Source organism: Mesorhizobium sp. WSM3224, assembly GCF_000427725.1.
In the GTDB taxonomy this organism is placed as follows: Bacteria; Pseudomonadota; Alphaproteobacteria; order Rhizobiales; family Rhizobiaceae; genus Mesorhizobium.
This window is the reverse complement of record NZ_ATYO01000016.1, coordinates 115343-173013: the sequence shown is the minus strand read 5'-3', so window position 1 is coordinate 173013 and position 57671 is coordinate 115343. Positions and strand designations below refer to the sequence as shown.

At 63.7% G+C, this 57671-nt stretch carries 44 protein-coding genes and 2 pseudogenes (2 of these 46 running past the window's edge); 23 read left to right on the top strand and 23 right to left on the bottom strand.

The genetic code is table 11. The annotated features are described in order from the left end of the window. On the bottom strand, positions 1-1897 hold part of the coding region annotated (locus YU3_RS0122725; RefSeq protein WP_027168392.1) for a DUF5801 repeats-in-toxin domain-containing protein (this coding region is incomplete at its 3' end). The annotated region extends 1075 nt beyond the left edge of the window; 1897 of 2972 annotated nt are visible. Positions 1898-2220: 323 nt separating this feature from the next. Between YU3_RS0122725 and YU3_RS0122720 the strand changes: the two genes are divergently transcribed. After that, entirely contained in the window at positions 2221-3189 is a 969-nt protein-coding gene (locus tag YU3_RS0122720) for a transglutaminase-like cysteine peptidase (protein ID WP_027168391.1), read from the top strand. Between the two features lie 318 nt (positions 3190-3507). On the opposite strand, the gene YU3_RS0122715 is transcribed toward YU3_RS0122720, so the two are convergent. From YU3_RS0122715 to YU3_RS0122700, 4 genes are read right to left on the bottom strand one after another with little or no spacing between them, the layout of a single operon-like run. Beyond that, the gene (locus YU3_RS0122715) at positions 3508-4149 is read right to left on the bottom strand and encodes a ribbon-helix-helix domain-containing protein (RefSeq protein ID WP_027168390.1); all 642 of its coding nucleotides are present in this window, start codon (positions 4147-4149) and stop codon (positions 3508-3510) included. After that, complete coding sequence (locus tag YU3_RS0122710; protein ID WP_027168389.1) at positions 4139-5428, bottom strand: HlyD family type I secretion periplasmic adaptor subunit; 1290 nt, start codon at positions 5426-5428, stop codon at positions 4139-4141. Before YU3_RS0122710 ends, YU3_RS0122715 begins: the two co-directional genes overlap by 11 nt. A 15-nt stretch (positions 5429-5443) precedes the next feature. Continuing rightward, positions 5444-7576, bottom strand: a complete 2133-nt coding sequence (locus YU3_RS0122705) for a type I secretion system permease/ATPase (RefSeq protein ID WP_027168388.1) — start codon at positions 7574-7576, stop codon at positions 5444-5446. A gap of 39 nt (positions 7577-7615) precedes the next feature. Next, positions 7616-9064 carry a TolC family protein gene (locus YU3_RS0122700; RefSeq protein ID WP_027168387.1) on the bottom strand — a complete coding sequence of 483 codons (1449 nt, stop codon included), beginning with the start codon at positions 9062-9064 and terminating at the stop codon, positions 7616-7618. 412 nt (positions 9065-9476) lie between these two features. Between YU3_RS0122700 and YU3_RS0122695 the strand changes: the two genes are divergently transcribed. From YU3_RS0122695 to YU3_RS37220, 3 genes and pseudogenes are all read left to right on the top strand, one after another. After that, positions 9477-10790: an NAD(P)H-dependent oxidoreductase gene (locus tag YU3_RS0122695; protein WP_027168386.1), complete on the top strand. Its 1314-nt coding sequence runs from the start codon at positions 9477-9479 to the stop codon at positions 10788-10790. A 100-nt stretch (positions 10791-10890) separates the two neighbouring features. Then, positions 10891-11172 carry a type II toxin-antitoxin system Phd/YefM family antitoxin gene (locus tag YU3_RS0122690; protein ID WP_027168385.1) on the top strand — a complete coding sequence of 94 codons (282 nt, stop codon included), beginning with the start codon at positions 10891-10893 and terminating at the stop codon, positions 11170-11172. Continuing rightward, positions 11172-11493, top strand: a pseudogene (locus YU3_RS37220) (type II toxin-antitoxin system RelE/ParE family toxin). Before YU3_RS0122690 ends, YU3_RS37220 begins: the two are co-directional and overlap by 1 nt. 110 nt (positions 11494-11603) lie before the next feature. Here YU3_RS37220 and proC read toward each other — a convergent pair. The 3 genes from proC to YU3_RS0122670 all read right to left on the bottom strand — a co-directional run bounded on the left by proC (position 11604) and on the right by YU3_RS0122670 (position 14837). Continuing rightward, on the bottom strand, positions 11604-12419 hold the full coding sequence (proC, locus tag YU3_RS0122680; protein WP_027168384.1) for a pyrroline-5-carboxylate reductase: 816 nt from the start codon (positions 12417-12419) through the stop codon (positions 11604-11606). 131 nt (positions 12420-12550) lie between these two features. Then, a complete protein-coding gene (locus tag YU3_RS0122675) occupies positions 12551-13870 on the bottom strand; it encodes an O-antigen ligase (RefSeq protein WP_027168383.1) in 1320 nt (439 codons plus the stop codon). Beyond that, a complete protein-coding gene (locus YU3_RS0122670; RefSeq protein WP_027168382.1) occupies positions 13839-14837 on the bottom strand; it encodes a glycosyltransferase in 999 nt (332 codons plus the stop codon). Before YU3_RS0122670 ends, YU3_RS0122675 begins: the two co-directional genes overlap by 32 nt. Before the next feature lie 168 nt (positions 14838-15005). On the opposite strand from YU3_RS0122670, the gene YU3_RS0122665 reads away from it, so the two are divergent. Genes YU3_RS0122665 through YU3_RS0122655 form a run of 3 tightly spaced genes read left to right on the top strand, consistent with a single transcriptional unit; the run spans position 15006 to position 17889 of the window. Further along, entirely contained in the window at positions 15006-16178 is a 1173-nt protein-coding gene (locus YU3_RS0122665; RefSeq protein WP_027168381.1) for a glycosyltransferase family 4 protein, read from the top strand. Next, positions 16175-16969 carry a WecB/TagA/CpsF family glycosyltransferase gene (locus YU3_RS0122660; RefSeq protein WP_027168380.1) on the top strand — a complete coding sequence of 265 codons (795 nt, stop codon included), beginning with the start codon at positions 16175-16177 and terminating at the stop codon, positions 16967-16969. Before YU3_RS0122665 ends, YU3_RS0122660 begins: the two co-directional genes overlap by 4 nt. Beyond that, entirely contained in the window at positions 16966-17889 is a 924-nt protein-coding gene (locus tag YU3_RS0122655; protein WP_027168379.1) for a DUF6492 family protein, read from the top strand. Before YU3_RS0122660 ends, YU3_RS0122655 begins: the two co-directional genes overlap by 4 nt. Before the next feature lie 128 nt (positions 17890-18017). Here the strand turns inward: YU3_RS0122655 and YU3_RS0122650 are convergent, their stop codons facing one another. Beyond that, a complete protein-coding gene (locus YU3_RS0122650; protein ID WP_027168378.1) occupies positions 18018-19313 on the bottom strand; it encodes a lipopolysaccharide biosynthesis protein in 1296 nt (431 codons plus the stop codon). Between the two features lie 202 nt (positions 19314-19515). On the opposite strand from YU3_RS0122650, the gene YU3_RS0122645 reads away from it, so the two are divergent. The 4 genes from YU3_RS0122645 (at position 19516) to YU3_RS0122630 (ending at position 25833) form a co-directional block, all read left to right on the top strand. After that, positions 19516-21969 (top strand): GumC family protein, encoded by a 2454-nt coding sequence (locus tag YU3_RS0122645; RefSeq protein WP_027168377.1) that lies wholly within the window; start codon positions 19516-19518, stop codon positions 21967-21969. A gap of 197 nt (positions 21970-22166) precedes the next feature. After that, the gene (gene folD, locus YU3_RS0122640) at positions 22167-23066 is read left to right on the top strand and encodes a bifunctional methylenetetrahydrofolate dehydrogenase/methenyltetrahydrofolate cyclohydrolase FolD (protein ID WP_027168376.1); all 900 of its coding nucleotides are present in this window, start codon (positions 22167-22169) and stop codon (positions 23064-23066) included. 18 nt (positions 23067-23084) lie between these two features. Continuing rightward, positions 23085-24083 carry a GlxA family transcriptional regulator gene (locus YU3_RS0122635; RefSeq protein ID WP_036259221.1) on the top strand — a complete coding sequence of 333 codons (999 nt, stop codon included), beginning with the start codon at positions 23085-23087 and terminating at the stop codon, positions 24081-24083. Between the two features lie 88 nt (positions 24084-24171). Continuing rightward, positions 24172-25833, top strand: a complete 1662-nt coding sequence (locus tag YU3_RS0122630; RefSeq protein WP_027168374.1) for a VWA domain-containing protein — start codon at positions 24172-24174, stop codon at positions 25831-25833. A gap of 71 nt (positions 25834-25904) precedes the next feature. Here YU3_RS0122630 and edd read toward each other — a convergent pair whose 3' ends face one another. The 3 genes from edd to zwf are packed head-to-tail and all read right to left on the bottom strand — an operon-like array spanning position 25905 to position 29956. After that, positions 25905-27728 carry a phosphogluconate dehydratase gene (gene edd, locus YU3_RS0122625; protein WP_027168373.1) on the bottom strand — a complete coding sequence of 608 codons (1824 nt, stop codon included), beginning with the start codon at positions 27726-27728 and terminating at the stop codon, positions 25905-25907. A gap of 60 nt (positions 27729-27788) precedes the next feature. After that, the gene (gene pgl, locus YU3_RS0122620) at positions 27789-28505 is read right to left on the bottom strand and encodes a 6-phosphogluconolactonase (protein ID WP_027168372.1); all 717 of its coding nucleotides are present in this window, start codon (positions 28503-28505) and stop codon (positions 27789-27791) included. Further along, positions 28487-29956 (bottom strand): glucose-6-phosphate dehydrogenase, encoded by a 1470-nt coding sequence (gene zwf / locus YU3_RS0122615; RefSeq protein WP_027168371.1) that lies wholly within the window; start codon positions 29954-29956, stop codon positions 28487-28489. The genes pgl and zwf overlap by 19 nt, the downstream gene beginning before the upstream one ends. Before the next feature lie 259 nt (positions 29957-30215). Here zwf and YU3_RS0122610 point away from each other — a divergent pair, with 259 nt between their 5' ends. From YU3_RS0122610 to YU3_RS0122600, 3 genes are all read left to right on the top strand, one after another. Beyond that, positions 30216-30962 carry an SDR family oxidoreductase gene (locus YU3_RS0122610; protein ID WP_027168370.1) on the top strand — a complete coding sequence of 249 codons (747 nt, stop codon included), beginning with the start codon at positions 30216-30218 and terminating at the stop codon, positions 30960-30962. Between the two features lie 117 nt (positions 30963-31079). Beyond that, positions 31080-32375, top strand: a complete 1296-nt coding sequence (locus tag YU3_RS0122605; protein ID WP_027168369.1) for a Mur ligase family protein — start codon at positions 31080-31082, stop codon at positions 32373-32375. Positions 32376-32568: 193 nt separating this feature from the next. Then, positions 32569-33816, top strand: a complete 1248-nt coding sequence (locus tag YU3_RS0122600) for a Mur ligase family protein (RefSeq protein ID WP_245273608.1) — start codon at positions 32569-32571, stop codon at positions 33814-33816. On the opposite strand, the gene YU3_RS0122595 is transcribed toward YU3_RS0122600, so the two are convergent. The 6 genes and pseudogenes from YU3_RS0122595 to YU3_RS0122570 all read right to left on the bottom strand — a co-directional run bounded on the left by YU3_RS0122595 (position 33800) and on the right by YU3_RS0122570 (position 40015). After that, positions 33800-34693, bottom strand: a complete 894-nt coding sequence (locus tag YU3_RS0122595) for an SH3 domain-containing protein (protein WP_027168367.1) — start codon at positions 34691-34693, stop codon at positions 33800-33802. The two genes, YU3_RS0122600 and YU3_RS0122595, sit on opposite strands and share 17 nt — an antisense overlap. 257 nt (positions 34694-34950) lie before the next feature. After that, positions 34951-36237: an FAD-binding oxidoreductase gene (locus tag YU3_RS0122590; protein WP_027168366.1), complete on the bottom strand. Its 1287-nt coding sequence runs from the start codon at positions 36235-36237 to the stop codon at positions 34951-34953. A gap of 76 nt (positions 36238-36313) precedes the next feature. Then, positions 36314-36678: pseudogene (locus tag YU3_RS37215) on the bottom strand (four helix bundle protein). Positions 36679-36707: 29 nt separating this feature from the next. Then, positions 36708-38141: a glutamine synthetase family protein gene (locus tag YU3_RS0122580; protein WP_027168365.1), complete on the bottom strand. Its 1434-nt coding sequence runs from the start codon at positions 38139-38141 to the stop codon at positions 36708-36710. 105 nt (positions 38142-38246) lie between these two features. Continuing rightward, positions 38247-39194, bottom strand: coding sequence for an ATP-grasp fold amidoligase family protein (locus tag YU3_RS0122575; RefSeq protein ID WP_198021698.1), 948 nt, complete (start codon positions 39192-39194; stop codon positions 38247-38249). Between the two features lie 11 nt (positions 39195-39205). Next, a complete protein-coding gene (locus tag YU3_RS0122570; RefSeq protein WP_027168363.1) occupies positions 39206-40015 on the bottom strand; it encodes a hypothetical protein in 810 nt (269 codons plus the stop codon). An 83-nt stretch (positions 40016-40098) separates the two neighbouring features. Between YU3_RS0122570 and YU3_RS0122565 the strand changes: the two genes are divergently transcribed. Both YU3_RS0122565 and YU3_RS38765 read left to right on the top strand, forming a co-directional pair. Next, positions 40099-40806 (top strand): HAD family hydrolase, encoded by a 708-nt coding sequence (locus YU3_RS0122565; protein ID WP_027168362.1) that lies wholly within the window; start codon positions 40099-40101, stop codon positions 40804-40806. Positions 40807-41002: 196 nt separating this feature from the next. Continuing rightward, positions 41003-41806 (top strand): MerR family transcriptional regulator, encoded by an 804-nt coding sequence (locus YU3_RS38765; RefSeq protein WP_051334041.1) that lies wholly within the window; start codon positions 41003-41005, stop codon positions 41804-41806. 62 nt (positions 41807-41868) lie between these two features. Here the strand turns inward: YU3_RS38765 and YU3_RS0122555 are convergent, their stop codons facing one another. From YU3_RS0122555 to aceA, 3 genes are all read right to left on the bottom strand, one after another. Next, positions 41869-42252, bottom strand: a complete 384-nt coding sequence (locus YU3_RS0122555; protein WP_084508228.1) for a response regulator — start codon at positions 42250-42252, stop codon at positions 41869-41871. Between the two features lie 290 nt (positions 42253-42542). Then, positions 42543-42785: a hypothetical protein gene (locus YU3_RS0122550; RefSeq protein WP_027168360.1), complete on the bottom strand. Its 243-nt coding sequence runs from the start codon at positions 42783-42785 to the stop codon at positions 42543-42545. 54 nt (positions 42786-42839) lie between these two features. Continuing rightward, on the bottom strand, positions 42840-44129 hold the full coding sequence (gene aceA / locus YU3_RS0122545; RefSeq protein ID WP_027168359.1) for an isocitrate lyase: 1290 nt from the start codon (positions 44127-44129) through the stop codon (positions 42840-42842). A gap of 252 nt (positions 44130-44381) precedes the next feature. Here aceA and YU3_RS0122540 point away from each other — a divergent pair, with 252 nt between their 5' ends. The 6 genes from YU3_RS0122540 to YU3_RS0122515 all read left to right on the top strand — a co-directional run bounded on the left by YU3_RS0122540 (position 44382) and on the right by YU3_RS0122515 (position 51409). Further along, a complete protein-coding gene (locus tag YU3_RS0122540; RefSeq protein ID WP_027168358.1) occupies positions 44382-45824 on the top strand; it encodes an XRE family transcriptional regulator in 1443 nt (480 codons plus the stop codon). Between the two features lie 189 nt (positions 45825-46013). Further along, positions 46014-46964 (top strand): DMT family transporter, encoded by a 951-nt coding sequence (locus YU3_RS0122535; protein WP_027168357.1) that lies wholly within the window; start codon positions 46014-46016, stop codon positions 46962-46964. A gap of 337 nt (positions 46965-47301) precedes the next feature. Beyond that, entirely contained in the window at positions 47302-48399 is a 1098-nt protein-coding gene (locus YU3_RS0122530) for a polyamine ABC transporter substrate-binding protein (protein WP_027168356.1), read from the top strand. An 80-nt stretch (positions 48400-48479) separates the two neighbouring features. Continuing rightward, entirely contained in the window at positions 48480-49619 is a 1140-nt protein-coding gene (locus YU3_RS0122525) for an ABC transporter ATP-binding protein (protein ID WP_027168355.1), read from the top strand. 9 nt (positions 49620-49628) lie between these two features. Continuing rightward, positions 49629-50594: an ABC transporter permease subunit gene (locus YU3_RS0122520; RefSeq protein ID WP_027168354.1), complete on the top strand. Its 966-nt coding sequence runs from the start codon at positions 49629-49631 to the stop codon at positions 50592-50594. Next, positions 50591-51409, top strand: a complete 819-nt coding sequence (locus tag YU3_RS0122515) for an ABC transporter permease subunit (RefSeq protein ID WP_027168353.1) — start codon at positions 50591-50593, stop codon at positions 51407-51409. Before YU3_RS0122520 ends, YU3_RS0122515 begins: the two co-directional genes overlap by 4 nt. A 38-nt stretch (positions 51410-51447) precedes the next feature. Here YU3_RS0122515 and YU3_RS0122510 read toward each other — a convergent pair whose 3' ends face one another. Further along, on the bottom strand, positions 51448-53325 hold the full coding sequence (locus YU3_RS0122510; protein ID WP_027168352.1) for an AsmA family protein: 1878 nt from the start codon (positions 53323-53325) through the stop codon (positions 51448-51450). A 264-nt stretch (positions 53326-53589) separates the two neighbouring features. On the opposite strand from YU3_RS0122510, the gene YU3_RS0122505 reads away from it, so the two are divergent. Further along, positions 53590-55548, top strand: coding sequence for an acetoacetate--CoA ligase (locus tag YU3_RS0122505; RefSeq protein ID WP_027168351.1), 1959 nt, complete (start codon positions 53590-53592; stop codon positions 55546-55548). 252 nt (positions 55549-55800) lie between these two features. Here YU3_RS0122505 and YU3_RS0122500 read toward each other — a convergent pair whose 3' ends face one another. Further along, on the bottom strand, positions 55801-57671 hold the 3' end of the coding sequence (locus tag YU3_RS0122500) for a PAS domain S-box protein (protein ID WP_027168350.1). It continues 1978 nt past the right edge of the window; only the last 1871 of its 3849 coding nucleotides appear in the window; the start codon falls outside the window, past its right edge — the gene reads right to left on this strand; it ends in the stop codon at positions 55801-55803.

Below are 57671 nucleotides of genomic sequence, written 5' to 3'. Positions count from 1 at the left end.
TGATCACCAAATTGCCGGAGGCGGGTTGGTTATCCAGGTCGGTCACAACGACCGCGAAGCTGGGCGCAGCTTCCGTATTGGCGCCGTCGCCGCCCGTGGCGCTGTGAAAATCGGATGTCAGCGTGTAGCTGTAGTGGATCGTGCCCGTGCCGGTCGCAGCGGTGTATTCGTACCACGCGCTCACCGTGCCGCCGGTGGCGGGGTCCGTGAACGTCGTCGGATTGCCCGAATCGCTCGACAGCGCATGGCCGCCCAGCGTCACAGTGTTGACGCCGTCCTGCGAGGTGAAGGCGATCGAGCCGCTCACCGCGTTCGAGCCGTCATGCAGCGTGCCGGTCGCCAGGCCCGCCTCGTAGACGATCGCGCCGTCAGCGCCTGCGGCCGGGATATCCCCGAGCCTCGGCGGCTCATTGCCGATGTTGATCGTCAGCGTGGTGTTCGACTGGTCGCCATCGCCGTCCGTCAGCGTGTAGTGGAACACATCGTTCACGCCGCCCGGCGTGTTTGCCGCGCGGTCATAGGTGTAGTGGCCGTCAGAAAAGAGCGTCAACGTACCGTATTGGCCGGCGATCGTCGTTCCGATGACCGCCGACGTCACATTCTGCGCCGCGCCTGTCCCGGAGGCCGAGGTCACCGTCGCGCCGTCCGCGCCCTTCACGTCCGCGCTCGTGGACGGATCGGTCTCGCCGGCGCCGGTTATCACATTGCCGCTGATCTCCGCATGGCTGCCCGCCGCGACGCTGTTGGCGTCCGGGTTGGCCGTCGGCACGTCATCGATGATCTGGACCGAGAGCGTGCCGGGAAGCGAAACATCGCCGTCCGTGTCGGTGACCGTCACGGTTATATTGTCAAAGATCGGATCACTGCCTGCCGGATGCTGCTCGCTGTGCTCAAGCGTATAGGTATAACTCACCTGTCCGGTGGCGGCGTCGTAGCCGTTGATGGTCAGCAGGTTGCCGAGCGGCGTCGTGATTTCGATCGGCGTCGATCCACTGTTGGCAAGCGCGGCGGCCGAAATCGCTTGGCCGTTGATGTTCAGCGAGCCGGTGCCGTCGGGTGAGTTGACTGTGAAGGTGCCCGTATTGTGCTCGGAGGGGTCGCCGTCGGCGCCCGGTGCCGCTTGTTCGCCCGAACCTTCCGCGCCGGAACTTGCCGGCAGGCCCTTCTCATTGACGATCGTGTCGCCGCCGCTCGTCTCAGGGTTCAGGTCGATGATCGTCGGCGTGGAGTCGGGCAGCAGGCCCGGGAACAGCTCGCGGTGGTCCGGCTGGCCGAACGCCAGGTCGGTTGGCGGCAGCAGGGCGCTGAGGCCGAAGCCGTCGCCGATGCCGCCTGCAGGATGTTCGAAATTGCCGCCGGCGCTGGGCGAGGCGTTTCCAGCCGCCGAGATCGAGCCGTCGGCGCCGAAGGCGACATCGACATGGCTTGCCTCGAGCGCGGCGATCAGGGCGACGCGCGGCACCTCGACATCGCCGAGGACGAAGGTTGGCACGTTCAGCGCGGCGTCCTTGATGACGATCTCGGATCCGTCGGGCTGCGTGAGGACGAGGTCATGTCCCTCGACCTTGATGTTGTCGATCGAGACACTGGCCGGAAGCTTTACGACGTTGCCGGCCTCGACATGATATTCATGCGGGGCATTCGCTGCCGCCGCATTTGCCGCCGGCGCATTTGCGTTGGAAGCAGGAGCCTTCGCGTCAGCCGCAGGTTGGTTTGCAGCCGGGGCCGCGCCCTGCGCCGGCGCGCCGCTGCCGACATCGACCGGCACCGGCTCGCTCGCCGCCTGGCCGCTGGCGGCCTGGGCGACCTGGATACCGGTCGGGATCGGATTTTCCCCAGCGCTCGTGTGCTCGTCCGAGGAATTTGAAACGGCGTCGAATTCGATATTGGTTGTCATAGCTAAAGCCCCTCCGGCGTTTCCCGGAAAGAGACATGTCAGGCCTGGGCTTTGCAACAGACGTTCAATCTATTTCATATATTGGAATATGTAGAGAATCGCATTTTTTACACGTGGTAAATCGCAATGATATATGCAGATATGCATTCCCTTGAGGGGCGCGGGATTGGCCGTGGCGCGCGTCGTCAGCTTGGTAAATGAAAGTATAAATTTGAATAAAATTTGATGGAAATAAGAATAGAGTGATTCGCGGAAACTTACCCACCTTCCTTTCCGATAATTTGAGACAAGATTGGTAGCGTCCACAGTCAAAGGTGGGCGTTATGAAAATACAAAGAGCAGCCCCGGGGACGACGGGGATCAAGGTTCTCTTGCTGGCGATCGGCCTCGCCGTTCAGGCAAATCCATCATCCGCCAGCGCGGATTCGGGCCCGGCGCCGGCCCTGCAAAAGCTGCTTGCTCCGGCCAGCCTCGGCGGCGTTTCGCTGGCCCGGCCGCTGCCTTGGCATCCGGCCGCCGCATACCGGATCGCGGACGTCTCGGCGGGCTACGCACCGGCGGCATCCCATGAGATTGAAGCGCGAGCGAGCGCCAAGGCCGATCCCGGCATCGATCCGATCCAGACCGCCGCGATCATCCCCGGCGTCTTCGGCTCCGTCGCCTTGTCGATGCGCAACTTTCCGGTCGCGGCTCGCTGGGCTCCTGTCTACAGGGCAATCGTCGACTGCACCGCGGGCAGCATCTGCGACCGCGAGAGCCCGGCTTTCGCCGAGATCATCAACATTGCCGCCGACAAGGGTTTTCGCGACAAGCTGTCCTTCGTCAACAGCAGCATCAATCGGCTGATCGCCTATCGCAAGGACAGCGTCGTCTACGGCAAGCTCGACTATTGGGCAAAGCCTTCGGAAATCCTCGAGCATCGCGCCGGCGACTGCGAGGATTTCGCCATACTCAAGATGGCGGCGCTGCTCAGAGCCGGGATCCCGGCGCAGAGCATGTCGCTCGTGGTGCTCCAGGATCGCCGCCGCAAGTTCTTCCACGCCGTCCTGTCGGTGAGCACGGGAAGCGGCGCCTTCATCCTCGACAGCCTCGGCAACGCCGTCATGCGCGACAACGAGCTGCCCGATTATGTCCCGCTCTATTCCTTCAGCACGGATCGCGCCTGGATCCACGGGTCGAAGTCCGGCTCGCAGATCGCCGACATCGCCGGCGGCTTCTCGACGGTAGCGCCCGGCGAAGGATCGCCTGACGCGAAAGTTGCGACTGCGAGTTCCGGTCTCGACGCGAAATAGGCTGCTTGTCCGCTAGCGCTATCAGGGAAGGCGCGCCCAAAACTTTCGCAAATTGGCCGGAGCCTTCGTGTCTTCGTCATCCCTGGGCGTAGCGACGCGAAGCGGAGCGCAGACCCGGGGATCCATTCCGTTACCTTGGCCGAGGGGTGCAACGGCGCAGAATTCTGCACCGTCGCAACGCTTCGAAGTCACGGCATGGATTCTATGGTCTGCGCCGCGTCGCTTCGCTCCATGCTTCGCCATAGAATGACGAGGCGATTTTCGGGCCAATCTCCGAGATATGCGATCTTCCAGCGCAAGCCCATCGGGCCGTCGAAACTACCCGTTGAAGACGAAGGCCATCAGGAGTTCCGGCTCGGTAACGGGCGCGCGCACGGCGCTGAGCTGGCCGCGATAGCGGCGCTCGCCGGCGCCGATGACGAAGCCGCTGGTGACCGGTGTTTCACCATTGGCGTCGAGCCTGGCAAAGATATCGGGAACGTTGAGGTCGAGCGCCAGCTTCAGGTCCTGGCGCCCATCCTCGCCCGGCGCGCTCGGCAATTGGCGCCTGACCAGCTGTTGGAACGGCGCGTTGAAAGCCAGGATCTTCTTTGACGACGACAGCGCGAAGGCGGGTGAGGGGCAGGCGATCAGGATCGCGGTGATCGTGCGGATCGACGCGAGTTTGCGCAATTCCATGCTTTCCTCGGCGAGGCCGCGCATGCAGGCGACCCGGATCGCCGAGGTGAGATTGCCCTGGTCGGGATGATGTTCGGCGATCTCCTCGACCAGCATGCCGATCGTGCATTTGCGGCTTTCCGCCATCTGCTTCAGCGACACCCAGAAGGCGCGCTCCAGGCGGATGCCGCGGCGCACGCCGCCGCGCGCCACGACGCGGAACTCGGGGCCGAAATCCTCGGCCGCCAGCGCCGGCAACAGCCGGTCGCGGTGGGTGTCGGGGCGGATTGCGCTATCGCTCACTCATCGCCTCCTGACGCGCCTTGTTGATCGGCTTCAAAAGATAGTTGAGGATCGTCTTGTGTCCGGTCTTGATGTCGACCGAGCAGATCATGCCCGGGATGATCGAATAGGCCTTGCCGTTCCTTGTCAGCGTCGACTTCTCGGTGGCGACGCGCACCTGGTAGTAGGGCTCGCCGGTCTTCTGGTCGACGAGGCTGTCGGCGGTGATGTTGGAGACCTTGCCCTCGATGCCGCCGAAGATCGAGAAATCATAGGCCGTGACCTTGATCAGTGCCTCCTGGTCCGGCTGGATGAAGGCGACGTCGCGCGGCGAAACCCGCGCCTCGACCAGCAGCGTCTCGGAGGTCGGCACGATGCCGGCCACCACCGCGCCGGGCTGCACGAAGGCGCCGAGCGTGTTGACGTCGAGCGTGTTGACGATGCCGTCGACCGGCGAGCGAATGTCGGTGCGCGCCACCTTGTCGGTGGCGCCGCGGATGGTTTCGTCGACCACGGAAAGATCGGCGAGCGCCTGCGTCAGGTCGCTCAATGCCTCCTGCTGCAATTGCAGGCCCAATTCGTTCACCTGAAGCTGCGCCTCGGTGATTGCCGACTGGCTCTTCTTGATGGTCTCGCCGGCGAGGCTCAGCTGTCCGTGAAGGTCGGTCTGTTCGCGCTCGACGCGAAGCTGTTCGGTCTTGGCCATCAGGCCCTTCTTGACCATGGGTTCGACCAGCGCCGCTTCCCGGTCGGTGACTTCCAGGCTCTTGGAAAGGCGATCGGCGTTGGCGGTGGCCTCGTCCAGCTCCTTTTCGCGCTGATCGAGGCGCGATTTGAGCACCGAGAGCTTCACCTCGAAATTGTCGCGCCGCGCGATAAGCAGCTTTTGCTCGTTGTCGCAGATTTCCGGCGCGACCTTCTCGATTTCCGCCGGGCAGGGGAACGCCCCTTCGACATTGCCGCTCTGCTCGAACTGCAGCCGCGCGATGCGGGCCTGCAGCGCTCGCGCCTTGGCCTTCTCTTCGCCAAGGCTCGACGTGTTGCCCGAGTTGTCGAGGCGGATGATGAGATCGTTCCTCTTGACGATCTGGCCGATCTTGACGGCAATTTCCTGCACGACCCCGGGCTCGCTGGCCTGGATGATCTGCGTCTTCGAAGCGGGTATCACCTTGCCGTCGCCGCGCGCGATCTCATCCACCTCGGCAAAGGATGCCCAGGCCGTAAAGCACACGAACAGCGCCCCGACGATATAGACGGACGCCGAGGCGAAAAATGGTGGCCGATCTTCCCTTGCAAGCATGTCTTTGCGTTCCGCTCAGGCATTGCCCTTCTGCAATGCCTGGATGACTTGTTCCTTTGGCCCGTCCGCGACAATGCGGCCTTGCTCGATGACGATGAGGCGGTCGGCAAGCTCCAGCATGCTGTAGCGATGGGTCGATACGATCAGCGTCGTGTCGCGATCGAACGCTACCTTGAGCTGCTTGATCAACTGCCGTTCGGAAGCGAGATCCATCGAACCCGATGGCTCGTCCAGGAAGACGATCTTCGGTTTGGTCAGGAGCAGCCGCGCGATTGCCACCGCCTGCCTTTGCCCGCCCGAGAGATTGGTGCCTCGCTCGCCGACATTCATGTCGTAGCCGCGCGGATGCCGCGAGACGAAGTCATCGACACCCGCGGCCTTCGCCGCATCGATGATCTCATCGTCGGTCGCTTCCGGCGCCGCCATCAAAAGGTTTTCCTTGATGGTGCCCGAAAATAGGTCGCCGGCCTGCGCTACGATGCCGACCGCGGCGCGGACCTCCGAAGGATGGTATTGGCGGACGTCTATGCCGTCGAGCAGCAATTCCCCCGACGTCGGCAGGTAAAGCCTGCCGATCAGCCGGCCCATCGTGGTCTTGCCGGAACCGATGCGGCCGATGATGCCGACCCGCTCGCCGGGCTTGACCGCGATGTTGAGCCCGCTCAGAACCTCGTTCTCCGTGCCCGGATAGGCGAAACCGACATTCTTGAAGACAAGTGCGCCGCTGCGGATCGGCCGGTTGACGAAGCCGACCGTATCGGGGCGGTCCTCCGGCTGCGCCATGATCGTATTGACGATCCTGAGCGACAACATGGCCTGCCGGAACCGCGCAAGCGTGATCGCGATCTGGCCGAGCGGCGCCACGGCCCGGCCGGCCAGCATGACGGTGCCGATGATGGCACCCGTCGAGACCTGGCCTTCCGAGAACGCGTAGGCGCCGGCCACGACCAGGGCGACCGTGACGAATTGCTGGATGGCGCCGGTGATGTTGCCCGCCGCGGCCGAGAGTTCCTTGATCTTCTCGGACGTGTTGGCTGCGTTCTTCGAGTGCTCGCCCCATTTGCGCAAGAGGTAGGCCTCTGCGCGCAGCGACTTGATCGTCTCCAGCGTGGAAATGGATTCGACCAGCAGGGCCTGGCGCTGCGACGCTTCGTTCATCGAGGCGGCGACCCGCTTGCCGATCCGCCGCTGCGTGATCAGCCCGACGATGACGGAGATGACGAAGGCCAGCGCCGGTATGATCACCAGCCAGCCGCCGATGGCGTAGATCACAGCCAAGAAGACGAAGACGAAGAGCGTGTCGATGAAGACGCTGACGGTGTTGGAGGTGAAGAACTCGCGCACGAATTCGTACTGCGTGACGCGGTTTGCATATTCACCCGTCGATCCGGGCCGTGCCGACAGCGAGGAATTCAGCACTTTCTCGAACAGAAGATAGGAGATCCGCAGATCCGCCTTGCGTCCGGCATAGTCGATCAATGACGCCCTGGCCGTCTTGAGAAGCAGGTCGAACAGGATGGCCGCGCCGATGCCGAGCGCCAGCACCCACAGCGTGGAGATCGCCTTGTTCGGCAGGATGCGGTCGTAGACGTTCATGGTGAAGATCGGCGAGGCGATCGCAAGCAGGTTGATGAAGACCGCCGACAGCACCACCTTGGAGTAGGTTCGCCAGAACGCCCCCATGGTGCCGGTCAGCCAGTGGCGCCTTTCGATCCGCGCGGCGGAGCCGACCGTCATCTCTTCGGCCGTGTTGGCATAGGTGATCGAAAAGGAAGTGCCGCCGCTGATATAGCTTTCGGCGAGTTCCGATCTGTCGATCGTGGTGCGGCCGTTTTCCTGCGGCGCCGTCAGATATTGTCCGCCCTCGATTTCCGCCAGGAGAGCGACCGGCAATTGGCTGACGCGGAAGACGATGGCCGGAAGATCGAAGCGGCCGCGCAGGAAATCACGATGGCTGAAATCCTGGACCTCGAGGCCGATGCGCTCGGCCAGGTGGCGGATTTCATCCGGCTCGATGCGTGTCTCCGGAATCGGCACGCCGGCAAACAGCACGGTTTCCGCGCTCGGCCTGCCGAGATAGGCCGCAACAGCGCAGAAGCAGGCTTTGAAGGCCTCCTTGGGCGATAGGATATTGGGTTGCTGGTTCACGATCCGCCCCGAAGGACCCGAGATCGACGCTTACATCGACTACTTCTTCCTGACCGGCGCGAGGATGTCGAACGGAAGATCGTTCTTCTGTTCCGACGGCGTCCGCGCATAAGTCTCGGTATCGGCCGTTGCCGGCACGCCGAACTCCGAGCGTGCATAGGCCGAGGCCTGCTTGGCCGGCTCGATGTTGAGCGTCTTCAGCAATTCCCCGGTTGCGGCCAGCAGCCGGTATTCCGCAAACAGCGACGCGTAAGACGACGTGTCGGCCAGTGTTGCGGTGTTGAAGCGCGTGTTCTGGGCGTCGAGCACATCGAGCAGCGAGCGCTGTCCGACCTTGAACTGCTCGCGGTAGGAAGCGACGAGCTTTTCATTGGTAGCTGCCTGCAGCCGCAGCGTCTTTGCCAGTTCCGCCTGGCGGAAACGGCGGTCCCACGAGGTACGGACGGCTTCCTCGATCTCGCGCAGCACCTGGTGCAGCGCAAGACGCTGCTCGCTGGTGCGGCGGATCTGTTCCTGTTCGTTGGCCTTGTCGATACCGCCGCGATACAGGTTCCAGCGCAACACCACCCGAGCCTGCAAGTCGCTCGCGTCGCCATTGTCGCCGTCGATGTCATACCCGCCGCGGGCAACACCCTCTGCGGTAACCGTGGGACCGTATTTCGCCCGCGCCGCATCGACCAGCGAAGCGGCGGCGTCGATATCGCTGTCGGCCATATGGACACGCGGATTGTTCTGCCGGGCAAGCCCGATCGCATCGTCCAGCGACCGCGGCAGAGCGCCCGCGACATCGGCCGGCCGCGACGCGTTGGTCAGCGGCTTGCCGACATTCTTGAAGAAGCGGATCTTGGCCGCCTCGAGTTCTTCGGTTGCCTCCTGCATCCGCGCCTTGGCGGCATAAAGCCGTTCCTCGGCCTGCTGCCGGTCGGCATCGTTGAGCGCGCCACCCGCGATACCTTGCTTGATGTCGCTGAGAATGGACTGATGGAAGCCAAGGTTCTTCTTGGCCTCGACCACGATCGATGCCTGCAGCATGTATTCCAGATAGTCTTGGACGACCGCAAGCCCGATGAATTCCGACCGTTCCAGAACCCGGAAGGAAGCCCCGTCGACCCGCGAGGCCTGGCGGTTCAATTCCGCCCGCCTTGCGCCGCTGTCATAAAGCGTCTGCGAGACCGTAAGGTCGGCCTCGTTCGGGTAAAGGGAGTCATGATCCTGATCGAGCGCGCGCCTCGTATCATTGTCCAGGCGGCGAACGCCTGTGGACGCTTCCAGATCGACGCTGGGAAGATAAAGGCCTTTTGCCTGGCGCAACTCGAATTCGATCGCTTCGCGGTTTTCGATCGCCTGTCCAATCTCCGGATTGGACTCCACAGCGACGGCGACGGCTTCTTTGAGCGTGAGTGCGCCGGCGCTCTCGCAAGCCAGCATCGACACCGTTACGGCAAGCGCAAAGCGCCAGCCGACGGTTATTTTACCCGTTCTGATCATTTCTACCCCGTGACTATCCCCGCGCCATTGTGTTTTTTATCAGCGCTTATTTGCCCAAGCCTGCCACCAGAGCTTGCGGCCAGTATCTATCAGATTTTTTGGGGATGTGAGTGCATAATGGATTAGACACCCCTCAAAAGTGCGATTCCGGACATTAGTGCCAAAACCTGTAGCAAAAATGGCACAGAAACCGGGTGCGGCGGCCGAGACTTTTCGGGTCAAAGCGGATTGCAATGGTTAATGGCCTGAAAGAAATGGCGAATCCTGCGGTCGCTACGCACAAGCTCCTGGGAAATCTGCTGCGGCTTTGCAAAGCATGCGCAAGAAATCGCCATGTCGGTCTGGTTTGGTTGGCAAGCGGGGATCGTTCCCTGTATTGCGAGTCGGAGCAAAAAGCCGTGGATTTTCTTGCATGACCAATATCGCCCTGACCGGGCTTGCCCGCGATCTTGCCCGGCGCGCCGCCGAGGGCAAGCCGGTGCGCATCGGCGTCATCGGCTCCGGCGAGATGGGTACCGACCTGGTGACGCAGGGCATGCTGATGCCGGGCATTTCGATCGCGGCCATTTCCACGCGGCGCCCGCACACCGCCCGCGAGGCGATCCGCATCGCCTATGGCGACGAGGCGATGGCGGTCGAGGCCGAGACCGCCTCAAGGGTCACCCAGGCGATCGAAGGCGGCAGGATCGCCATCACCTCGAATGAGATGCTGGTCACCAATCCACTGATCGACGTCGTCATCGACGCTACCGGAAAGCCTGGCGTCGCCGCTGATTTCGATCTGATGGCCATGGAACATGGCAAGCATCTGGTCATGATGAACGTCGAGGCCGACGTGACCATCGGTTGTTATCTCAAGCAGCAAGCCGATCGTCTCGGCGTGGTCTATTCGGTCGGCGCGGGCGACGAGCCGTCCAGTTGCATGGAACTGATCGAATTCGCCTCGGCGCTTGGGCTAACCATCGTCTCGGCAGGCAAGGGCAAGAACAATCCGCTCAACCATGACGCGGTCCCCGACGATTACCGGGAAGAGGCGGCCCGCCGCAACATGAACCCGCGCATGCTGGTCGAGTTCGTCGACGGCTCGAAAACCATGGTCGAGATGTGCGCCATCGCCAACGCCACCGGCCTGGTTCCCGATGTTCCAGGCATGCACGGACCCAAGGCCGATCGCGATCAACTCGCCAAGGTGCTGATCCCGAAACAGGACGGCGGCCTCCTGTCGAGGAAAGGCGTCGTCGACTACACGATCGGCAAGGGCGTGGCGCCCGGCGTCTTCGTCATCGTCGAGGCGATGCACCCGCGCATTGTCGAGCGCATGGACGATCTCCATGTCGGCCGCGGACCCTATTACGGCTTGTTCCGGCCCTATCACCTGACCTCGCTGGAGGTGCCGCTCACCGCTGCCCGCATCATGCTCCATGGCAAGCCCGACATGGTGCCGCTGCCGAAGCCGGTGGCGGAAGTCTGCGCCGTCGCCAAGCGCGATCTCGGCGCCGGCGAGACCTTCGACGCCATCGGCGAAACCTGCTACCGCTCCTGGACCATGACCGTCGCCGATGCCCGCGCCAGCTGCGCCCTGCCGGTCGGGCTGCTCGAAGGCGGCAAGGTGCTGAAGCCGGTCAGGAAGGGCGAGTTGTTGACTACGGACAATGCCGCGCCGGACCAGACGACAAGGCTGTACGCGTTGCGCAAGCTGCAGGACGAGATGTTGTACGGAGCCTGATGCTTTCGCCGAGTCCAGGACGGTCGCGTTGCTACCCTGGCCGGAAGCACTTCCGACTGACCCATTGACGGTCTATATTCTGGTCGAAAGAGACCGATTTATGAAGTTGTCGGAACAGGTAAAACCTATCAGCTACCTCAAGGCTCACGCGCCAGAAATCATCCGCACGCTCGCAGACAACCGGCAGCCTGTGGTCATCACGCTGCATGGTGAGGCGAAGGCCGTCCTCCAGGACGTCGGGCAATACGAAGAGACCCAGGAAACGCTGGCGCTTTTGAAGATACTGGCGCTTACCAACCAGCAAGTGGTGGAAGGTAACGTTCGACCTGCCGCCGAGACCTTCGCCCGCATTCGCCAACGCCTGTCAAAGCATGACATCTGATGCGGCACCGCGTGCTCTTCGCAAAAGATGCGGAGCGGGATCTCGAAGACCTTTACCACCACATTGCCGGCCGTGACGGGGCGGGCAGGCGATCGAATTCTCGGAGAGATCGAGAAAGCTTGCCTCGAGCTTGAGGATTTTCCTGAGCGGGGAAACGTCCCGAAGGAGTTGGCAATCCTCGGGATCGTCGAATATCGGGAGTTGCATCACAAACCGTGGCGCATGATCTATCGCGTCATAGGAAACGATGTGGTGATCTATTGCGTTGTCGATGGCCGGCGGGACATGGTGTCCTTCCTTCAACGCCGGCTGCTGCGGTGAAGCACGGAAATTTGCCGGCTTCGGGCCTCAGAAACGGCCGGATTGACCGGTTGAGCCGTTCGAGACCGATATCCGATCGCAGTCACGATTCAGCATGACTTGGCCGAACCTTATTTTCCCAGCTCTATCGACCTGAGCCGCGCGGCTTCCACCGCGTCGGTCAAAAGCTTCGTCAGCCGGTCCTCGCCCATGAGCACGACAAGTGCGGCGGCGGTCGTGCCGTTGGGGCTGGTCACCTGCTGGCGCAGCACGCCCGGCTCCTCGTCGCTTTCGGCGGCGAGAGAGGCGGCGCCGAAAACGGTCTGCAGGGCAAGCAGCTTGGCGGTCTCAGCCGGCAGGCCCGCCTTTTCGGCCGCAACCGTCAGCGCTTCGATGAAGTGGAAGATATAGGCCGGGCCGGAGCCGGAGACGGCCGTCACCGCGTCCATCAAGCCTTCGTCGTCGATCGTCGTCACGACGCCGCTTGCCGAAAGCAGTTCGGCAACGAAGCGGCGGACGTCGTCGGAAACCAGCGGGTTGGAAAACACCACCATCATGCCCCTGCCGATCGCCGCCGGCGTGTTCGGCATGCAGCGGATGACCGGCGCGAGCTCGCCCAGGATTTCCTCGAAGGTGGCGACCGGCGTGCCGGCGGCGATGCTGACGAAAGTCGTCCTGCCGTCGCCGAAGCGCTTATAGTGCGCCGTTACCTCGCGGATCACCTGCGGCTTTACCGCAATGACCACGAGATCGGGCACGGCGTCGGCCGGAATAGCTGCGGCGTCGGCGGCGGCGCGGCAGCCGAGATGTTCGGCGCGCTGGCGCAATTCGGCATTGGGCTCGACCACGAACACCGCCGTCGGCTCGAGCTTGGCGGATTTCAGCCAGCCCGAGAGCATGGCGTAACCCATATTGCCGCAACCGGCGAGAACCAGCCTGATCGTCATGAAAGCCTCCGTGAGATGGCTCTCCTTAGCCGCTTGCGCGCCTGCGGAAAAGAGCAGTGAGCAGGAGACCGATTGCCAGGACCGGTTCCTCGACGCAGGGATTTTGACCGGCGGCTATGGTTTGCGCCGATTCAGTGAGAGACGCGAACCGGGATCGGCCGCAGCGAGACTTGCCTCAGGCCAAGCACGCCCAGCACGAAGAACAGCCAGACGGGGTCGCCGCGGTGGAAGAAGAAGCTTTCCAGGAAACCGTTCAGCGCCGTGAACAGCACCACCATCATGAAGAAATCGCCGAGGAAGATGTTTTCCTTGCGCGGCGGGATGTGCATGTAGTCGCGTAGAGGAGCGATCAGGAAAGTGTAGACGGCGACGCACAGCGCGGGGATGCCCATCAGCACGGCAATGTCGAGATAGCCGTCATGGCCGTGCACGATAGTGCGGATATCCCAGGGCCGGTCGAAAGGCTGGTCCTGGTTCAGCAGCAGCGGCGTTCCCCAGAAGCTCTCGTAGCCATAGCCGGTCCATGGCTTCTTCGCCAGCATCTCGCCGGCGAACTCCCACAGCGTCGTGCGTCCGGTATAGGTCAGGTTCGGGAAATAGATCGCCGCCAGATGTTTCACCGGCGCGATGAAGACGATGCCGAGCGTGCCGACAGCGGTCGCGACGATGGCCAGCGCGAACAGGATCGGTGTGCCGAGCCGCATGCCGATGAGGCTGGGCAGCACGACGATCATGATCGAGAACGGGATCAGCCCGGCGGTGGTCTTGGAGCCGGTGTGCAGCATGAACACCATCGCAGCGCAGAAGATGCCGGCGCCCCACCAGCGTTGGCCGCGCCGGAACAGATAGAGCCCGGCGAAACTGAAACAGGCCATCACCGGACCGGCGATGTTCTTGTGCGTGAAGACGCCGCGCCACAGACCCGCATGCTCCGGCTCCTGCGAGTCGGCGGTGTGCAGCGCCTCATGCGGAAAGACGATCAGCCCGATATAGGATAGGCCGATCACCACGACCGCGGTGAAGATGACCACTCGGGCGAAGGAGTCGGCGTCGCGCGGCAGCACCAGGATCGTCGCCATGGTGATGATGCCGATCATGGTGAAGGAGGCGGCGCGCATTGCCGCGGGCGGATCGGTCGCCAGCACCACCGACAGGAAGAAGAAGCCGAGCATCAGCGCCCAGGACGGGCTGACCAGCGAGCGCACCACGCGCGGATTGGCGAAGGCAAACAGCGAGAAGATCGAGACAGCGCCGAGCGAGCCGAAACCGAGCTGGTTGACGATGTCGCCGCCGTCGCCGGTCAGTTCCGCCCCGGCCGGCTGGAAAGGCCGGAACGAGACGATGATGACTGTGAACAAGAGCGCAGCGATAGCCGTCGCCACACCTTCCCTGGTGAAGGTGCCGCTGAGCGGCGCGCGCTCAATTCTTTTCAGGCTGTCGGTACTGCTCATTGGCATATCCGAATTCGGCAAGCACCCGGCCGAGCGCGACATAGACAGGATAAAGGCCCGTCGTCAGCGAGCCGGTGCGCGCCAGCCGGATGGCGCCGCGCAGCGGCGAGGCCGCAAGCAGCGCCAGGCTCTTCAGGAGGACTTTAAGGCCGGCAAACGGCGTGCCGGCGCGCTTTTTCTTTTCGACAAGCGTTGAGATCACGCCGTTGCGTAGGCTGCGGGCGCGGATCCAGTCTGCCTCGATGCGCCGGGCCGGCACGGTTTCGTTGACTTTTGCTTCGGCGCACCAGCCGAGCACGAAACCTTTCTGCGCCGAACGGCTGAGGAAATCGGAATCGCCGCCGCCCGTGAAATTGAATCGTAAATCGAGGAAGGGCGGCCCCATCGCCGCCAGCACGTTGCGTCCTACCAGCAGATTGCCGGACGAATAGAGCGCCGGCACGCGGCCCGTTTCACGATAGGGCGGTGCAAAGACAGGATGCTCGGCCCATCTGGCATGCGCCGGGTCGGCAAAGACCGGCACTTGCGGGCCGCCGACAATGTCGGCGCCAAGAGTCTCGGCTGCCTTGCACATGCGCTCCAGCCAATCGGGCTCGGCGATCTCATCGTCGTCGATGACCAAAAGGTGCCTGAAGTTGGGAAACTGCAGCATCGCCGTCTGCCAGCCGGCATTGTAGGCGCTGCAATTGCCGCGCTCATGCGCGATGATCACCATGCCGGGCATCTCGACGCTTTCGAACAACGGCAGCGCCGCGCTCGCTCCCTCGCGCGCCTCGGCCTCGTTTTCCATCACGATGACGGCAAAGCGCCGGTCGGTCCGCTGCACCTTGAGCGAAGCCAGGGTTTCCAGCACCTGCTTCGGCCGCTTGAATGTCGGCAACGTCACCACCGCCTCGACGGTCTCGGCGGCAAGCCCCGGCGACCGTCCCGCGATCGATACAGAAGCGTCGGACGGCAAAGGGATCATCCGTTTCCAGCAGCGTGGGTTTAAGCCTCGATAGCATCGCGGTGATAACGTTTCGTTAATCACCTTCTCGCCCGTCTGTCGGAAAAGCCGGGTCTTCGGCCTTTGACAGTGCCATTTAATCAAGGCTTCACCGGGTTTTGCTACCGGCTGCACCTATGGATAGGTGAGATGCATCTGCTGTTCGCCACATCGATCGTGCCCGATGGCGCTCTCGCCTCGGGCTACGAGATTGCCAACGCCGCGATCATCGACGCGCTGCGTCGCGCCGGCGCGCGCGTGACGGTGATCGGCTTCATCTGGCCGGGAAAGGCCCCGTCCGATCCGCAAGCCACCATCGTGCTCGACGCCGTCGAGGTCCGCACCGAAAGCGCTTCGGCCTTGCGGAAGCTTGCTTGGCTCGGCAAGGCCGTTTTCTCCGGCCTGACCTTCTCTTCGGTCAAGCTGCGCGTCGTTCCTGACGCGCAAGTCCGCGCCGCCATCGAGCGCTCCGGTCCCTTTGATGGCTATGTCCTGAATTCGGTGCAGTTCGCCGGTGCCTTTGAAAGGGTGTTCGCCGACCGTCCATTCGTCTTTGTCGCGCATAATGTCGAGCATCGTTCGGCAGAGGAAAATGCCGCCGCGGCCGGCAGTGCGCCTCAGCGCTGGATGTTCCGCCGCGAGGCCAGGCTGCTCAAAATCATGGAAGAGCGCCTCTGCGGCGCCGCGCGCTTTGTCTTCACGCTGGCCGAGGAAGACCGCGCCGCGCTTGGCGTCGCCTCCGACAGACGCTCGGCGGTGCTGCCGCTGGTGACCCGCGCGCAGGCGCCCATAGGCAAGGGGCGGCGCCACATCGATTGCGACGGCGCGCTGATCGGCACCTGGACCTGGCAGCCGAACCGCATCGGGCTCGACTGGTTCCTGACCAAGGTGGTGCCGCATCTGAAACCGGATTTCCGCATCAGGATCGCAGGCAACATGCCTTCCGGCGTGACCTCGGCGCATCCCGGCGTCTCCTTCGTCGGCAGGGTCCCGGACGCCCAGGCCTTCGTCCGCGCAGCCGCCGTCATCCCCTTGATCAGCACCGCCGGCAGCGGTGTCCAGCTGAAGACCATCGAGACCTTCGAGCTTGGCCTGCCGTCCGTCGCCACCAGCCGCTCGCTGCGCGGCATCGGCCATCGTCCCGACAATTGCATGGTGACCGACGATCCGATTGCTTTCGCAGCCGCTCTCCAGGCGGCCGCTGCCAATGTCCGCGACGTGGATGGCAGCGCCTTCCATCGCCGCCAGCTCAACGCGCTCGACACCGCTATCGGGCTTGGTCTTGAGAAGCTCGGCGCCGTCAGACAGGAGGCCGCCGCATGAACATGCACACCGCGCGCGCCGCCTTCGGCTTCGATACGCTGAAGACGATTCTGGGCATTCCGGTGCTCGCCTTACGTTGGGACGAGGCCATTTCCTTGCTCACAAGGCTGATCGACGAGCGTCGCTTCACCAAGGTGAGCTTCCTCAACGCCCACAATGCCAACCTGGCCTGCACCGATCAGGTTTTTGCCGAAGCGTTGGACGATTTCCTGATCTTGCCGGACGGCGTTGGCGTCGACATGGCGGCAAAGCTGCTTTACGGCGAGCCTTTCCCGAGCAATCTCAATGGCACCGATTTCATTCCGGCCTTCCTGCAGGCGTCGTCGCACCCGCTGACGGTAGCGCTGCTCGGCACGACACGCGCCAATGCCGAAGCCGCATGCGCGAAGCTTTCGACGCTCGCCGTGCAGCACAAATTCGTCGTCATCCATGACGGTTTCTTCTCGGCCGCCGAGGAGCCGGCGATCCTTGAGCGCATCGCCAGGCTGCGGCCGGATATATTGCTCGTCGCCATGGGCGTGCCGCGCCAGGAATTGTGGATCGAGCGCCACATCGACAGCCGCCATTGCACGCTGCCGGTCGCCGTCGGCGCGCTGCTCGATTTCATGAGCGGCTCGGTGCCGCGCGCGCCGCTATGGCTGCGCCGGCTGCGGCTGGAATGGCTGTTTCGCCTTTGGATCGAACCCGGCCGCCTGTGGCGCCGCTATATCGTCGGCAATCCGATGTTCCTGTGGCGCGTGTTCAAGCAGAAGCTGTCGCACAGGCCGCAGCCGCTGGAGGCGCGCCGGTGAACAGCCGCTTCGTGCCGGGCTCCTCCACCGCAATCGAACCGCTGCCGCGCGCGCCGTCAGCCGCAATCGTCACCGCGAGCTACGCGCCCGATTTCGAACGCTGCCGGCTGTTGTGCGAAACCATCGACCGCCACGTCACCGGCATGGCGCATCACTACATCCTGACCGAGCATCGCGACGTCGCGCTGTTTCGCCGGCTGGAAGGCAGCCGCCGCAGCGTTGTCGACGAGCGGGACCTGTTGCCGCGCTGGCTGCGCGTGTTCGACGATCCGCTGAGCGGTTTTCGCCGCCGCATCTGGCTGAGCCTGAAAACACAGCCGCTGCGCGGATGGCATGTGCAGCAGCTGCGCCGCATCGCCATTGCCGGCCAAGCCAAGCAAGACGTGCTGGTCTTCTGCGATTCCGACGTCGCCTTCCTGAAACCGTTCGACGCCGGCGCCTTCTGGCGCGACGGCAAGGTGCGGCTGTTTAGGCGCGACGGCGTGCTGTCGCGCGATGGTCATGACGAGCACCGCATCTGGTCGCGCAATGCCGGCGCCGCACTCGCCATCGATCCTGCCAATGCGTCGAGCCACGACTACATCTCGACGCTGATCGCCTGGCGCCGCGAGACGGTCAACGCGATGTGCGAGCGCATCGAGACGGTGCATGGCCGCGACTGGGTCAGCGTCGTCGGCTCGGCGCGCCAGTTTTCGGAATGCATGATCTATGGCCGCTATGTCGACGACGTGCTTGCAGGCGCCGGCCATTTCCACGCCTCGGAGGAATTCTGCCGCGTCCACTGGAACGGTGAAGCGCTGTCGGATGAAGAATTCCGCCGCTTCGTCGACGCCATGGCGCCGCAACAGGTGGCGATCGGCATGCAGTCCTTCATCGGCACCGATATCGGCCGTATCCGCCGCCTGATTGGGCTGGAATAAACCGCGCTGAGATTCAGGTCAGGCCGAGTCGAAAATGGCGGCCTCCGAGAACCGGAGCGGAGCGTACTGAGGTACGTGAGCACCGGAAGCGCAGGAGGCTGCCATTTGCAGGCCGGCCTCACCTGAATCTAGACGGCCTTGGCCGGCCGGCGCATCGCTGAATAGGTCAGCAGCATCGAGGCGAGATAAAGCAGCAGGAATACGATGTTGAGCGACAGCACCAGATTGGCCGTATCGGCGATCGTCGTCAGCACACAGGTCAGGAGCACGGCCTTCAATCCGGCAAGCAGGCCGAGATTGATCGCCCGCACCGCCGTCTGGCCGCGCGCGAACAGAAGCTCGGCCTGGTATTCGACGAGGTTGCGCAGGCCCGGCACGCAGACCGCGAGCCCGACCAACGGCGCTGCCTCGGCGACATTCTTGCCGAGAGCATTCGGGAAGAAGTGCAGCACGATGCCGAGCGACACGAGCGCCAGCGTCGAGACCAGGAACACGCCGCCTTCGATGCCGCTCTTGACCGTCAGCCGCGATAGAAGTTCCGGCGCCCGCATCATGCGCTGCACCAGCATCATCGAGAAGGTGCGGATCGGGATCGCCGTGAGGTCGACCAGCCGCATGATGATGGCGTAGATACCGGCGAGGTGCGGTCCGCCGATCGACAGCACCAGGAGCTTGTCGAACTCCATTTGCAGATAGAACAGAATTTCGGATCCCGCGACATAGATGGAATCGGCGAGCCGCCGGAAATAAAGCGCGCTGCGCAGCCTCAGCCGCTGGCGCGGATAAAAGAAGGCGAAGGCGACGACGAGCGATGCGGCGTTGGCGCCGATGTAGAACAGCGACCAGACGTCGATGGTGTGCTGCGCAGCGAACATGAACAACACCGCGCCGGCCGCGCGCAACGCCGTTGCCAGGATTGCCAGCACCGCGGCGCGGCCGAATTTGCCAAGCCCGTTATTGACGATCAGCACCACTTCGACCGGCCGCCACAAAAGCGCCTCGGCGAAGACGACCGCGGCGTAGGCCGACAGCGGCACGGTGCCCGAAAAGAAGATCAGGTAGACGGCGTAGGATGCGGCGGCCAGCAACGGCAGCGACAAGACGCCGAGAAGCAGGAAGCCGGCGGTGAAGGTGCCGATCAGGTTGGGGCGGATCGTGGCGGTGCGGTAGAGCGCCGAGATGAAGCCGAAGGCGAGGATGCGCGACAGCATGATGCCGGCGGCCGAGGCGGTCGCGAACATGCCGAACTCGGCGATCGAAAGCGTATTGGCCAAAGCGATGAAATAGGCCAGCGAGAAGACCAGCCGGCCGCCGGCGCCGCTGATCGCCGAGAAATAGTCGAGCACCAGCTTCCGGCGGGTGGCCACGAAGTGGCCGATCCGCGCGAACGTCCGCCTTTGCGGTATGTCGCTGGCCCGGGTCATATCCGGGGCAATACATAGGCTGGAAAGTTTAACGCGGCGTTCTGGCGGCCTCCTCGGCGGCGCTGAAAATGCCGCGTGCAAGGCGAGAAACCGTGCTCGCCGAGGCGCAAGATTAACGTTTTGTTTCCTATGCCTGTTTAGCGTGGCTTAACGATTGGGCCGATCCGCCGCGCCGAAGCCACCAAAGGTAAGTTCCAGGACAATGGTCGACAGGGATAACCGTGATGACTGGAGGCGCGAGCGTTCACTGCTCGCGCTCGGCCAGGCCATGCGCGGCGAGGACAACACGGTTTCGATCGGCGACCGGGCCGACTCTTCATGGCGCCAGGATGCCGCCGCGCGCCACCGCGCCGCGCGTTCCGAGCGCGAAGGGAAGTTGAATCCGCAGCCCGCAGAGGCTGGCGAATTCGGCCGCGATCAGGCCCGACTGAATTCGGATCCCGTCGAAACCGAAGATGACTTGGCTGGAAGGGATCGGCCCTCTTCGACAGGGCAGGGCTATGAGGCCGCGGCGGCGAGCCATCGGCCGCAAGCCACCCCCGAACCTCACTATACAAGCCGGCCATCCGCCGGCGACGGCTCCCAGGATTGGAAACCGCTGATCGACCCGATGCAGGTCATTCACGGCGTTACGCGATCGAAGGCGCTGATCCTGTCGACGACGATCCTTGGCGCGGCCCTTGGCGTCGCCATCGCGCTGTCGACGCCGAAGAAATACGAAGCCACCACCGACGTCATCGTCGACCCGCGCGACCTCAAGCTCACCGATCGCGACCTGACGCAGAACGTGGTCGCCTCGGACGCGACGCTTGCGATCGTCGAGAACCAGGTTCGCATCCTGACCTCGGGCACCGTTCTCAACAAGGTCGTCACGGATCTCAACCTCACCAACGATCCCGAGTTCAACGGCCAGGGCACCGGCGGCATCGGCCTGATGTCGACGCTCCGCTCAATCCTGTCGCGGCAGGATGCGAGCCCCGCCAACGAGGCGCGCCGGCGCTCACTGGCGGTCGGCAATCTGGCGGACAGCCTCGACGTCGAGCGTGGCGGCAAGACCTTCGTGGTCTCGGTCAGCGCCACCACGCAGAACGCCGAGAAATCCGCGCTGATCGCCAACACCATGGTCAAGGCGTTCAAGCAGATTTCCAGCGACATCCAGTCCAATACGGCGGGCCGCGCCAACGACGAACTCACCGGCAGGCTCGACGAATTGCGCAAGGGCGTCGAGACGGCCGAACGCCAGGTCGAGGATTTCAGGGCGACGCATGACCTTGTCGACGCGCAGGGCCACCTGATCAGCGACGACCAGATGCTGAAGCTCAACGAGCAGCTTTCCATCGCCCGGGCCCGCACGCTCGAGCTCAACGCACGCGCCGCCTCGGCGCGCTCGCTGAATATCAATTCGGTCCTTAGCGGCACCTTGCCCGAGGAAATCAACTCCAACATGATGAGCGAGCTGCGCTCGCAATATGCAGCCCTCAGGCAGGAGGCGGACCGCGCCGCGATCAAATTCGGCCCGCGCCATCCGGAGATCGAGGCGCTCAACGCCCAGCTTGCCGGCGCGCGCGAACGCATCAGCGCCGAACTGCAACGCATCGCTTCCTCGCTGCAGGTCGACCTGAAGCGCTCCGTCCAGCTCGAGCAGGACCTGTCCTCGCGCCTGGCGCAGGCCAAGGTGCAGAGCGGCGACGTCAACAGCAATCTGGTTTCGCTGCGCGAGCTCGAGCGCGAGGCCGCGGCCAAGCGTTCCGTCTACGAACAGTTCCTGCTGCGCGCCAAGGAAACCGGCGAGCAGAAGGACATCAACACCGCCAACATCAGCGTCATTTCAGACGCCTATGCGCCGCTGCAGGCCAAGGGTCCGTCGCGCGCGGTGATGGCGGTGGCCGGGCTGTTCGCCGGGCTGTTCGCCGGCATCGGCCTCGGCGTGCTGCGCGGCATCCTTGCCAGCCTGCGCGAAACGGCCGACATCCACTCGCGCCGCAGGGTCGACGAGCGTGCACCCGCGATGGAGAACAATTCCAAGCGAGCCGCGCCACCGCCTGCACCGCCACGGCTCGTTACGCCGCCGGTCGCTCCACCGCCGGCTCCTCCGTCTTTCACGCCGCCTCCAGCTCGGTCATTCACGCCGCCCCCAGCCGCGTCTTTCACACCGCCGCCAGCCTCGCCTCCACCCCCTCCACCGGTGTCGGCGGCTGCGCCGGCTCCGGCCCAGTCCGTCGCACCACCGACACCGGACGACGACGCAGGAAGGCCAGGACTTTTCGGCTCGCTGGCCTCGGCGGTTCGCTATTTCGTGCGGCGCGAGCCGGTTGAAACGGTCGATATGGACTCTGTCCCACCTGAAAGCGCCTGGCGCGCGCCCAGCCGGGAAGAACGCTATTCGCGGGCTGAGACATCGACGCGGGAGAACTTCCAGTCGCCATACGACCAGGGCTATTCCTATCGGCCCGACCATACGCGGACCGATCCCTACGAGGATCATTCTCCGGTATCGCCGGCATCCTATCATCCGCAGTCGCCGACCGCGGCCGAGGCTCACCAGCAGTCCGCCGATCAGCAGGGCCAGATCGACGAGATCCGCGCCAGCCTGCGCGAATTCCGCGAGGCGGTGCGTGAGCTGACCGAAAGCCGCGCTAGCCGCCGCTATTTTTAAACCGTCCAGCGTTCGATAAAAAGCGGCCGGTTTCGGGTTTACGGCATCCGACGACGCTTTGACGGGATTGCCTTGTCGAATTTTCGTGACAATGCCGCGCTGCATTTCAGCCGCCGGCGTCTCGCTTTGGCGAATCGACATGCCGGATAGAGGAATGGGGCCGTGCATCGATGCGGCCTCGAAACGGAGAGTTCGTGATGACCGAAGTGATCGACGGAAAGCGTGTCGCCGAGGATGTGGTTTTAAAGGTCAAGGCGCTGACGTCGGAGCTTTCGGCCAAGGGCGCCACCAAGCCCGGCCTGGCGGTCGTCATTGTCGGCGAGGATCCCGCAAGCCAGGTCTATGTTGCATCGAAATCGCGCACTGCCAAGGAATGCGGCTTCCATTCGCTCCAGCACACCCTGCCAGCCGATACCACCGAGGAACAACTGCTGAAGATCATCGGCGACCTCAACGCCGATGCGTCGATCCACGGCATCCTCGTGCAACTGCCGCTTCCCGGCCACATCGACGCCGGCAAGGTCATCCAGACGATCGCGCCGGAAAAGGATGTCGACGGCTTCCACTTCATCAATGTCGGCAAGCTCGGCACCGGCGAGCTCGAGACGGCGTTCGTGCCCTGCACGCCGGCCGGCTCGATGCTTTTGATCGAGCGAGTGCGCGGCAAGGACCTGTCCGGCCTCAACGCCGTCGTCGTCGGTCGCTCCAACATCGTCGGCAAGCCGATGGCCAATCTGCTGCTCGCCGCCAATTGCACGGTAACAATCGCCCACAGCCGTACCAAGGACCTGCCGGCCTTGGCTCGCACCGCCGATATCCTGATCGCCGCCGTCGGCCGTCCGGAGATGGTCAAGGGCGACTGGGTGAAGCCCGGCGCCACCGTGATCGACGTCGGCATCAATCGCATCCCGGCGCCCGAAAAGGGCGAAGGCAAGAGCCGCCTGGTAGGCGACGTCGCCTATGCCGAGGCGGCCAAGGCCGCCGGCTCCATCACGCCGGTCCCCGGCGGCGTCGGGCCGATGACCATTGCCATGCTGATGGCGAACACTGTAGCTTCCGCCTACCTCGCGGCCGGGTTGAAGCGGCCGTCCTTCTGATTTGAGAAAGCCTTGGCATTGCCGAACCTGACTGTTCCCGTTGAACGGCCGATCACGAACGATCCCGTTCAGGGCGGCCGTCAGTTCGGCTTCCTGCTGGTCGACAAGTTCTCGATGTTCTCCCTTGCCGCGGCCATCGACTGCTTCCGCTCGGCGAACCGCCTGCTTGGCCGCGATTTCTATGGCTGGACGACGATTTCGGCCGACGGCGACGCGGTCATGGCCTCGAACGGCCTGCCGCTGAAGATCGACTACTCCGTCGCCGACATGCCGCCGGTCGACATCCTGTTCGTCTCGGTCGGGCTCACCACCGAATTCCCCGGCAAGAGCAAGGTGCTGGCCGCGCTGCGCAGCTGGGGCCGCCGCGGCAACGCGCTTGGCGCTTTATCGGTCGGCTCCTACTTGCTGGCCGAAGCCGGACAGCTCGACGGCTATCGCTGCACCATCCATTGGGAGAACCGCGCCGGCTTCATGGAGCGCTTTCCCGACATCACCTGCACCGGCAACGTCTTCGAGATCGACCGCAAGCGTTACACCTGCGCCGGTGGCACCACCTCGATCGACCTGATGCTGGAGATCGTGCGGGGCGATTTCGGCTCCAACCTTGCCAATGGCGTCGCCAACCAGTTCCAGCACGAGCGCATCCGCTCGGCCGGCGACCGCCAGCGCGTCGGACCCGAGCGCGACCTCACCGGCAAGTCGGAGAAGCTGAGGCGCATCGTCGAGCTGATGGCCGACCATCTCGACGAGCCGCTGTCGGCGGTGCAGCTCGCCAAGTCGGCGGGCCTTTCGGTGCGCCAGGTCGAGCGCCTGTTCCTGCGTCACCTCAGCGTGACGCCTGGCCGCTACTACATGCGGCTGAGGCTGGAACGGGCGCGCGAGCTGTTGCGCCAGACCAACATGCCGATCCTCGACGTAGCGATCGCCACCGGCTTCACCTCGCATTCCTATTTCGCGCAGAGCTACCGGCTGCAGTTCGGCCGCCCGCCATCGGAAGAGCGGCGCACCACCTACTGAGTGGTTTGCCTGGCCGTCGGACTTGTTTCCAAGGCTTGCCTCAAATAGCTTTCCCAACGCGGACGAGGGTTGCTCTCAGGAGATTTTCATGGCGGGACTGATACGGAGCGTTGCTGCGGCGGCCTTCCTTTTGTCGATGACCGGTTTCGGCTTTGCCGCCAACAAGGTCATCATCATCCTCGATGCGTCTGGCTCGATGTGGGCCCAGATCGACGGCAAGCCGAAGCTGGAGATCGCGCGTGAATCGCTGCGCACGGTGCTGCAGTCCGTGCCGGCCGACGACGAGATCGGCTTCATGGCCTACGGCCATCGCACCAAGGGCAGTTGCGACGACATCGAGTTGATCGTGCCGCCACAGGCCGGCTCCGCCAGCGCCATTTCGGCAGCGGCCGACAGCATGAAATTCCTCGGCAAGACGCCGCTGACGGCCGCCGTCAAGCAGGCCGCCGAAGCGCTGAAGTACACCGAGGAAAAGGCAACGGTGGTGCTGATTACCGATGGCCTGGAGACCTGCGGCGGCGATCCTTGCGCGCTCGGCAAGGAGCTCAAGGAAAGCGGCGTCGACTTCACCGCCGATGTCGTCGGCTTCGGCCTGACCGCCGACGAAGGCAAGCAGATCGCCTGTCTCGCCGAAAACACCGGCGGCAAATACATCCAGGCGTCCGACGAGAAGGCGCTGCAGCAAGCTCTTGTCGAAACCGTCGCGGCACCGGCCCCTGCGCCGGCTCCCGAACCGGCACCGGCACCCGCGCCTGCGCCCGAACCCGCCAAGGCTGAATTCAATTTCATGCCGAGCGTGGTCATGGCCGACGGCGGCGATCCGATCGCCGACGGCAATGCATGGGAGATATACAAGGCCGCGGCCGACGGCTCGCGCGGCGATCAGGTCACCACCGAGTATGGCGAGCTGAAGACCAACCTCGAACCGGGCGACTATGTCATCGTCGCGCGCGACGACGAGGCAAGCAGCGAGCAGAAGATCAAGGTCGAGGCCGGCCAGGTCTACAAGCCGCTGTTCACGCTTAACGGCGGCACGCTGGTGATCCATCCGCATGCGAGCCAGGGCTCCGAGATCAGCGGCGAGGCCCGCGTCGACTTCGCCTATCCCGGCGGCAGCACCACCCACTATGGCGACGCCAAGGTCATCGTGCCGGCGGGCGAGCAGACGGTCACCGTGCAGATCGGCGCCGGCACCGCGTCCGAGACCGTCCAGCTTGCCGCCGGGCAGACCGTCGAGAAAGACGTCGTCGTCGGCGTCGGCCACGCCGTGCTCAACGCCTACTACACTGCCGGCGGCGACATGGCCGACAATTCCGGCATCGGCTTCGAGATCCTCAAGGCGAAGAAGAAGATCGACGGCTCACGCGAAAGTGTCGAGCATTCCTACGGTCCGGACAGCAAGTTCTGGCTGCCGCCGGATGATTATGTCGCGCTCACGACGCTCGATCTCGCCGTCGTCGAGCAGCCCTTCAGCATCAAGGCGGGCGACAGCCAGGATGTGAAGGTGGCGCTCGACGCTGGCGTGCTGGCGATGTCGGCGCCCGGCGCTTACTCGATCGAAGTTTTCTCGTCGAGGAAGGACATCGAGGGCAAGCGCAAGTCGCTCGGACTGACCTACGGCGACAGCTGGCAGCAGACGGTTCCGGCCGGCGACTATGTCGTGGTGCGCCACATGTCGGCTGAAGGCCAGGAAAAGGAAGTGCCGGTGACGATCAAGGCCGGCGGGCGGACGGAGATCACCGTTCAGTAGGCATCGCAGTCTGCGAACGAAAAAGGGCGGCACCCGGCCGCCCTTTTTCTTGAGGCGCGTTGGGGAAGAAGTCAGGCGATTCCGAATGCCGCGGCGCCATGGTCGGCGCGGCCGACAAGTTGCCGGAAGCCGGCGAACAGCTCGCGGCCGAAGCCGAATTCGTTGCCGATGAGATCGGCGTCCGCCGTGCGGCGCAGCGCTAATTCCGTGCCCTCCACCAGCACCTCCAGCGTGCCGGCGTCGGCGTCGAGCCGGATGATGTCGCCGTCATGGATCCTGGCGAGCGGTCCGTCTTCGACCGCTTCCGGCGTCACGTGGATCGCCGCCGGCACCTTGCCGGAGGCGCCGGACATGCGCCCGTCCGTCACCAGCGCGACGCGCTGCCCGCGATCCTGCAGGATGCCGAGCACGGTGGTCAACTTGTGCAGTTCCGGCATGCCGTTGGCCTTCGGTCCCTGGAAACGGATGACGGCGATGAAATCGCCGGTCAGCGTGCCGGCCTTGAAGGCGTCGTTCAGCGCCTGCTGGCTGTCGAACACCTTTGCCGGCGCCTCGATGACGCGGCGCTCCGGTTTCACCGCCGAGGTCTTGATCACGGCGTGGCCGAGATTGCCGCTGAGCACTTTGAGGCCACCCGTCGCCTGGAACGCTTTCCTGGCCGGCGCCAAAACCTTCTCGTCGCCGCTCTGCAGAGGTGCTGCTTGGCGCACCACGCTGCCGTCCTCGCCGAGTCTCGCCTCGACCGCGTAGGGCCGCAGGCCTTCGCCCCACACCGTCTGGACGTCCTCGTGCAACAGCCCTTCGTCGAGCAGCTCGCGGATCAGGAAGCCGAGCCCGCCGGCGGCATGGAAATGGTTCACGTCGGCAAGCCCGTTCGGGTAGACGCGGGCGAGCAGCGGCACGGCCTCCGACAGGTCCGAAATATCCTGCCAGGTCAGCGCGATGCCGGCGGCTGCCGCCATGGCGATCAGGTGGATGGTGTGGTTGGTCGAGCCGCCGGTGGCGTGCAGGCCGACGACGCCGTTGACGATCGAGCGCTCGTCGATCATGCGCCCGACCGGCGTATAGGCATTGCCGAGCGCGGTGATCGCCAGCGCCCGCTTGGCCGCTTCCCTGGTCAGCGCGTCGCGCAGCGGCGTGCCCGGATTGACGAAGGAGGCGCCCGGCGTGTGCAGGCCCATGATCTCCATCAGCATCTGGTTGGAATTGGCGGTGCCGTAGAAGGTGCAGGTGCCCGGGCCGTGATAGGATTTGGATTCGGCCTCCAGCAGTTCGGCCCGCCCCACCTTGCCCTCGGCATAGAGCTGGCGAATCTTGGCCTTCTCGTCGTTCGGGATGCCCGTGGTCATTGGTCCCGCCGGGATGAAGACAGCAGGCAAATGCCCGAAGGTAAGCGCGGCGATCACCAGCCCCGGCACGATCTTGTCGCAGACGCCCAGAAACACGGCCGCGTCGAACATGTTGTGCGACAGGCCGATCGCCGCCGCCATGGCGATCACGTCGCGTGAGAACAGCGACAGCTCCATGCCGGGTTGGCCTTGGGTGACGCCGTCGCACATCGCCGGCACGCCGCCGGCGACTTGGGCGATGCCGCCGGCGTCGCGCGCCGCTTCCTTGATCAGCGCCGGAAACGTCTCGAAGGGCTGATGCGCCGACAGCATGTCGTTATAGGAGGTGATGATGCCGAGGTTCGGCACGCGGTCGCCGCCGAGCGCGATCTTTTCGGATGGGCTGCACACGGCAAAGCCATGGGCGAGGTTGCCGCAACTCAGCACCGCGCGGTTGGCGGTGCGGCTGGAAGCCTCCGCAATGCGGCCCAGATAGGCTTCACGGCCGGCTTTCGAACGTTGGCGGATGCGTTCCGTGATGGCTTCGATATCGCGTCTGGCTGTCATGGTCCGTCCTTTCAAACCCGGCAACGTCCTCCCAACGCCGTCGGGGCCATCATGTTGCAATCAGGGTGCCCAGAACACCTCTATCGGTCTTGGCGCCGCTTCGAGCACTCTGCGGATGGGCTTTTTCGCACCCGGGCCCATCGCCCCGTCAAAGGCAGCGCGCTTGTCCTGGCCTTCGATATGCAGCGCGGCGAAGCCGGCGGCGACGATGCGCGCCATCGACAATGTGAGCCGCGGCTCGCCGCCGCTCGCTGCGTGCACCGGCAGCACGATCCGATGCGAGGTCGGGTCGAGCAATTCTTCGAGGTTGCCGGCATCGGGAAAGAACGAGGCCGTATGGCCGTCGCCGCCCATGCCGAGGATCACCACGTCGAGCGGCCAGGGCAGCGCCCGCAGCGCTTCGCTGTCCGCCGCCGCCGCGTCCTCGATGCTTGCCGCCTCATGGTAGAGCGGCACGAAGCGCGCCGCCGCGGCCTTGTTCTGGAGCAGGTTCGCCGCCACCAGTCCGGCATTCGAGCGCGGCGAGGACGGCGGCACGAAGCGCTCGTCGACCAGCGTGACGGTGACCTTGTCCCAGGCGATCGGAGTGGTCGACAGCGCGGCGAACAACTTCGCCGGCGTGGTGCCGCCGGACACCGCGAGCAGCGCGGTGCCGCGCTCCGCGATGGCGCCGGTCAGCCGGTCGGCAATCTCAGCGGCAAGCGCCGTCGCCAGGTCCTGGCGATCGGCAAAGCCGTTCCAGCTGTAGCGGTCCCCATTCAATTGCTCTCGTGCCATGTCCGTCCGTCACGTTCGATCAGCGCGATGGAGGCCGACGGTCCCCAGGTTCCGGCCGTATAGCCCTGCGCTTCCTGCCTGGCGCTTTCCCAGGCGTTCTGGATCGGGTCGATCCATTTCCATGCCGCCTCGACTTCGTCGCGGCGCATGAACAGCGTCTGGTTGCCGCGCACCACATCCATGATCAGCCGCTCATAGGCATCCGGCGCACGCCCGTCGAAGGACTGCGCGAAGCTCATGTCGAGCGAGATCTGGCGCAGCCGCATGCCGCCCGGTCCCGGGTCCTTGATCATGATGTACTGCTTGACGCCTTCGTCGGGCTGCAGCCTGATCACCAGCTGGTTGGCGAAGATCGGTCCGGCGCTCTCGCCGAAGATCGAATAGGGGATCGGCTTGAACTCGATGACGATTTCCGAGACGCGGGTGGCGAGACGCTTTCCGGTCCTGAGGTAGAAGGGAACGCCGGCCCAGCGCCAGTTGCCGATCTCGGCCCTGATGGCGACGAAGGTCTCGGTGTCGCTGCCCTTGCCGAGCTCGTCGACATAGCCCTTGACCGGGCCGCCCGCCGACGCGCCGGCGCGATACTGGCCGCGCACCGTATGCTTGGGCGCCTCGTTGCCGTTGATGCGCTTCAGCGCCCGCAGCACCTTCAGCTTCTCGTCGCGAACAGCGTCGGCGTCCATCGACGACGGCGTTTCCATGGCAACCAGGCAAAGCAGCTGCAGCATGTGGTTCTGCACCATGTCGCGCAGCGCGCCGGCCTTGTCGTAATAGGTGACGCGGTCTTCGAGGCCGACGGTTTCGGCGACTGTGATCTGCACATGGTCGATCTGCGCCGAATTCCACAGCGGCTCATAGAGCGCGTTGGCAAAGCGCAGCGCCATCAGGTTCTGCACCGTTTCCTTGCCGAGATAATGGTCGATGCGGAAGATCTGGCTTTCGTGGAAGTCGTCGCCGACCGCGTCGTTGAGCGCGCGCGCCGAGGCAAGGTCGCGGCCGATCGGCTTTTCCAGCACGATGCGCGAATTCGGAGTGATCAGCTTGTGCTGCTTGAGCTGGTGCGAGATATCGCCGAACAGCGCCGGCGCCACCGCGAGATAGAAGGCGCGAATGCAGTCACTGTCGCCGATCGCCTTTTTGAGCTTGTCAAAGCCGGCGCCGGTCGTTCCGTCGGCCGAGATATAGGAAAGCCGCGCCAGAAAAGTTTCCAGCTCCTTCTGGTCGATATCGGCCGGCTTCACATGGTCGGATATTGCCTGCCTGGCAAAGGCCTGGAACTCGGCGTCGCTCATCTTCGCGCGCGATGTTCCGATGATGCGCGTCGGCTCGGAGAACTGATGATCGCGCTGGCGATGATAGAGCGACGGCAGGAGTTTGCGTTCCGACAAGTCGCCGGTGCCGCCAAAGATGATGAAGTCGAAGGGATCGACGGGGATGATCTGGCTGGTCATGGTCAGTCCGATTTGATGCTGGATGCCGGCAGCGTGGTTGGTATATTCTAATCGATTTAAATTTTCCAGTGCCATGGTGTCACATGTGAGGACCAATCGCTTGCTATTGCATCGGTCCACCTGTTTCCCCGACACTCGCGCCGCCGGCAGGCTTGTCGGCAAGCCATGGCTTCCGGAGGCGTTCGCGACCGCAGCATAGAACGCGAATGTGACGAAAGCTAAGGGAGATAACTGCTGAAATCCAATGGGCGGGAAAACCATGCGTCTGGAAAACAAGGTCGCCATCATCACAGGTGCCGCGTCGGGCTTCGGCGAGGGCATGGCGAAGCGCTTTGCCGAAGAGGGCGCGCGCGTGGTCGTCGCCGATCTCAACGCCAAGGGCGCCGAGCGAGTGGCCGAAGAGATCGGCGACAACGCCATCTGGACCCAGACCGACGTCTCCCTGCGCTCCGAGATCGACGAGATGATCTATGCCGCCAAGAGCGCCTTCGGCCGCATCGACATCATGGTCAACAATGCCGGCTTCACCCACCGCAACGGCGATATGCTCGGCGTCGATGAGGAAACCTTCGACCTGATCGCCGCCGTCAACATGAAGGCGATCTATCATGCGGCCCTTGCCGTCGTGCCGATCATGGACCGGCAGGGAGGCGGCGTCATCCTGACCACAGCCTCGACGGCCGGATTGCGGCCGCGACCGGGCCTGACCTGGTACAATGCCTCCAAGGGCTGGGCGATCACCGCCACCAAGTCGATGGCCGTCGAGCTTGCGCCCAGGAACATCCGCGTCAACTGCCTCTGCCCGGTCGCCGGCGAGACCGGCATGCTGGAGAAATTCATGGGCGCCGACACGCCGGAGATCCGCGAGAAGTTCCGCGCCTCGATCCCGCTCGGCCGGCTCTCGACGCCGCTCGATGTCGCCAACGCGGCACTCTGGCTGGCCTCGGATGAAGCCGCCTTCATCACCGGCGTGGCGCTGGAGGTCGATGGCGGGCGCTGTATCTAAGGCGTATCGCCCGACACTGCGCAGCGGTCTGGGGGAACGACTTGAAGCGCATCGCCGCAGTTTGACTCCGCCGTCCGCCGAAAGGCATAAGCGGACCAGGGCGGGTTGTAGTGAGCAATGAAGGTTGATCTGCGAGAAGTCCGTAAGGCTCTGGCGTGGCGGCTACAGCTCATTCGGGCAAGGCGCGGGCGCGCCAAAAGCCGAGCGACTTTCATAGGCATCACCGGAAGTTCCGGCAAGACAACGGCTGCGAGCCTGCTGGGCCATATACTGGCCGGCCATGGCAGTGTTTACACGCAGGTGCTGGCCAACACCATCAAGCTGCTGGTCAGCACACTGTCCAGGCGCATGAAGAGAAGTGGCGGAGCGGACTACGTCGTCTTCGAAGCCGCCGCCTTTGGCCCGGATACGATCCGGCCGATGGCCGAATTGCTTCGGCCGAACGTGGCGGTCGTTACAATGGTCCGGCTGGAGCATCTTGCCAGTTTCCGCACGCTGGAAAACGTCGCAGGCGAGAAGAGCAATCTTGTCCGCGCCCTGGAGCCGGGCGGCTTTGCGGTTCTCAATGCCGACGATCCGCACGTGCTGGCTATGGTTTCCGCGAGCAATTGTCGGTCGGTCACATTCGGCATGTCGGAACTGGCGGACTACCGTGTCCGCGACGTCCATGCGGCCTATCCGGAGCTTTTGCGATTTTCACTGCATTGGCGCGGCAACGTCTTGCATCTCGAAGTGCCGTTTCCAGGAGAATATTTCTGGCTGCCGACGGCGGCGGCCGTGGCAACGGCGCTCGAGCTGGGGGTTCCCCCGCAAACCGTCAAGGAACGGGTCGCGACCTTCAAGCCGCTGGAAAATCGCGGCCAGGTAATCGTTGCCGGGAATGGGCCGCATTTTATCGTGGACGCCGCCAAAGCGCCCTGGCACTCGCTCTATCTTGCCTTTGATGCAGTGGCCAAATCGACGTTCAGCCGCAAGCGGATCGTCCTTGGGCAACTGTCGGACTTTGCCGGTTCGAATACGAAATATGCCTATGCTTACAGCGCCGCGCGCGAAATTGCCGACCAGGTGATCTATGTCGGCGACCACGCCCACCGTTCCAAGGCGAGCCAGGCCGACCGGGACAGCGGCCGGCTCGTTCAGTTTCGAACGGCCAAAGAGGCGTCGGACTACATCGGGCAGACCGGCATGCCCGGCGAACTGATCCTGCTCAAAAGTTCTTCCAGCCTTCACCTCGAGCGAGTTGCTCTGGCCTTTACCCACGATGTCCAATGCTGGGTACCGGTGTGCGGCAAACGTGAGGGATGCGAGCAGTGCGGCCTGTTTGGCGTTCCGTTCGATCAACATCGCGAGTTCGTGGCGCAACGGAAATTGCAGCGCCGCAGGCGGAAGCTGCTCAGGCTTTTCCGTCGCTAATGCGTTTCACGTTCCCGCTTCTCCGGGAATTGCTACGAGGCTTCGTTTCCAAGCACGCCAATGCCCGTTTGACTTGGGAATTTGGCGCAGGGCATATTAGACCGGGGCTAGATAATGGCGGGCTATGAAGCTGGGGTTGCGGAAAATTCGCAGGGACCTGGGGTGGCGACTGCGACGCTATCAGGCGCGTTGGGTGCGCGCGCGAAGCAAGGCAATATTTATCGGCATCACGGGCAGTTCCGGCAAGTCGACTTCGGCCAGCCTGCTCGGACACATTATGGGCGCCCACGGCAAGGTGCATTTGCAAGTGCAGGCCAACACTATCGTGGCGCTGATCCGTACGCTCTACAAGCGTCTGAGGCGAGCCGGCCCGGTCGACTATGTCGTTTTCGAAGCCGGAGCCTCGGACTTCGGCACGATCGACGCCATGGCGCAGATGCTGAAGCCGGACGTGGCGGTCGTGACGATGATCCGGCTGGAGCATGTCGGCAAGTTCAGGACGCTGGAAGCCGTCGCGCAGGAAAAACGGGCGCTGGTCGATGCGCTGAAGCCCGACGGAATTGCGGTGCTTAATTGCGACGACCCGCTGGTGCTCGCCATGGCGTCCGGCGCGAAGTGCCGGATAGCGACCTTCGGCCAGGCTGAAAACGCGGACTATCGCGCCACCGATGTTGGTGCCGCATATCCCGAACCACTGCGATTTTCGCTTCGTTGGCGCGGCGGCGTGCTGGATCTCCAGACACCGTTTCCCGGCGAGCAATTCTGGCTGCCGGCTGCGGCGGCGGTCGCCACGGCACTGGAACTAGGCGCTCCGCCCGAGAAAGTTGCAGCAAGACTGGCGTCGTTCGATCCCTTGCCCAACCGTTGCAAGGTGCAGCAGGTCGAAGGGGGCCCGCAATTCCTAGTCGATACGGCCAAGGCGCCCTGGCATTCGATCGACATCGCCTTGGATATGATGGCGAAGGCCAAGGCTGGCCGCAAGCGTATCGTGCTCGGCCAGATTTCCGACTATGTCGGGTCGACGAGGAAATACGCCACTGCCTATGGCATCGCGCGCGACATTGCCGACGAGGTCATCTACACCGGCGACAACGCCCATCGCTCGCGCGCGAGCCAGGCCGATCGTGACAGCGGCCGTTTCACCGAGCTTCGTACTCCGAAGGAAGTTTCGGATCATATCAAGCGGACGGCCGTTCCCGGAGAACTTATCCTGCTCAAGAGCTCGTCCAATCTTCATCTGGAGAGGATCGCGCTGGCCTGGACGCACGATGTCAGATGCTGGATACCAGCATGCGGCAAGAAAGAGGGTTGCCAGGCTTGCGGCCTCTACGAGGTGCCGTTCGAGGAACACAAGTCCTTCCTGGCAAACCGCAGGCTTGAGCACAGAAGACGCCGCTTCGGATGGCTGTTTGGTGGGTTAGGCCTTACGCGCCGGTCTTGACGTAGCTTTTGTAGACCCAGCCATGCTTGCCGTTATAGACGATCTCGCACCACTGCTTGCAGCTCATGACCTGCACCGATGATTTGGCGGGTACTGTAAGGATCGCGGCTGCTCCCTTCTTCGGCCCGGAGCGCATGGTGACAGCCCTCAAAACGCGTCCGTTGGCGGCCGCGCCGGCTTTTTGAGGTTTCGGCTTGGCCTGGGTCGCGCTGTCCTCTGCTGGCTCGGCATCGGGAACCTGCGGCTTGGCTTCGGGAATGGCGGCGGTTTGGGCGCCATCCATCTTGTCGCTCGGCTTCTTCCCCGCTGTCGGCGTCTCGCCTGCGGGTGCGGGTGCGGCGACTTGCGACAGCGCGTCCGAAGCGTCGTTCTCGGCAGCAGGCTCGGCGAAGGCCGTATCGGTTGACTGCGCGGCGCTCGGCTCGGCGGCCTGCTTGGACTGAACTGGTTGATCCTCGGCCTGGGCCAGCGGAGGCGTGGCGTCGGAAGCCGTCCAGCGGGGGTTGTTCGATGCCAGCGCCGGAATGCTGGCCGCGCGAGCCGCTATTGCCGGCGAAACCGCGTCCGCCTTGCGCGCGGCTTGCGGTGCCGCAGCCACGGTGATCGCCGCTGCCGCCGGAGCGACCTTAGTGGTCTTTACCGGAATTGTCGGGACGGCCTGCTCGGTACTGGCCGCGGCCACTTGCCGATCGCTGCCAGGAATGCACAGCCACAGCGCCACCGCGGCCACGCCGAGCAGCGCAGCGGTGCCGATCGCTGCAATGACCAGATGCGCGTTCGACTGCACCTTCTGCCAGAAGGAGGGCCGCACGTTGTAGCCAAACTGCATTGTAAAGCGCTGCCGTTCCGGCGTGCCGAAACTGAAGGGCTCGTTCACTCAAACCACCTCCAACAAGCGGGCCGACGTTCTTTCGATCTTTGCCGCGAGGGCTGGCATCGATCGGCATCGGTCCCGAAAATTATTGCGGGCAGGCCCGCGAAATCCCCGGATTTTCGCCCATGATGGCATCTTTTACTGTTGATTATGGCATGAGTGAGCCATTTCGCGAAATTCTGCGCTTTCGTTAAGGATTCTGCAACGTGACGTAGGGGAACCGAACTTGTCGAATCAATAGCTTCTGCAGAGGTCCGGCTTCAGATCCTGTCGCGCAGCGCGAACCAGTTGAGCGCCAGGAAGAGCAGCGGCGCTCGAAAACGACGGCCGCCCGGGAAGGCGGGGATATTCAGGTCTTCGATCAGTTTCAAGCGGTCTCGATTGCCGGCAACGGTCTCGGCATAGAGCTTGCCGAAGAAGTTCGACAGCATGACGCCGTGGCCGGAATAGCCTCCGATCGAAATCACCTTCGGCATCACTTCGCGCACGAACGGCTTTCTCGGCACCGTGATGCCGACATAGCCGCCCCAGCCATGCGTGATCTCGACATCCTTCAAGTCCAGGTAGAGTTCGGCGATCTGCTTGCGGATGTGGATATGGATGTCCTTCGGATCGTTGACGGCGTAGACCTCGCGGCCGCCGAACAACAGCCGGCCGTCCTTCGATTTGCGGAAATAGCGCACCACGAAGCGGGAATCGTCGACCGACTCGCCGCCCGGCAGCACCCTGGAGGCGGTGCCGAGCGGCACGGTCGCGCCGATGAAGGAGCCGATGGGCATGATATGCGCCGCGCTCACTGGCTCGAGATCGCCGCCATAGGCGTTGACCGCGATCAGGCATTTGCCGGCGGTGATCGTGCCCCTGGGCGTTGTGACCTTCACCTTGCCGCCGCTGGAGACGATGCCGGTGGACGGCGTCTGCTCGAAGAGATGCGCGCCAGCCGCCGCGGCGACCTTCGCCGTTCCGATCACCAGCTTCAACGGATGGATATGCCCGGTGCCGGTGTCGCGCGTGCCGCCGAAATAACGCGTCGAGCCCAGCCGTTCCGCCGTTTCCGCCGCGTCCATGAAGCTGATATGCGGGTAGCCGAAGCGGCTCGCCATGATCTCGGCGTGGCGCTTGTAGTCGTCGACATAGCGCCTCTTGTGCGCCACCGACAACTGACCCGGCATATAGTCGATCTCGATGTGGTTGGCCGTCGCGAAGTCCAGCAGATGCGCCTTGGCCTCTTCCGCTAGGTCGAACAAGGCCTTGGCGCGGGAAAGACCGTATTCTGCCTCCAACTCCTCCGCCCAAGCGCGCTGACCGGTGCCGAGCTGGCCGCCATTGCGTCCCGACGCGCCGTCGCCGAGGCGATGAGCCTCGATCAGCACGACATTCGCGCCGGCCTTGGCCAGATGCGCCGCAGCCGACAGCCCGGTGAAGCCGCCGCCGATGATGACGACGTCGCAAGCTCGGTCGCCGTCAAGCGCTGGATATTCGGGCCGAGGTCCGGCCGTATCTTCGTACCAGGAACGGCCGGGGGAAATCGGGGATTGGTAGGGCATGATGCTCGGCAGTAGGGCAGTAGGGCAGTAGGGCAGTAGGGCAGTAGGGCAGTAGGGCAGTAGGGCAGTAGGGGAGCTATTCGGGTGACAATTTACGGATCAGAAGCCGCAAGAGTGTCCCCACGCTCTCACTACGCGTCATCAATTGTTGGGCTGCTTCGTTGGAGGTGATTCCGACGCGCTGCGCGATCAATAGTGAGTTTCCAACTCTTTGAGTGATCCCTGGGCAATTCTAAGAAACTGTTGATAGGAAGCCCGACTTTCTCGTCCATAGCCCTCGGCAATGTTGGCGGGCACGGACGCGGCTGCCCTGCGTAGCTGGGTTGTCAATCCATAGAGCTCTTCCTTCGGCCAAGCTCTTGTCGTTTCATAGATCGAAACTGCGAGGTCCATAGCCTGCTGCCAGACGATCAAATCTCTGTACGATTCGATCTTCGCCATCGCCCCTACTGCCTGACTGCCTTACTCCCCTACACATTGAGCAGCAGATATTCCCGCTCCCACGGGCTGATCACTTCCATGAACGTCTCGAATTCGGCCCGCTTGATCGCCGCATATGTGGCGGCGAAGGATTTGCCGAGGAGAGTGCAGAGTTCCGTGTCGGCCTCGAACAGGTCGACCGCCTCCAGCAGGCTGCGAGGCAGGTCGATCTCGTCGGCATTGGCCGTGGTCAGCACCGGCGGCTCGGCCTTGATCTTCCTGGTCATGCCGATCAGCCCGCAGGCAAGCGACGCCGCTAGCGCCAGATAGGGGTTGGCGTCCGAGGATGGGATGCGGTTTTCGACGCGCCGCGCCGCCGGGTCCGAGCGCGGCACGCGGAAGGCGGTGGTGCGGTTGTCGTAACCCCATTTGTTGTTGACCGGAGCCGAGGCCTGCTGCGTCAGCCGGCGGTAGGAATTGACGTAAGGCGCAAACATCACCAGCGCGTTCGGCACGTGCTTCTGCATGCCGCCGATGAAGTGGAAGAAGGCGTCAGTCTCGGAGCCATCCTCGGCCGAGAAGATGTTCTTGCCGGTCTTCTTGTCGACGACCGACTGGTGGATATGCATGGCCGAACCGGGCTGTCCCTGGATCGGCTTTGCCATGAAGGTGGCGTAGATCTCGTGCTTCAGCGCCGCCTCGCGGATGGTGCGCTTGAACATGAAGACCTGGTCGGCGAGCTCGATCGGGTTGCCGTGGCGCAAATTGATCTCGAGCTGGCCGGCGCCTTCCTCATGGATCAGCGTGTCGATCTCCAGGCCCTGCCGTTCCGAGAAATGGTAGATGTCGTCGATCAGTTCGTCGAATTCGTTGACCCCGGCGATCGAATAGCCGGCGCCGCCGCCGATCGGCCGTCCCGAGCGCCCCACGGGCGGCGTCAGCGGATAGTCCGGGTCGGGGTTCTTGCGCACCAGGTAGAATTCGATCTCGGGCGCTACCACCGGCTTCAGTCCACGTTCGTCATAGGCCGCGAGCACGCGCTTCAGCACGTTGCGCGGCGTGAACTCGACCGAGCGGCCGTCCTGATGCACGAGATCACAGATCACTGCCGCGGTCGGGTCTTCTTCCCAGGGCACCGCCGTCAGCGTCGAGAGATCGGGCAGGAGCTTCAGGTCGCCGTCGTCTTCCGGGTAATGGAAGCCGTTGCCGTCCTCGGGATAGCCGCCGGAGATCGTCGTCATGAACACGGCCGAAGGCAGCGCCAGCGAGGTATTGGAGGTGAATTTCTTCGACGGCATCATCTTGCCGCGGGCAACGCCCGCCTGGTCGGGCGTGATGCACTCGATGTCTTCGATGCCGCGCCATTCGAGCCAGGCGGTGGCTTCCTTCCAGTTCTTCACGCCGCGATCGTTCTTCAGGAACGCAGGCGTGCGGGCGCGTCCCCCCCGGCTTGACGGACGGACTTCCTTTTTCTCAGGCGGCATCATTCACCAGATTGTGTTGCGGATTTTGGAGTATAGCCGGGCGCCATGTGGGAAGGGAAGGGGAGGCGCCGGGCGCTTGCTCAAGGTCACTTGTCGGGAACGGGCCTATGGCCTTTGCCGGTCGGTCGCGTCGAGCCACCGCAACAGCGCCGCCGCATAGAATTTGCGCCAACCCCTTTGCGGCGTCGACAAGAACCAGGACTGGCGGATATCCCAGGTGTCACCGGCCAGATCGCGCAGACGGGTGTTGATGATGCCTTTGCCGGACAACGGATAGACCGAAAACTCCGAGAAATAGATTTTGCCGTCGATCTCGTAGAAGTCGCACCGCATATGGTCGAACGGGGCCGTCAGTCGTTCCGCGATCTCGCGCATCTTCAGAAACGATGACGGCAGATCGATCTTCACCCATTGGCTGCCGCTGCCCGGTGGCACCGGCGCATAGCTCCCGTCGCGGTCGAAATGACTTTTCAGCTCGTTGCCCTGTCCGTCGCGGCGCGCGGCGTAGACGTAAGCCGTCTTTCCGTTCGAGACATGGAATTTATACTCCAGCGGGACAGGCACATTATCCTGGACAAGCATCTCCTCGACGAAGATGAGCCGTCTTGCGTCCTTGTAGGCCCGCTCGCCGAATTTCCTGCCGTAGCGACGGCGCATCCAACGAGCCGTTCGCCTCCCCAGCTTCGCCATGTCCACCTCGCCATTGCGGATCATCATGTTCCAGCGGCAACCATGATTGGCTTTCACCACGACATTCCCGGTCAGCAATGCCGGCGGTATCTGTGTTGCGTCACGGCCGCTCCACAATACTTTCGCGGTCTTCAATTCAGGGCATAAGGAGAGCGCATGGTCTTTGGACGCCAGCTTGTCGCAGGCCATGGCATAGAGCGGATTGTGATCGAAGATCTTGCGCCACAAGAACTTGTCGACATAGGAGGTCGGCCTGGCGGGATCGGGAAAGACGCCACTGTGATCGTAGGTTCTTTTCCAGATCACCGGATGGCGAAAGAGGCACCAGGCCATCGTTGCGGCCAGGATTGCACGATCGGCCACGCTCGCCGCCATCAGCTTTCGCTTGCGCGCGCGGCGGCACCAGGCCGGAAGCGGACAAACACATCCCTGGTCATGTTGCGCGACACACGTGTGCGGCCGACGACTTCCAAGCGCGGGTCAAGCGTCTCTTCCGCCCGCTCCGACCACAGCCGGGCCAGCGAATACGGTTCCCACAGTACGAGTTGCAGGTCGGGCGGGGCCATGTCCGCGATCCGCGACACGACAGCCGCTTTGGGCGAAACCATGCTGGCGATGTAGACGACCTGGGCGCCGCGATAGTCGTAGTCGCGCCCGTTGCGAAATTCGGCGCGGCAGCGCGTGTAGCTGAGTTTGGCGGCCAGAATATTCGCTGTCTCGACCGCGTCCGGCACGATGTCCAGGCCGACTATCTCGGGCACCGGGGTTTGATCGTGAATGCGGAACATGGTGAACGGACGGCCGCCGCAGCCGACCATCACGGCGCGTGTGCACCGGCTGAAATCGACATGTTCGAAGACTTCGTCGAGGCGTTTGTAGGCGTCCTTCGAAGACATCACGCCGATGCTCGTTCTTTCCGTCGCTATTTGCCCGAACGACGTCGGTCCGTTCACGTCCGTGTCCAACATCTGCCTGATTTCGGCGACGTCTTGCGTATGGACCATCTCAATAAAGGCTTGCGTGAGCATGGGCCGATGGGAAAACAGCTCCGGATGGCTGTCGAGCAGCGCCTCACCCGCGTCGTGACCCATGGCGACGCCGATATCGCGAATGCCGTTTATCAGCTCGGTCGGCGTGCGCTCACGAGCGCTCGCCACAAAGCTTTGCAGCTCGTCTTTCCACATCCAGCACCCCGCGCTTTGCCGATCTCTAGCTAGCAGCGCCGGGCGAACGCGTCTACACCACGAGCGAGGAGGATGATGTGGCAATGACCGCTCTTACCACCATCGGCTTCGATGCCGACGACACGCTGTGGCAGAACGAGCAGTTCTTCCGCATGACCGAACAGCGCTTCATCGCCATGCTTGCCGAGCACGGCGAGGCAAGCCGGGTTTCGGCAAACCTGCTTGAAGCCGCAAAGCGCAATCTAGGCCTCTATGGCTTCGGCATAAAGAGCTTCACGCTGTCGATGATCGAGACGGCGATCGAGGTGACCGAGGGCCGCGTTCCGGCCTCGACCATTGCCGAAATCCTGGCTGCCGGCCGCGACATGCTCAGCCATCCGATCGAGCCGCTGCCGCATGCGCGTGAGACGATCGAGAAGCTCGCCGGCGCCTATCGCCTGGTGCTGATCACCAAGGGTGACCTCATGGACCAGGAGCGCAAGCTGGCGCAATCGGGACTTGGCGAGCTTTTCGACGCCGTCGAGATCGTCAGCGACAAGAGCGCCGCCACCTATGCCCGCATCTTCAGCCGCCATGGCGACGGACCGCAAAAGAGCGTGATGGTCGGCAACTCGCTGAAGTCGGATGTCGTGCCGGCCATCGACGCCGGCGGCTGGGGCATCTATGTCCCGCATGAATTGACCTGGGCGGCCGAGCATGCCGAGGCGCCGGTCGCGGCGCCGCGTTTCCGCCAGATCGCCGACCTGAGCGAACTGCCGGCGTTGATCAAACGCATCGCCACAGCGGATTGACACGTCCCGGGTGCTCCCGGGCTGTGCAAAAACCCGGTGAGGCGAGCGGCATACCTCCGCGGCGTCGGTTGAGCGGACGCCCTGAACATCGGTTCGGGTGGTGAACGGCCGGCGCGAACGAACCGCCCGACGCGCTCTTGCATCGGACCCTGGGGCCGGCCTTACACAAGCAAGGGTCCGGAACGGAAGGTCGGTTATGGGCGGCGAAAACGAGCAATGGTTCGGTCCAGGCGAGACAGCTCGGCGGCTCGGCGTCACCACCAAGGCGCTCAGGGTCTATGAGCGGGAGGGGCTCGTTGCCCCTCACCGCGCGGAGTCGAGATGGCGCCTGTACGGCCCAACTCAAATCGCCCGCCTGCACCAGGTCATCGTGCTTCGTGATCTCGGCCTACCCCTCAAATCGATCAAGAAGCTTGTCGGGAGCCCTTCCCGGCTTCGGGATGTTTTGCGGCTGCAACGTGAAACCCTGGAGTCCCAACAAGATAAGATCAGGCGCGCATTGGCCCTGATAGAGGCGGCGCAATGTCGCCTGGATGAGGGCCGGGACCTTTCCCTGGACGAGTTGGCAATCCTCACCAAGGAGACTCTCGTGCAACAATCCACCGGCAAAAGGAAATTTGTCGCAAGGTTCGAAGCTCTGATCGCGGAACAGGACCCGACCGGGCAGGCAAGCCGCACCTTCGACGAGATAAAGAAAGAGTATGGCGGAGATGCCCATAAGGCCGCGCTGAAGGCCATGATGGCGGAAGCCAGCCGACTGAAGGAGGCGGGGGACGTCAATTCCGAAGCCGCCAAAGAGCTCGTTCGGCGTATGCTGTCCCGTACCGCCGGCATCAGGCGTTCGACCCCCCAGGCCGAGCAAGAGCTTATGCGCAACGCGTATGCCAAAACGCTCGCCGAGGCGCAGGCGAGGTCTGACTCCCTCTGGTTCGATCCGGCGATCCTCGAATTTCTCCGGCACGTCGCGCAGGCAATGAAGGAACGCGGCGAACTGGACTGATCCAGCCTCACGGAGAACAGCTCCCGGAGCGTCGCCTCGGCGCTCAGGGGCCCGGCGTTGGGCTAGCCGCGCCCGACCAGGCGATCGACCACCGGTTGCAATCTCTCGGGCGTGATCGGCTTGGCAACCACCGCATCGACCACGCTCGATAGGCCAAGGCTCTCCGGCGTGCCATTCATGGTTGAGAGCAGGATCACCGCGGGCAGCGGCTTGCCGGAGGCGCGGCGCAGCGCGTCGATGGCGGACATCAGCCGGTCGCAGTCTTTGTTGTCGGGACCGCCGTCCAGGATGACGGCGCCGGGCAGATGCCCCGTCAGGGTCTTCTCGGCGGTCTCGGGCGGTTCCGAGATCGGTTTCAGTCCCGACTTCTCGACGATTTTCGACACCACGACCCGGTTGATCGACGACTTTCCAACGACGAGAACCTTGGAAAAGTCCGCCGCCATCGCACCAGTGCGGGTCGCCGGTTTCGGATTTTTTTCGGAGGGATCGTCACGGTCGGCGGGACACATCGGCGGGCAGGCACTCTGGTTCAATGCAGGGTTGAAACCTGAGGCACAATTGGGTGAGATCGCGGCCGGAGTCAAGCTGAAACAGTCGAAGTCGAAAATATAGCAAGCAATTCTGGAATCGGCGCAAGTCGTGTCTGCCTGCGACGAAGGCAAATCGAAAAAATGCGATAGTCTCCCGAACGTATAGCGCGCGGGAGACTATCGCCGAAACTGTTGACGTTACGTCAGGTGTGGCTCTGCTGGGTAACGATCACCGGGATCAAAAGGTCACCCCAGTTGCCGTCGCCGCCATGGTGCCTCGCCGAGCGCACCAGCTCCACCGAGACACCGGCCTCGACTGCCTTCATGACCGACTGGTTGAGCCTGTGCAGATCGTTGGCGAGCATGCGGATCGTCGCCTGCTGGTCGACGCTCATCGCGCTCGATTGTTCTTCTGCCCTTTCCTTGACGCGGCTTATCGATGCCATTGGTCTTCTCCTCGATGTAAATGCCCTGCGGGCGTTTCCTCTGGTTGTTATCTGTCACTCGGCCGCCGGCCTGAACTGCGCGTGCTCGGTCGATTCATGCATGGCGGTGGTCGAAGACCGGCCGCCGGTGATCGCCATCGACACGGCGTCGAAATAGCCGGTGCCGACCTCGCGCTGATGCTTGGTCGCGGTATAGCCGCGGGCCTCGGCCGCGAACTCGGCCTCCTGCAGCTCCGAATAGGCGGCCATCTGTCGGTCCTTGTAGCCGCGCGCCAGCTCGAACATGCCGAAGTTCAACTGGTGGAAGCCGGCGAGCGTGATGAATTGGAACTTGTAGCCCATCGCGCCCAGCTCCTTCTGGAACATCGCGATCGTCGCGTCGTCGAGGTTCTTCTTCCAGTTGAAGGACGGCGAGCAATTATAGGCGAGCAGCTTGCCCGGATGATGCTTGTGCACGCCCTCGGCGAACTTCCTTGCCTGCGCCAGATCCGGCTTCGAGGTCTCGCACCAGATCAGGTCGGCGTGCGGCGCATAGGCCACGGCACGCGCGATGCAAGGCTCGATGCCGTTCCTCACATTGTAGAAGCCCTCGACCGTGCGGCCGGCGTCATAGTCGACGAAAGGCCGGTCGCGCTCGTCGATATCGGAGGTCAAAAGCTTCGCCGCTTCCGCGTCGGTGCGCGCCACGACCAGGGTCGGCGTGCCCATGACGTCGGCCGCGAGGCGCGCAGCGTTGAGGTTGCGGATATGCGCCGCGGTCGGGATCAGCACCTTGCCGCCGAGATGGCCGCACTTCTTTTCCGACGCCAGTTGATCCTCATAGTGGACGCCGGCGGCGCCAGCCTCGATGAAGGCCTTCATGATCTCGAAGGCGTTGAGCGGGCCGCCGAAGCCGGCTTCGGCATCGGCGACGATCGGCGCAAACCAGGTCTCGACCGAGAGCCTGTTGCCTTCGGACGTCTCGATCTGGTCGGCGCGCTGCAAGGTGCGATTGATGCGCTTGACCAGTTCCGGCGCCGCATTGGCCGGGTAAAGCGACTGGTCCGGATACATGGCCGACGCGGTGTTGGCGTCGGCGGCCACCTGCCAGCCCGAGAGATAAATCGCCTTCAGCCCTGCCCGAACCTGCTGCATGGCCTGGTTGCCGGACATCGCGCCGAGCGCGTTGACGAAATCCTCCTCATGGATGAGCTTCCACAGCCGGTTCGCGCCCATCTCTGCCAATGTCTGACGAATCTGCACGGAGCCGCGCAGCCGCTTCACATCCTCTGGCGAGTAGGGCCGTTCGATGCCGTCGAAACGGCCTTCCGGCGCGGACGGGACGAGGTTGTAAAAATCGGTCATTGGTCACTCCGGGTCGCTTGGAAACTGCTTCATCGCTACATCGCAAAGGCACGCTTCGCGCCGGCGATGTATGACATCATTTACATTGCGGCGCCAAAGGCGCCCAGGAAAACCGTCGATTGACGCAAAAAATAAAGGAAAAGCTGTGTTGTCATTGACAGGTCATCTCTGTAAATTTGTCACGATTGTAAAAGCGCCGTAGCGGACGCTCGGCGCAATGTTCATGTAAATTCTTGTCAAGGATGGCAGGGGATGGCCGACCAGAAGATCTTCGCCGGGCCGCGGCTGCGCCGGCTGCGCAACGCCAGGAGCCTGACCCAGACGGCGATGGCCGAAGGGCTGGGCATCTCGCCATCCTATCTCAATCTCATCGAGCGCAACCAGCGGCCGCTGACGGTGCAGCTCATTCTCAAGCTGGCCTCCGTCTACAAGGTCGATCCGCATGAATTGCAGGGAGAGACGAAAGGCTCGATCGCGGCCTTGCGCGAAGCGTTCAGCGATCCGCTTCTTGCCGGCGAGCTGCCTGGAGATCAGGAACTGATCGACCTTGCCGAGACAGCGCCGAACGCTTCGGCGGCGATGGTGAAACTCTTTCGCGCCTACCGCGAGCAGGCCGAGCGCCTGTCCGACCTCAATCAGCTTCTGGCACAGGAGGGCAGGGCAACCGCGCTGTCCGGCACCCGCCTGCCCGCCGATGAGGTCCACGAAGTGTTCGAGCGCCGGCCAAACCACTTTGCTTCGCTGGAGGAGGAGGCGGAGGCTTTCACATCGGTCCTCGATCCCGGCGACGATCTGTTCGGCGCGCTGAAGGCCTGGCTGAGGCGCGAGCACGGCATCGTCGTCAAGGTGCTGCCGGTCGCCACCATGCCCAACTGGCGCCGCCGCTACGACCGCCATTCGCAGCGTCTGTTCCTGTCCGAGCGGCTGTCGCCTTTCGACCAGCTGCGCGAGGTCGCCATGGAGGCGAGCCTCATGCGCATGTCGGTGGCCGTCGCCGGCGAGATCCAGGCGCTGAAGCTCGGCACCGACGAGGCGCGCCGGCTCGCCCGCTTCGAGCTCGGCCGCTATGCCGCGCACGCGCTGATGATGCCCTATCAGGCCTTCCATGCCGCCGCCCTGCGCGCCCGCTACGACATCGACGTCTTGCGGTCTCGCTTCGGCGTCTCCTTCGAACAGGCGGCCAACCGCCTGACCATGCTGCAGCGGCAGGGCGCATCGGGCGTGCCGTTCTTCATGCTGGAAGTCGACAATGCCGGTAACCGCTTCCGCAAGGCCGGCAGCCAGGGCTATCCGCAGAGCCGCTTCGGCGGCGGCTGCCCCAAGCTTCCCGTCCATGCGGCGTTCTCGCAGCCGGGCCAGATCCTGGTCGAGGCGGTGGAGATGCCCGATGGCGCCGAGTTCCTTTGCATCGCCCGCACGCTGGAAGGCCTGCAAGGCGCCTTCTCCGAGAGGCCGCGGCGCACGGCGCTCCTGCTCGGCTGCGATATCGGCTTTCGCGACGAGATCGTCTATGGCGCGGCGCTGCCGGCCGGAGCCGCTGGCAAGCCCGGGCAAGGCATCGCCACGCCGGTAGGCCCCGCCTGCCGGCTTTGCGAGCGCGCCGGCTGCCTGGCGCGCGCCGAACCACCGGTGACGCGCCCGCTCGGCCTCGACGAGATGGTGACGGGCCTCAGCGCCTTCGATTTTCAGGGCTGACCGCCTCCGCAAAAAATGCGCTGTGTGCGGAACCAGACATGCGCAAAGTAAAAGCGGTGGCGAGGTTTGTCCCACATTTCAGCGAGTGCTGGATCACGCATGGATTACTACTTTGCGCTACGCGAATGGGACACAGTCTTGTCGTCCCTGGTGCATCGTAACGCGAACAACTCGCTGACAGTAATCTCAATGACCAATACCGCCTCGCCCAGCGCAGCCTTGCCAACCGTCTCGCCGCGCGAGGAGCGGATCGGCATGCTCCTGGTCTTTCTTTCGGCGCTAATGTGGAGTTTCGGCGGCACCATCGCCCGTTTCATCCATGTCGGCGACAGCTGGACCGTGGTGTTCTGGCGCTCGCTTTGGGCCGGGGCCTTCCTGGTCGCCTTCATGCTCTGGCGCGACGGCTGGCGCGGCACCTTGAGACTGTTCCGCGATATGGGCCTGCCCGGCCTTGGCGTGGCCTTCTGCTTTGCCACCGCCTCGACCAGCTTTATCGTTGCGCTCGCCTATACCACGGTCGCCAACATTCTGTTGATGCAAGCAGGCGTGCCGCTCCTGGCCGCCCTGCTCGCCTGGCTGCTCTTTCGCGAACGCGTGAGCCAAGGCACCTGGATCGCCATCGCCGCTGTCATCACCGGCGTTGCCATCATGGTCTCCGAGTCCCTGGGCGGGGCCGTGTCGCCGATCGGCGATGGCCTGGCGCTGCTGATCGCGGTGATGTTTTCGTTCGCGACCGTGATCACCCGGCGCTTCGCCCATGTGCGCATGGTGCCGGCCACGTGCCTTGGCGCGCTGCTTGCCGGTGCTTTCGCCGCCTCGCAGGCCACGGAATTTGCCGTGTCCGCGCGCGACATGGGCTTTCTCTTCGCCTTCGGCGTCGTCAATCTCGGCATTGGCCTTGCCTTCTTCGCCATGGGCGCACGGCTGGTGCCTGCCGCGATCGCAGCCCTGCTCGGCACCTTCGAACCGATCCTCGGGCCGATCTGGGTCTGGCTCGTCCATTCCGAGGTACCGTCGGTGCGCACCATCATCGGTGGCGCGGTCGTGGTCACGGCGCTGCTCGTCCATATCGGCCTGGAGTTCAAGCGTCAGGCGCGGCCGGCGCGTCCAGGCGTTACAGGCCTGCCGTCACCCAATTGACGATCCGCAGCCTTCCCCATTGACAACCCTGTTGCCGGCCGGGCAGGTTGCAATTACGGCAACAACAAGACAGGCGTATCTTGCCAAGTGTCACCGCCGGCCTCATCGGGGCCGGACCACATCGTCATCGTTCTGCTTACGCCGCGGCGAACGCCGCTGACGCCACCCGGACAGCTCCCTGGAAGGGATGCAGGGGTCGCAACCCACACTCAAGGGGCGCGCGCACCGCAGGGCGTGCACGCTTGTCGCTCTCCGGAAAGCTCAATAGTCTGAAACGAACGCCGCCCCGCCATATCGCGACGAGCCGGCGAGGGAACACTCACCAAAGGAGAACATCATGATCCGCAAAGCTCTCTGGCTTTCGGCGACGTCGGCATTCTTGACGCTTTTCACCATAAACGGCCATGCCGAGGATCGCGTCGTCAACGTCTACAACTGGTCTGACTATATCGACAGCTCGATCATCGACGATTTCACCAAGAAGACCGGCATCAAGGTCGTCTACGACACCTTCGATTCCAACGAGATCCTGGAGACCAAGCTGCTTGCCGGCGGCAGCGGCTATGATGTCGTCGTGCCGACCGCCAACTTCCTGGCGCGCCAGATCCAGGCAGGCGTGTTCCAGAAGCTCGACAAGTCGAAGTTGCCGAACCTCTCCAACATGTGGGACGTCATTTCGGAGCGTACCGCCAAATACGATCCGGGCAACGAATATTCGGTCAACTACATGTGGGGCACGGTCGGCCTCGGCTATAATGTCAAGAAGGTGCAGGCCGCGCTCGGCACCGACAAGGTCGACAGCTGGGACGTGTTCTTCAATCCGGACAAGCTGGCCAAGCTGAAGGATTGCGGCGTCTATGTGCTGGATTCTCCCGCCGACATCATTCCGGCGACGCTGAAATATCTCGGCCTCGATCCCAACAGCACCTCGCCGGATGACATTTCCAAGGCCCAGGAAGCGTTGCTGAAGGTCCGGCCGTATATCCGCAAGTTCCATTCGTCCGAATACATCAACGCGTTGGCCAACGGCGATATTTGCCTGGCGATCGGCTGGTCGGGCGACGTCTTCCAGGCGCGCAACCGCGCCGAGGAAGCCAAGCAGGGCGTCGAGATCGGCTATTCAGTGCCGAAGGAAGGCGCCCAGATGTGGTTCGATCAGATGGCGATCCCCGCCGACGCGCCGCATACCGCCGACGCGCTCGAGTTCATCAACTACATGATGACGCCCGAAGTCATCGCCAAGTCGTCGAACTACGTGCTCTACGCCAACGGCAACAAGGCTTCGCAGCAGTTCATCGACAAGGCCATCCTGGAAGATCCTTCGGTCTATCCCGACGAAGAGACGACGAAGAAGCTGTATACGGTTGCGCCATACGATCCCAAGACACAGCGCCTCATCACGCGCACCTGGACCAAGATCGTCACCGGCCAGTAAGCATTGAAACACGACCCCGGCAGCCAACTGCCGGGGTCGCTTTCTTTTGGGGAATTTAGAAAAATAACGGAGTGGGGATCATGAAATCGCTTGGCAGCATCCGCAGGGATTTCGCGCCATGGAACGACCCGAACGCCAAGCCATATATCCAGTTCGACAAGGTCACCAAGAAGTTCGGTGAGTTCACCGCCGTCAACAACCTGTCGCTGACCATCTTCGAGCGCGAATTCTTCGCTCTGCTCGGCGCTTCGGGCTGCGGGAAGTCGACCCTGCTCAGGATGCTCGCCGGCTTCGAGGAGCCGTCCGCCGGCCGCATCCTGCTCGACGGGCAGGACCTGCGCGGCATCCCGCCCTACAAGCGGCCGGTCAACATGATGTTCCAGTCCTACGCGCTGTTCCCGCATATGACGGTGGAGAAAAACATCGCCTTCGGCCTCAAGCAGGAAGGCATGCCGGGAGCCGATATCGCAAGGCGCGTCGCCGAGATGCTGAAGCTGGTCAAGCTCGAGCAGTTCGCCAAGCGCAAGCCGCATCAGCTCTCGGGCGGCCAGCGCCAGCGCGTGGCGCTTGCCCGCTCGGTCGCCAAGCGACCCAAGGTTCTGCTGCTCGACGAGCCGCTCGGCGCGCTCGACAAGAAGCTGCGCGAGGAGACGCAGTTCGAGCTGATGGATCTGCAGCAGGAGCTCGGCCTCACCTTCGTCGTCGTCACCCACGACCAGGAAGAAGCCATGACCATGGCCGACCGCATCGCCATCATGGACAAGGGCGAGGTGATGCAGGTGGCGACGCCTGCCGAAGTCTACGAGGCCCCGACTTCGCGTTTCGTGGCGCATTTCGTCGGCAATGTGAACCTCTTCGAAGGCAAGGTCGCGGAGCGTTCGGCAAGCACGACACGCATCACCGGCATGACCGGCGCTCAGATCGTCGTCGACAATGGCGGCGATGCCGCCAATGGCGCCGAGATCGTCTTTGCGATCCGGCCCGAAAAGATCAAGGTCTCGTCGAAAAAGCCGGCTGACGCCGTCAACGCGCTCGAGGGCGAGGTCTACGATGTCGCCTATCTCGGCGATATGACCGTCTACCACATCAGGCTGGACGACGGGCAGATGGTGCGGGCAAGCGCCTTGAACGCCTCGCGCGTCACCGAGGACCCGCTGACCTGGAACGACCGCGCCTGGGTATCCTTCCGGCCCGACGCCGGCGTCGTGCTGACAAGGTAGGAGGCGGACATGGCCAACATCGCAGCGACCGCCGCTCCATCGACCGATACCGCCGCCACGCTGCCGACGCGGCTGGCGAAGGGCTTCGTCGACCGCCTCGTCATCATCGTCCCCTATCTCTGGCTGCTGTTCTTCTTCCTCGTTCCCTTCATCATCGTCTTCAAGATTTCGCTGTCGCAGACGGCGATCGCGATGCCGCCCTATACGCCGGTGCTCGATTTCACCGATGGCATCTCGGGATTTTTCACCGGGTTTCGCGAGCTCAACTTCGACAATTACACCTGGCTCACCCAGGACGCGCTCTATTTCAACGCCTATGTGACCAGCCTGATCATCGCTGGGATATCAACGATACTCACGCTGATCGTCGGCTATCCGATCGCCTATGGCATGGCGCGCGCGCCGGCGACGATCCGCCCGACCCTGCTGATGCTGGTGATCCTGCCGTTCTGGACCTCGTTCCTGATCCGCGTCTATGCCTGGATCGGCATCCTGAAACCCGAGGGGCTGCTCAATCAGTTGCTCATGTCGCTGCACGTCATCAGCCAGCCGCTGGTCATCCTCAACACCTACACGGCGATCTTCATCGGCATCGTCTATTCCTACCTGCCCTTCATGGTGCTGCCGCTCTATTCCTCGCTGGAGAAGATGGACTACTCGCTGGTCGAGGCCGCGCAGGACCTCGGCTGTCCGCAGACCAGCGCCTTCTGGAAGATCACCTTCCCGCTGTCGCTGCCCGGCGTCGTCGCCGGCTGCCTGCTTGTGTTCATTCCGGCCGTGGGCGAGTTCGTCATCCCCGATCTCCTTGGCGGCTCGCAGACGCTGATGATCGGCAAGACGCTCTGGAACGAATTCTTCTCCAACCGCGACTGGCCGGTCTCGTCGGCGGTGGCAGTGATCCTGCTTCTGGTGCTGACCATTCCGATCATGTTCTTCCAGCAGGCTCAGGCGCGTGCACAGGAGCAGGGCAAATGAACGCGACCTGGAGCCGCTTCAACATCACCTCGATCGTGCTGGGCTTTGCGTTTCTCTACCTGCCGATTGTGCTTTTGATCGTCTTTTCCTTCAACGAATCGAAGCTCGTCACCGTCTGGGGCGGCTTCTCGACCAAATGGTACGTGTCGCTGTTCCACAACCAGGGTCTGATGGACGCCACCTGGGTGACGGCGCGCGTCGGCGTCATCTCGGCCACGGTGGCGACCGTGCTCGGCACGCTCGGCGCCATCACGCTCACGCGCTACACGCGCTTCAGGGGGCGTTTGCTTTTCTCGGGCATGGTCTTCGCGCCGCTGGTCATGCCGGAAGTCATCACAGGCCTCTCGCTGCTGCTGCTCTTCGTCGCCATCGGGCTCGACCGCGGCTTCTTCACGGTGACGCTCGCCCACATCACCTTCACCATGTGCTTCGTCGCCGTCGTCGTGCAGTCTCGCCTTGTCACGTTCGACCGCTCGCTAGAGGAGGCGGCGATGGATCTCGGCGCGCCGCCGGTGAAGACCTTCTTCCAGATCACCTTGCCGGTCATCCTGCCGGCGATCATTTCCGGTTGGATGCTGGCCTTCACGCTCTCGCTGGACGATCTGGTCATCGCCAGCTTCACCTCGGGTCCCGGCGCCACCACGCTGCCGATGAAGATCTACAGCCAGGTGCGCCTCGGCGTGACGCCGGAAATCAACGCCGCCTGCACCATCCTGATCGCGGTCGTGGCGGTCGGCGTCATCATCGCCTCGATCGCCAACAAACGCCGCGAGATCCAGCGCCAGCTCGACGAGCGGGCCGCGCAGCGCGGTTGAGCGAGAAGGCGGGGGGCTTTGCTTTTACGCCTCCGCCTTTACTGGCCTGAAACGCCGGGAGCGATCGGCGATACGAACGGCGCGCTCCAGTTGCCGCCGACGAAGAACAGCGACTGGCTCGGCGGCGCGGCAGCCGGACTCGCCGCCTGGCCGTTGGCCTGGGGCTGCTGCGCCGGCTGCCCGTTGGGTACGACCCCACCCGACAATGCCAGCCCGCGTCCGGCATAGGAGGCGATGCCGGACAGCCAGATCTTGTATTTCTGCGAATTGATCTCGGCCTTGTCTAGGCGCGCCACGCCCTTCGAGATGCTTGCCTTGATCTCGGCGCCGTCGATCGGCAGCGAACCATTGGCGACGTCGTCGAGCGCGAAGAAGCCGCCTTGCTGGTTGCGCTTGAGAAAGGCCGGCAGGTCGAGCCCGTTGAGCGTGCCCGGCCCGAAAGTCGCCGAGAACGATCCGTCGGCATTCTCGAAGATCGAGCTCCAGGCCTTTCCGGGTCCCTTGAGGATGACCGATACCGTCCCGGTGCCGGCCGGCACCATCCGCGTCATCCCCGCCGCCGTGGCAAAGGCTCCCGTATCCACATCCGACGCCAAGAGCCGCATCTCGACCTGCGTGCCTTCCGGCTTGCGGTCGAAGCGGAGGCTGCTCTGGATGGTGCCGCCGAAAGCGGATGCATCGGATATGTCGAACACGGCAAGACCGTTCTTGACCTGGGCGGTCGCCGCGATGTCGGCGAGCTGGACCGGTCCCGCCATGGCGTGCGCCGCCGACAGCCTGAGGTCGAGGTTTATGCGGTCGGCGAAACTGGTGTCGATGTCACCCGGGCCGGCCTCGCTGGTTGGCGCGACGGGCGTGAAGGCCGACAGGAAAGATCTGAGGTCGAGCGTATCGAAGGCGAGCGTGCCGGCGATCACGGGGCGCCCCTCGGCGAAGGAGAAGTCCAGCGCTCCCATGCCCGGATTGTTGTTGAGCGTGACGGTGGTGTTCTCGAATTTCGCGCGTCCCGCCGAGGCGTTCACCTTGCTGGCGACCGAGACGGCACCGATCGCAGCACCTGGCGCGAGGCCGGCCTGCGACCATTCCAGCACGCGCCGCAGCGACGGCGCGGCGAACTTTGCCTGGCCGTCCAGATAGGCATTGTCCGACATCGAGGCCGTTCCGTCGAAGGAGAATGTCGCGGGCGCTGCCTTGAAGGAGACGGTGACGGGTGCTGCTCCCCCGGCAAACAGCACCAGCGGGTTCGCCGAGGAGAAATCGAGCTGCATGCTTTCACCGCGCCAGATCCCGGTCGCGGTCAGCGACGCCTCGCTGTTCATCGCTTCCCAGTTCACCTGGCCGCTCAGACTGCTCAGGATTTCGGTGTCCTTGCCGTCAGCCGTAGTCACGACGCGGCCATCGCGGAACTCGACGGTGCCGAACGGATCGGAGGGCAGTCGGCCGAGATCGGGCTTCTGCGGGTTGGCGGTGACCACGCCGCGCGCGGTATCGATCGAGCGCGTGATGCGACCCCCCGTCGGAAGCGGCGGCAGATAGAAGCCGTTCGCCATGCGCTGCACCCTGATCGTCGGCCGCACCAGCCTTGCTGTCGAGAATTGGACGTCGCCCTGCAAGGCGGCCATGGCCGAGAGGTCGACTTCGACACGGTCGGCTTCGACCACCGGCGGCGCATCGGTCTCGGTCCATTGTGACAGCGTCACGTCGCTGAGGATGGCCCGGAACTTCGGCCACACCTCGATACGCGGCGATCCGTCGATCGTCACCCTGAAGCCGCTCCAGGCACTCAATTCCCAGGCGATGCGGTCGCGCACGATGCGGGTCGAGGCAATCAGCGGGAGCGCCGCGACCGCGAGTGCGATGACGAGCACGGCAACGCCGACCGCCCACACACCGCGCCGGATCAAAGATGATGGCATTTCGCCCCGTGTGCTTTCGTTGCCGACAAATCGCCCGACGGGTGTAACCGAGCGCCGACGCTTTTCAAGTCTTTATGGCCTTGCGATGGCATTTGCGCAGTGCCCGCGATGGACCGGGCGAACAAAATCTTGCTCTGCTGCGCCGCAATATGCATAAGCGGTCTGCACGATCCCGGTCCGCGGTTGCGCGCCGTTTTTGAGACGATGGCATCTGCGCTGCTGAGCTTTACTGGCTCAAACCGACGCGCTTTGGGAGGAGCGATCATGGCCGCCGACACGCCTTTGTGGACCCCGACGCAGGAGCGGATCGACGCGGCCCCTATAACCGCCTTCACGAAGGCCGCGGAAGCAAAGGCCGGGCTGGCATTCGCCGGCTATGCCGAGCTTCACCGCTGGTCGATCGAGGATCGCGAAGCCTTCTGGAGCCTGGTCTGGGATTTTTGCAATCTTGTTGGCGACAAGGGTGAGCGCAACCTCGTTGACGGGGAGAAGATGCCCGGCGCCGGCTTCTTTCCCGACGCCAGGCTCAATTTCGCCGAGAACCTTTTGAAGAAGACCGGCGCTGGCGAGGCCATCGTCTTTCGCGGCGAGGACAAGGTCGAGCGCCGCCTGTCCTGGAACGAGCTCCATGCGCTGACGTCGCGGCTGCAGCAGCTCTTCCTGTCGCTCGGCGTCAAGGCCGGCGACCGCATCGCCGCCATGATGCCCAACATGCCCGAAGCCGTCGCCGCGATGCTGGCCGCCGCCTCTATCGGCGCGGTCTGGTCGTCATGCTCTCCCGATTTCGGCGAGCAGGGCGTGCTCGACCGTTTCGGCCAGATCGAGCCGGTCGTCTTCATCGCGCCGGACGGCTATTGGTATAACGGCAAGGCGATCGAGGTCGCCGACAAGGTCCGCGCTGTCGCGGTGAAGCTCGCCACGCTGCGCAAGGTGCTGATTGTCGATTATCTAGGCACCTCGGCGGATGTCGCCGCCACCATCGACAAGGCAGCGGCGCTCGAAGAGGCGCTCTCGCCCTTCGCCGGCAGGACAGTCAGCTTCGAGCGGCTGCCGTTCGCGCATCCGCTCTACATCCTGTTCTCCTCAGGCACGACCGGCGTCCCGAAATGCATTGTGCATTCGGCCGGCGGCACGCTGGTCCAGCACGTCAAGGAGCACCGGCTGCACGCCGGCCTGCTCGACGGCGATCGCCTGTTCTATTTCACCACCTGCGGCTGGATGATGTGGAACTGGCTGGTTTCGGGCCTCGCCTCGGGCGCGACGCTGCTGCTTTATGACGGCTCGCCTTTCTACCCGGACGGCAATGTTCTGTTCGATTTCGCCGACGCCGAGCAGATGACCTATTTCGGCACCTCGGCCAAGTTCATCGATTCTGTCCGCAAGGCCGGGCTGAAGCCGATCGCGAGCCATGATCTGTCGAGCGTGCGCACCATCTCCTCCACCGGCTCGCCTTTGTCGCCGGAGGATTTCCGCTTCGTCTATGAAGGCATCAAGAAGGACGTGCACCTGGCCTCCATCTCCGGCGGCACCGACATCGTCTCCTGCTTCGTGCTCGGCGTGCCGACCGAGCCGGTCTGGAGCGGCGAGATCCAGGGGCCCGGCCTTGGCCTGGCGGTCGATGTCTGGGACGACGACGGCAAGCCGATCCGGCAGGAGAAGGGCGAGCTTGTCTGCACGAAGGCCTTTCCGTCGATGCCGATCGGCTTCTGGAACGACCCCGGGGGCAAGAAGTATCACGCGGCCTATTTCGAGCGTTTCGACAATGTCTGGTGCCACGGCGACTTCGCCGAATGGACGGCGCATGGCGGCATGATCATCCATGGCCGCTCGGATGCAACGCTCAATCCGGGCGGCGTGAGGATCGGCACGGCCGAGATCTACAACCAGGTCGAGCAGATGCCGGAAATCCTCGAGGCGCTCTGCATCGGCCAGGACTTCGACAATGACGTGCGCGTCGTGCTGTTCGTGCGGCTGGCCGCCGGCGTGACGCTTGACCAGGATCTGGAAAAGCGCATCCGCGCCAAGATCCGCACCGGTGCCAGCCCGCGCCATGTGCCGGCCAGGATCGTCGCCGTTACCGACATCCCGCGCACCAAGTCCGGCAAGATCACCGAACTCGCGGTGCGCGACGTGGTCCACGGCCGCGCCGTCAAGAACAAGGAGGCGCTTGCCAATCCCGAGGCACTGGAGCTGTTCCGCGACCTGGCGCAGCTCGCGACCTGACACTTGTCGTGGTTAACGAAATCTATCCGGCGAATTTACCTAGATTTCACGGGTGGTACACATTCGTAAATTTTTTCGCGGCCCGGTAAGGACTTGTTAAGGGACGACCCCGATAGTCGCGAGTAACTTGAGGGAGAAATCCCGTTCCTCGTCCCCTGAGGTTCAGCTCAAGCCCCCGTTGTGACAGCATCCCATTTCTCAAGGCGTCCTCTTGGACGCCTTTTTTCTTGGCCGCCGCAGCTCCGTGCAATGTTATTCGGCGAGCACGCGGGTCGAGGGAAAGCCGATCTCGACCAGGGTTCCTTCGCCCGGCGTGGAAGTGATGGTGAAACGGGCGCGGTTCGCCTCCACCATCGCCTTGGTGAGCGGCAGGCCGAGGCCGGTGCCGTCGCCGCGCCCGCGCTTGAGCGCGTTGATCTGCTTGAACGGTTTCAGCGCCTGCTCGATCTCGGCAGGGGTCATGCCGATGCCGGTATCGCGCACGCGCATGACGACATCGCCGGAGGTCTCGTAAGCGGTCGAGACGATCACCTGGCCGCCGGCCTGGGTGTAGCGGATCGCGTTGGACAGTATGTTGAGGGCGATCTGGCGCACGCTTCTCAGATCCGCCACCACTTCCGGCAGCCGCGAGGCGAAGCTTGAGCGGATGATGACACGCTCGCGATTGGCCTGCGGCTGCATCATCGCCACCGTCTCGGCCAGCGTGTCGTTGAGCGACACCGCCTCGTAATCCATCTCCTGCTGGCCGGCCTCGATCTTGGAGATGTCGAGCAGGTCGTTGACGAGATCGAGCACGTGGTTGCCGGAACGGTTGATGTCGCGCAGATAGTCGCGATAGCGGTCGTTGGCGACTGGGCCGAATTTCTCATCCACCATCAGTTCGGAAAAACCGATGATGGCGTTGAGCGGGGTGCGGATCTCGTGGCTGATGCGGGCGAGAAAGTCCGTCTTCTGCGAGGAGGCGCGCTCGGCCACGGCGCGGGCCTGGGTGAGGTTTTCCTCGGCCCGTTTCCACTGGGTGATGTCGCGCACGACGGCGCAGAAGCCGCTGTCGTTGGGGAGGCTGCCGATGGTCATGAACAGCGGAATGAAGCGCCCCTGCGCCTCACGGCCGATGACCTCGCGGCCGTCATTGAGCACGCTCGCCACGCCCGGCTCCGAAAGGCCCGCGAGATAGTCGCGCGCCGCGCGCTGGCTTTCGATGGCGAACAGCGAGGCAAAGGGCTTGCCGGCGACCTCGTCGCTGTCGAAACCGAACAGCGCCTCCGCCGGGCGGCTGATCGAGCGGATGTTGCCGTCGCGGCCGATCAGCACGACGCCGTCGGTAGCGGTGTCGATGATGGTGCGCATCTCCGCGATGCGCGACTTCAATTCCGGCACGTCCGGCTGGAGCGCCGGCTCGTCATTCGCGGCGGTGAAATGCGCCGCATCGTCCTCGCCGGAGCGCCGCACCACCAGCATCAGCGCCTTGCCGCCGCGCCACGCCACGGACCGCAGCAGCGCGTCGATCGGAAATTCCTGGCCCTGGCGGGTCTTGAGCTTGAGCGAGTGGTCGCTTTCGTCCGCGGCGGCCTCCCCCGCGTAAGGATCGGCAAACAGCGCGCCCAGGCCGCCCGCATCCGCGAGGTCGTCCAGCGCATCGTAGCCGGTGAGTTCGAGGAAGGCTTCGTTGGCATAATGCAGCATGTCGCCCGAATGGATGAGCAGTGGCACCGGCAGCCTGGCGAGGATGGATGTATCGGGCGCCTTGGCTTCTTCTCCGGTCGAAAAAGCGGACGGTACAAAGCCTGCGAGCTTGAGCGGCGGCACTTCGAGGCGCGGTCGTGCCGGCGCTACCGCTTCTTCCGGCGGTTCTTCTGAGGCGGCGGCATCGGAGCCGGCCCAATCCTCATTGTCTTGCGCATCACGGAAATCGTCGGCGGTCATGCTGTCGCCGTCGGCCGTCGCATCGGGAGCCGACTGTTCGGCGACCGGCTGCCGCAGCTCCGCATCAGCATGCTCGGCCGTTTGCCGGGCTGCTTGCTCATCCTCGGAAACAGGTTCGACGCCGGCTTCCTCCGTGGATTTCTCGCCATGGGCATGGTTGAGCAGCGAGCCGGAGACGGCCGGTGTTTCATCCTTGC

Coding starts and splice junctions, on each gene's coding strand:
- YU3_RS0122695 (WP_027168386.1), top strand. CDS start 9,477: ATGACCAATATCGCCCTGACCGGGCTTGCCCGCGATCTTGCCCGGCGC.
- YU3_RS0122710 (WP_027168389.1), bottom strand. CDS start 5,428: ATGCTTGCAAGGGAAGATCGGCCACCATTTTTCGCCTCGGCGTCCGTC.
- YU3_RS0122550 (WP_027168360.1), bottom strand. CDS start 42,785: ATGGCATCGATAAGCCGCGTCAAGGAAAGGGCAGAAGAACAATCGAGC.
- YU3_RS0122505 (WP_027168351.1), top strand. CDS start 53,590: ATGGCCGCCGACACGCCTTTGTGGACCCCGACGCAGGAGCGGATCGAC.
- YU3_RS0122515 (WP_027168353.1), top strand. CDS start 50,591: ATGAACGCGACCTGGAGCCGCTTCAACATCACCTCGATCGTGCTGGGC.
- YU3_RS38765 (WP_051334041.1), top strand. CDS start 41,003: ATGGGCGGCGAAAACGAGCAATGGTTCGGTCCAGGCGAGACAGCTCGG.
- YU3_RS0122665 (WP_027168381.1), top strand. CDS start 15,006: ATGCATCTGCTGTTCGCCACATCGATCGTGCCCGATGGCGCTCTCGCC.
- edd (WP_027168373.1), bottom strand. CDS start 27,728: ATGACAGCCAGACGCGATATCGAAGCCATCACGGAACGCATCCGCCAA.
- YU3_RS0122650 (WP_027168378.1), bottom strand. CDS start 19,313: ATGACCCGGGCCAGCGACATACCGCAAAGGCGGACGTTCGCGCGGATC.
- YU3_RS0122605 (WP_027168369.1), top strand. CDS start 31,080: ATGAAGGTTGATCTGCGAGAAGTCCGTAAGGCTCTGGCGTGGCGGCTA.
- YU3_RS0122530 (WP_027168356.1), top strand. CDS start 47,302: ATGATCCGCAAAGCTCTCTGGCTTTCGGCGACGTCGGCATTCTTGACG.
- YU3_RS0122565 (WP_027168362.1), top strand. CDS start 40,099: ATGACCGCTCTTACCACCATCGGCTTCGATGCCGACGACACGCTGTGG.
- pgl (WP_027168372.1), bottom strand. CDS start 28,505: ATGGCACGAGAGCAATTGAATGGGGACCGCTACAGCTGGAACGGCTTT.
- YU3_RS0122535 (WP_027168357.1), top strand. CDS start 46,014: ATGACCAATACCGCCTCGCCCAGCGCAGCCTTGCCAACCGTCTCGCCG.
- YU3_RS0122670 (WP_027168382.1), bottom strand. CDS start 14,837: ATGATCCCTTTGCCGTCCGACGCTTCTGTATCGATCGCGGGACGGTCG.
- YU3_RS0122580 (WP_027168365.1), bottom strand. CDS start 38,141: ATGCCGCCTGAGAAAAAGGAAGTCCGTCCGTCAAGCCGGGGGGGACGC.
- YU3_RS0122700 (WP_027168387.1), bottom strand. CDS start 9,064: ATGATCAGAACGGGTAAAATAACCGTCGGCTGGCGCTTTGCGCTTGCC.
- YU3_RS0122590 (WP_027168366.1), bottom strand. CDS start 36,237: ATGCCCTACCAATCCCCGATTTCCCCCGGCCGTTCCTGGTACGAAGAT.
- YU3_RS0122610 (WP_027168370.1), top strand. CDS start 30,216: ATGCGTCTGGAAAACAAGGTCGCCATCATCACAGGTGCCGCGTCGGGC.
- YU3_RS0122555 (WP_084508228.1), bottom strand. CDS start 42,252: ATGGCGGCGGACTTTTCCAAGGTTCTCGTCGTTGGAAAGTCGTCGATC.
- YU3_RS0122525 (WP_027168355.1), top strand. CDS start 48,480: ATGAAATCGCTTGGCAGCATCCGCAGGGATTTCGCGCCATGGAACGAC.
- aceA (WP_027168359.1), bottom strand. CDS start 44,129: ATGACCGATTTTTACAACCTCGTCCCGTCCGCGCCGGAAGGCCGTTTC.
- YU3_RS0122720 (WP_027168391.1), top strand. CDS start 2,221: ATGAAAATACAAAGAGCAGCCCCGGGGACGACGGGGATCAAGGTTCTC.
- YU3_RS0122690 (WP_027168385.1), top strand. CDS start 10,891: ATGAAGTTGTCGGAACAGGTAAAACCTATCAGCTACCTCAAGGCTCAC.
- YU3_RS0122645 (WP_027168377.1), top strand. CDS start 19,516: ATGGTCGACAGGGATAACCGTGATGACTGGAGGCGCGAGCGTTCACTG.
- YU3_RS0122570 (WP_027168363.1), bottom strand. CDS start 40,015: ATGTGGAAAGACGAGCTGCAAAGCTTTGTGGCGAGCGCTCGTGAGCGC.
- YU3_RS0122510 (WP_027168352.1), bottom strand. CDS start 53,325: ATGCCATCATCTTTGATCCGGCGCGGTGTGTGGGCGGTCGGCGTTGCC.
- YU3_RS0122520 (WP_027168354.1), top strand. CDS start 49,629: ATGGCCAACATCGCAGCGACCGCCGCTCCATCGACCGATACCGCCGCC.
- YU3_RS0122630 (WP_027168374.1), top strand. CDS start 24,172: ATGGCGGGACTGATACGGAGCGTTGCTGCGGCGGCCTTCCTTTTGTCG.
- zwf (WP_027168371.1), bottom strand. CDS start 29,956: ATGACCAGCCAGATCATCCCCGTCGATCCCTTCGACTTCATCATCTTT.
- YU3_RS0122540 (WP_027168358.1), top strand. CDS start 44,382: ATGGCCGACCAGAAGATCTTCGCCGGGCCGCGGCTGCGCCGGCTGCGC.
- YU3_RS0122675 (WP_027168383.1), bottom strand. CDS start 13,870: ATGAGCAGTACCGACAGCCTGAAAAGAATTGAGCGCGCGCCGCTCAGC.
- YU3_RS0122660 (WP_027168380.1), top strand. CDS start 16,175: ATGAACATGCACACCGCGCGCGCCGCCTTCGGCTTCGATACGCTGAAG.
- folD (WP_027168376.1), top strand. CDS start 22,167: ATGACCGAAGTGATCGACGGAAAGCGTGTCGCCGAGGATGTGGTTTTA.
- proC (WP_027168384.1), bottom strand. CDS start 12,419: ATGACGATCAGGCTGGTTCTCGCCGGTTGCGGCAATATGGGTTACGCC.